Annotated in this window: 50 protein-coding genes (2 of these 50 cut by a window edge); 24 read left to right on the top strand and 26 right to left on the bottom strand. The window is 64.7% G+C overall.

The genetic code is table 11. From position 1 onward, the window contains the following. Positions 1-515: the 5' portion of a Yip1 family protein gene (locus tag NPS58_RS14920; protein WP_274116122.1), read on the bottom strand. The gene continues 100 nt to the left of window position 1, outside the view; 515 of the gene's 615 nt are visible here — the first part of the coding sequence; its start codon is at positions 513-515; its stop codon lies off the left edge, out of view. Positions 516-661: 146 nt separating this feature from the next. Between NPS58_RS14920 and NPS58_RS14915 the strand changes: the two genes are divergently transcribed. Continuing rightward, complete coding sequence (locus NPS58_RS14915) at positions 662-829, top strand: metallothionein (protein WP_274116121.1); 168 nt, start codon at positions 662-664, stop codon at positions 827-829. Between the two features lie 98 nt (positions 830-927). Here NPS58_RS14915 and NPS58_RS14910 read toward each other — a convergent pair whose 3' ends face one another. Together NPS58_RS14910 and NPS58_RS14905 are read right to left on the bottom strand one after the other, a co-directional pair. After that, positions 928-1,215 (bottom strand): hypothetical protein, encoded by a 288-nt coding sequence (locus NPS58_RS14910; protein WP_274116120.1) that lies wholly within the window; start codon positions 1,213-1,215, stop codon positions 928-930. A 14-nt stretch (positions 1,216-1,229) separates the two neighbouring features. After that, positions 1,230-1,733, bottom strand: a complete 504-nt coding sequence (locus tag NPS58_RS14905; protein WP_274116119.1) for a DUF4142 domain-containing protein — start codon at positions 1,731-1,733, stop codon at positions 1,230-1,232. Between the two features lie 189 nt (positions 1,734-1,922). Between NPS58_RS14905 and NPS58_RS14900 the strand changes: the two genes are divergently transcribed. Both NPS58_RS14900 and NPS58_RS14895 read left to right on the top strand, forming a co-directional pair. Further along, entirely contained in the window at positions 1,923-2,831 is a 909-nt protein-coding gene (locus tag NPS58_RS14900; RefSeq protein WP_274116118.1) for an SDR family oxidoreductase, read from the top strand. Positions 2,832-2,901: 70 nt separating this feature from the next. After that, entirely contained in the window at positions 2,902-3,768 is an 867-nt protein-coding gene (locus tag NPS58_RS14895; protein ID WP_274116117.1) for a Ku protein, read from the top strand. Positions 3,769-3,871: 103 nt separating this feature from the next. On the opposite strand, the gene NPS58_RS14890 is transcribed toward NPS58_RS14895, so the two are convergent. The 7 genes from NPS58_RS14890 to fusA form a co-directional block, all read right to left on the bottom strand. Continuing rightward, entirely contained in the window at positions 3,872-4,552 is a 681-nt protein-coding gene (locus NPS58_RS14890) for a glycosyltransferase (protein WP_274116116.1), read from the bottom strand. Next, on the bottom strand, positions 4,549-5,148 hold the full coding sequence (locus NPS58_RS14885; RefSeq protein ID WP_274116115.1) for a class I SAM-dependent methyltransferase: 600 nt from the start codon (positions 5,146-5,148) through the stop codon (positions 4,549-4,551). The genes NPS58_RS14890 and NPS58_RS14885 overlap by 4 nt, the downstream gene beginning before the upstream one ends. Next, entirely contained in the window at positions 5,145-5,897 is a 753-nt protein-coding gene (locus NPS58_RS14880; RefSeq protein WP_274116114.1) for a PIG-L deacetylase family protein, read from the bottom strand. Before NPS58_RS14880 ends, NPS58_RS14885 begins: the two co-directional genes overlap by 4 nt. Next, a complete protein-coding gene (locus NPS58_RS14875; protein WP_274116113.1) occupies positions 5,894-6,934 on the bottom strand; it encodes an acyl-CoA dehydrogenase in 1,041 nt (346 codons plus the stop codon). The genes NPS58_RS14880 and NPS58_RS14875 overlap by 4 nt, the downstream gene beginning before the upstream one ends. Next, complete coding sequence (locus tag NPS58_RS14870; protein ID WP_274116112.1) at positions 6,931-7,191, bottom strand: hypothetical protein; 261 nt, start codon at positions 7,189-7,191, stop codon at positions 6,931-6,933. Before NPS58_RS14870 ends, NPS58_RS14875 begins: the two co-directional genes overlap by 4 nt. After that, positions 7,188-9,653: a DNA ligase D gene (ligD, locus tag NPS58_RS14865; RefSeq protein ID WP_274116111.1), complete on the bottom strand. Its 2,466-nt coding sequence runs from the start codon at positions 9,651-9,653 to the stop codon at positions 7,188-7,190. Before ligD ends, NPS58_RS14870 begins: the two co-directional genes overlap by 4 nt. Positions 9,654-9,782: 129 nt before the next feature. After that, entirely contained in the window at positions 9,783-11,888 is a 2,106-nt protein-coding gene (fusA, locus tag NPS58_RS14860) for an elongation factor G (protein WP_274116110.1), read from the bottom strand. Positions 11,889-12,068: 180 nt separating this feature from the next. Here fusA and dsdA point away from each other — a divergent pair, with 180 nt between their 5' ends. Together dsdA and dsdC are read left to right on the top strand one after the other, a co-directional pair. Continuing rightward, positions 12,069-13,421 carry a D-serine ammonia-lyase gene (dsdA, locus tag NPS58_RS14855; protein ID WP_274116109.1) on the top strand — a complete coding sequence of 451 codons (1,353 nt, stop codon included), beginning with the start codon at positions 12,069-12,071 and terminating at the stop codon, positions 13,419-13,421. A gap of 2 nt (positions 13,422-13,423) precedes the next feature. Continuing rightward, complete coding sequence (gene dsdC / locus NPS58_RS14850) at positions 13,424-14,350, top strand: DNA-binding transcriptional regulator DsdC (protein WP_274116544.1); 927 nt, start codon at positions 13,424-13,426, stop codon at positions 14,348-14,350. Positions 14,351-14,361: 11 nt separating this feature from the next. Here the strand turns inward: dsdC and NPS58_RS14845 are convergent, their stop codons facing one another. The 5 genes from NPS58_RS14845 to NPS58_RS14825 all read right to left on the bottom strand — a co-directional run bounded on the left by NPS58_RS14845 (position 14,362) and on the right by NPS58_RS14825 (position 18,709). Further along, positions 14,362-14,595: an Ada metal-binding domain-containing protein gene (locus NPS58_RS14845; RefSeq protein ID WP_274116108.1), complete on the bottom strand. Its 234-nt coding sequence runs from the start codon at positions 14,593-14,595 to the stop codon at positions 14,362-14,364. Continuing rightward, positions 14,592-15,113 carry a methylated-DNA--[protein]-cysteine S-methyltransferase gene (locus tag NPS58_RS14840; RefSeq protein WP_274116107.1) on the bottom strand — a complete coding sequence of 174 codons (522 nt, stop codon included), beginning with the start codon at positions 15,111-15,113 and terminating at the stop codon, positions 14,592-14,594. Before NPS58_RS14840 ends, NPS58_RS14845 begins: the two co-directional genes overlap by 4 nt. Before the next feature lie 162 nt (positions 15,114-15,275). Next, positions 15,276-15,959 (bottom strand): TIGR04211 family SH3 domain-containing protein, encoded by a 684-nt coding sequence (locus NPS58_RS14835; protein WP_274116106.1) that lies wholly within the window; start codon positions 15,957-15,959, stop codon positions 15,276-15,278. Positions 15,960-16,140: 181 nt separating this feature from the next. Then, positions 16,141-17,514, bottom strand: coding sequence for a nucleotide 5'-monophosphate nucleosidase PpnN (ppnN, locus tag NPS58_RS14830; protein WP_274116105.1), 1,374 nt, complete (start codon positions 17,512-17,514; stop codon positions 16,141-16,143). Positions 17,515-17,599: 85 nt separating this feature from the next. Next, complete coding sequence (locus NPS58_RS14825; RefSeq protein WP_274116104.1) at positions 17,600-18,709, bottom strand: P1 family peptidase; 1,110 nt, start codon at positions 18,707-18,709, stop codon at positions 17,600-17,602. Between the two features lie 176 nt (positions 18,710-18,885). Between NPS58_RS14825 and NPS58_RS14820 the strand changes: the two genes are divergently transcribed. Next, entirely contained in the window at positions 18,886-19,677 is a 792-nt protein-coding gene (locus NPS58_RS14820) for a helix-turn-helix transcriptional regulator (RefSeq protein ID WP_274116103.1), read from the top strand. Between the two features lie 55 nt (positions 19,678-19,732). After that, on the top strand, positions 19,733-20,356 hold the full coding sequence (locus tag NPS58_RS14815; protein ID WP_274116102.1) for a glutathione S-transferase family protein: 624 nt from the start codon (positions 19,733-19,735) through the stop codon (positions 20,354-20,356). Positions 20,357-20,360: 4 nt separating this feature from the next. Here the strand turns inward: NPS58_RS14815 and ampC are convergent, their stop codons facing one another. Then, complete coding sequence (gene ampC / locus NPS58_RS14810) at positions 20,361-21,527, bottom strand: class C beta-lactamase (RefSeq protein ID WP_274116101.1); 1,167 nt, start codon at positions 21,525-21,527, stop codon at positions 20,361-20,363. Next, the gene (locus tag NPS58_RS14805) at positions 21,514-22,350 is read right to left on the bottom strand and encodes an AraC family transcriptional regulator (RefSeq protein ID WP_274116100.1); all 837 of its coding nucleotides are present in this window, start codon (positions 22,348-22,350) and stop codon (positions 21,514-21,516) included. Before NPS58_RS14805 ends, ampC begins: the two co-directional genes overlap by 14 nt. Positions 22,351-22,429: 79 nt before the next feature. Between NPS58_RS14805 and NPS58_RS14800 the strand changes: the two genes are divergently transcribed. Continuing rightward, the gene (locus NPS58_RS14800; protein ID WP_274116099.1) at positions 22,430-23,431 is read left to right on the top strand and encodes a bile acid:sodium symporter family protein; all 1,002 of its coding nucleotides are present in this window, start codon (positions 22,430-22,432) and stop codon (positions 23,429-23,431) included. 78 nt (positions 23,432-23,509) lie between these two features. Further along, positions 23,510-24,649, top strand: coding sequence for a DUF1624 domain-containing protein (locus NPS58_RS14795; RefSeq protein WP_274116098.1), 1,140 nt, complete (start codon positions 23,510-23,512; stop codon positions 24,647-24,649). 7 nt (positions 24,650-24,656) lie between these two features. On the opposite strand, the gene NPS58_RS14790 is transcribed toward NPS58_RS14795, so the two are convergent. Next, on the bottom strand, positions 24,657-25,382 hold the full coding sequence (locus tag NPS58_RS14790) for a DUF899 domain-containing protein (protein ID WP_274116097.1): 726 nt from the start codon (positions 25,380-25,382) through the stop codon (positions 24,657-24,659). Between the two features lie 937 nt (positions 25,383-26,319). On the opposite strand from NPS58_RS14790, the gene NPS58_RS14775 reads away from it, so the two are divergent. Continuing rightward, positions 26,320-28,404, top strand: coding sequence for a putative bifunctional diguanylate cyclase/phosphodiesterase (locus tag NPS58_RS14775; RefSeq protein ID WP_274116096.1), 2,085 nt, complete (start codon positions 26,320-26,322; stop codon positions 28,402-28,404). A gap of 4 nt (positions 28,405-28,408) precedes the next feature. Here the strand turns inward: NPS58_RS14775 and NPS58_RS14770 are convergent, their stop codons facing one another. Next, positions 28,409-28,669 carry a DUF1652 domain-containing protein gene (locus tag NPS58_RS14770; RefSeq protein ID WP_028942088.1) on the bottom strand — a complete coding sequence of 87 codons (261 nt, stop codon included), beginning with the start codon at positions 28,667-28,669 and terminating at the stop codon, positions 28,409-28,411. A gap of 332 nt (positions 28,670-29,001) precedes the next feature. Here NPS58_RS14770 and NPS58_RS14765 point away from each other — a divergent pair, with 332 nt between their 5' ends. Then, positions 29,002-30,258 (top strand): pyridoxal phosphate-dependent aminotransferase, encoded by a 1,257-nt coding sequence (locus NPS58_RS14765; RefSeq protein ID WP_274116095.1) that lies wholly within the window; start codon positions 29,002-29,004, stop codon positions 30,256-30,258. Here NPS58_RS14765 and NPS58_RS14760 read toward each other — a convergent pair. The 3 genes from NPS58_RS14760 to NPS58_RS14750 are packed head-to-tail and all read right to left on the bottom strand — an operon-like array spanning position 30,184 to position 32,290. After that, on the bottom strand, positions 30,184-30,831 hold the full coding sequence (locus tag NPS58_RS14760) for a DUF1345 domain-containing protein (RefSeq protein ID WP_274116094.1): 648 nt from the start codon (positions 30,829-30,831) through the stop codon (positions 30,184-30,186). The genes NPS58_RS14765 and NPS58_RS14760 overlap by 75 nt on opposite strands. Positions 30,832-30,888: 57 nt before the next feature. Next, positions 30,889-32,055 (bottom strand): NnrS family protein, encoded by a 1,167-nt coding sequence (locus tag NPS58_RS14755; protein ID WP_274116093.1) that lies wholly within the window; start codon positions 32,053-32,055, stop codon positions 30,889-30,891. Next, positions 32,042-32,290 carry a transmembrane sensor/regulator PpyR gene (locus NPS58_RS14750; RefSeq protein ID WP_274116092.1) on the bottom strand — a complete coding sequence of 83 codons (249 nt, stop codon included), beginning with the start codon at positions 32,288-32,290 and terminating at the stop codon, positions 32,042-32,044. The genes NPS58_RS14755 and NPS58_RS14750 overlap by 14 nt, the downstream gene beginning before the upstream one ends. A 178-nt stretch (positions 32,291-32,468) precedes the next feature. On the opposite strand from NPS58_RS14750, the gene NPS58_RS14745 reads away from it, so the two are divergent. Then, positions 32,469-33,383 carry a site-specific integrase gene (locus NPS58_RS14745; RefSeq protein ID WP_274116091.1) on the top strand — a complete coding sequence of 305 codons (915 nt, stop codon included), beginning with the start codon at positions 32,469-32,471 and terminating at the stop codon, positions 33,381-33,383. On the opposite strand, the gene NPS58_RS14740 is transcribed toward NPS58_RS14745, so the two are convergent. Beyond that, on the bottom strand, positions 33,380-34,390 hold the full coding sequence (locus NPS58_RS14740) for an AraC family transcriptional regulator (RefSeq protein WP_274116090.1): 1,011 nt from the start codon (positions 34,388-34,390) through the stop codon (positions 33,380-33,382). The genes NPS58_RS14745 and NPS58_RS14740 overlap by 4 nt on opposite strands. A 275-nt stretch (positions 34,391-34,665) precedes the next feature. Here NPS58_RS14740 and NPS58_RS14735 point away from each other — a divergent pair, with 275 nt between their 5' ends. The 7 genes from NPS58_RS14735 to NPS58_RS14705 all read left to right on the top strand — a co-directional run bounded on the left by NPS58_RS14735 (position 34,666) and on the right by NPS58_RS14705 (position 45,812). Beyond that, a complete protein-coding gene (locus NPS58_RS14735) occupies positions 34,666-35,232 on the top strand; it encodes an RBBP9/YdeN family alpha/beta hydrolase (protein ID WP_274116089.1) in 567 nt (188 codons plus the stop codon). An 85-nt stretch (positions 35,233-35,317) separates the two neighbouring features. After that, on the top strand, positions 35,318-37,273 hold the full coding sequence (locus tag NPS58_RS14730) for a DUF1302 domain-containing protein (protein ID WP_274116088.1): 1,956 nt from the start codon (positions 35,318-35,320) through the stop codon (positions 37,271-37,273). A gap of 37 nt (positions 37,274-37,310) precedes the next feature. Next, positions 37,311-38,669 carry a DUF1329 domain-containing protein gene (locus NPS58_RS14725; protein WP_274116087.1) on the top strand — a complete coding sequence of 453 codons (1,359 nt, stop codon included), beginning with the start codon at positions 37,311-37,313 and terminating at the stop codon, positions 38,667-38,669. Positions 38,670-38,738: 69 nt separating this feature from the next. Continuing rightward, positions 38,739-39,821, top strand: a complete 1,083-nt coding sequence (locus tag NPS58_RS14720) for a WD40/YVTN/BNR-like repeat-containing protein (RefSeq protein WP_274116086.1) — start codon at positions 38,739-38,741, stop codon at positions 39,819-39,821. A 15-nt stretch (positions 39,822-39,836) separates the two neighbouring features. After that, complete coding sequence (locus NPS58_RS14715) at positions 39,837-42,332, top strand: efflux RND transporter permease subunit (RefSeq protein WP_274116085.1); 2,496 nt, start codon at positions 39,837-39,839, stop codon at positions 42,330-42,332. Next, positions 42,325-44,103 (top strand): acyl-CoA dehydrogenase C-terminal domain-containing protein, encoded by a 1,779-nt coding sequence (locus NPS58_RS14710; RefSeq protein WP_274116084.1) that lies wholly within the window; start codon positions 42,325-42,327, stop codon positions 44,101-44,103. Before NPS58_RS14715 ends, NPS58_RS14710 begins: the two co-directional genes overlap by 8 nt. 11 nt (positions 44,104-44,114) lie before the next feature. Next, positions 44,115-45,812 (top strand): fatty acid--CoA ligase, encoded by a 1,698-nt coding sequence (locus NPS58_RS14705; protein WP_274116083.1) that lies wholly within the window; start codon positions 44,115-44,117, stop codon positions 45,810-45,812. Positions 45,813-45,875: 63 nt separating this feature from the next. Here NPS58_RS14705 and NPS58_RS14700 read toward each other — a convergent pair whose 3' ends face one another. Then, positions 45,876-46,997: an acyl-CoA dehydrogenase family protein gene (locus NPS58_RS14700; protein WP_274116082.1), complete on the bottom strand. Its 1,122-nt coding sequence runs from the start codon at positions 46,995-46,997 to the stop codon at positions 45,876-45,878. Then, entirely contained in the window at positions 46,994-48,136 is a 1,143-nt protein-coding gene (locus NPS58_RS14695; protein ID WP_274116081.1) for an acyl-CoA dehydrogenase family protein, read from the bottom strand. Before NPS58_RS14695 ends, NPS58_RS14700 begins: the two co-directional genes overlap by 4 nt. Before the next feature lie 141 nt (positions 48,137-48,277). On the opposite strand from NPS58_RS14695, the gene NPS58_RS14690 reads away from it, so the two are divergent. After that, the gene (locus tag NPS58_RS14690; protein ID WP_274116080.1) at positions 48,278-49,063 is read left to right on the top strand and encodes an enoyl-CoA hydratase/isomerase family protein; all 786 of its coding nucleotides are present in this window, start codon (positions 48,278-48,280) and stop codon (positions 49,061-49,063) included. A gap of 11 nt (positions 49,064-49,074) precedes the next feature. Beyond that, the gene (locus NPS58_RS14685) at positions 49,075-49,713 is read left to right on the top strand and encodes a TetR/AcrR family transcriptional regulator (protein WP_274116079.1); all 639 of its coding nucleotides are present in this window, start codon (positions 49,075-49,077) and stop codon (positions 49,711-49,713) included. A gap of 6 nt (positions 49,714-49,719) precedes the next feature. Here NPS58_RS14685 and NPS58_RS14680 read toward each other — a convergent pair whose 3' ends face one another. Then, positions 49,720-52,380, bottom strand: coding sequence for a LuxR C-terminal-related transcriptional regulator (locus NPS58_RS14680; RefSeq protein ID WP_274116078.1), 2,661 nt, complete (start codon positions 52,378-52,380; stop codon positions 49,720-49,722). A gap of 167 nt (positions 52,381-52,547) precedes the next feature. Between NPS58_RS14680 and NPS58_RS14675 the strand changes: the two genes are divergently transcribed. From NPS58_RS14675 to NPS58_RS14665, 3 genes are all read left to right on the top strand, one after another. Further along, positions 52,548-53,960, top strand: coding sequence for a coniferyl aldehyde dehydrogenase (locus NPS58_RS14675; protein ID WP_274116077.1), 1,413 nt, complete (start codon positions 52,548-52,550; stop codon positions 53,958-53,960). A gap of 45 nt (positions 53,961-54,005) precedes the next feature. Continuing rightward, positions 54,006-55,091: a Zn-dependent alcohol dehydrogenase gene (locus tag NPS58_RS14670; protein ID WP_274116076.1), complete on the top strand. Its 1,086-nt coding sequence runs from the start codon at positions 54,006-54,008 to the stop codon at positions 55,089-55,091. Between the two features lie 140 nt (positions 55,092-55,231). Further along, a protein-coding gene (locus NPS58_RS14665; RefSeq protein WP_274116075.1) for an electron transfer flavoprotein subunit beta/FixA family protein crosses the window boundary here: on the top strand, positions 55,232-55,766 show its 5' portion. 215 nt of this gene lie beyond the right edge of the window; only the first 535 of its 750 coding nucleotides appear in the window; it begins with the start codon at positions 55,232-55,234; its stop codon lies off the right edge, out of view.

Below are 55,766 nucleotides of genomic sequence, written 5' to 3'. Positions count from 1 at the left end.
GCCCATACGCTGGTCGAATACAGCAGGCCTTGTTCCTTGCGCAGACGCAAGAAGGTCGGCAGGCCGATGAACAACAGGAAGGTGGCATAGGCCGAGGCGGCCAACAGCGCGACCAGCGCCAGCCAGCGGCCCGGGTACAGCCCGGCGATACCTGCGAGGAAATACGGCGTGGCGCCATAGGCGGCAAAGCCGATGCACTGGTCAAGGCTTGGCCGCGTGTCGAAGGTACGTGACATCCAGCGAATGAATCCGCCCATGATCACCACGCCGAGCAGCATGGTCAGGTACAGCAGCACACCCAATTGCGCCGCGCTGGCCACGCTCAGGCGTACCCGCTCGGTACCGGCCAGGCTCCAGCCGAAACTGGTGGTGCCGATGAACAGGCAGAGCGCGGGAATCAGGGCGAACAGCAACAGGTGGGGCAGGTAGTGGCGGGGGTGCAGTTCTTCTTCGTGACGGATCTCGATCCAGGCATCGTTCGGATGCGTGAACAGCTTGAGCAGGTGGGTAGTCATGGTGACCTCCAGGCTGAGCAGAATGCGGAAATACCGCTCCCTGTTCTATTGAGGTCGCCGGGGCGGCGGGGTTTCATCTTTTTTGAACCATCGCACCGGGCGTTAAGTCGCAAGCAGTGACGACCACAACCTCAGGAGTCCATGACATGAACGAGCAAACCTGTGCATGCCCCGGTTGCAACTGCAAGGTGGGCGACAACGCGGTGATGCGCGAGGGCAAGGCGTATTGCTGCCAGGCCTGCGCCGATCATCATCCGTCTGGTAAACCGTGCACGGCCAGTGGCTGTGGGTGTGCCAGCAAGGCCGCAGACTAGCTGTAGGAGCGGGCTTGCCCCGCGAGGGGCCAGTCCGGCCTCCACCATCGGGATCGCCTGAACCACGGCCGCTTTGCGGCCGATCGCGGCAAGCCCGCTCACTGCAGTTCCAACTGCAACTGCAGCCCACCATCATCGCAACGCCTGTGGTAGTGCACGATGCCTCGATAGGTCCGGCCCTCCCAGGTAAACGCAACACTGTGGGAGCGCTCGAGCTTGTCCGGTATCGGTGCGCGCACCTGCATCTGCAAGCCAGGCAAGCCATTGAGGTTCAGCGGCGCCAGTTGCACCTCGCATTGCGCACTGTGGGCCACCGGGCCAAACAAGGTGTCCTGAACAAAGTCGATCTGCAGGCAGGTCGCACAGGCGGTATTTGCCATTCTCATGCCTGGGTCCTCCTTCACTCAGTGGCGCGGTACTCGTTTTCCAGTTTCTTGGCTTCTTGCAGGTGATGCTGCAAGGTCGGCAAGGCATTGGTCGCAAAGTTGCGCAGGTCTTCCGGCGCCGAGGTCGACTGACGCTGTTCATCAAACAGGCGGATGGCCTGTTCGTGGGCATCGACCTGATGACTGGCATAGGCCGCATCGAACGAGGCGCCATCCTGCACCTGTAGCATCATTTTACGAGCCTTGTCGGCCAGGGCGGCATCGTTTGGCGCCGGAAGGTCATGCTTTTTTGCCAGTTCAAGCAATTGCTGGTTGGCCTGGGTGTGGTCCTTGACCATCAGGCGGGCAAAGGCCTTGATGTCCGCCGAGTCGGATTTTTCCAAAGCCAGTTGGCTGGTCTGGATCTCGGCCATGCCGGCACTCATGGCTTCGTCGATGAAGGTGTTGTCGCCCGCCTGTGCCTGCAAGGCCAGCAGGGCGCACAGGCCGAAGACAAGACGGGAAGGTAGGCGATTCATGGCGTAACTCCTGTGAAAGCGGTGATCCACTGTTCTATTTACGAGACGCCATCACGCGCGGAGTTCCGCTTGTTTACCGCCCGGACCGCTGGTCGGCGTTGTGGCGCTTCGGTTCAAACCTTGGGCTTGCCAACCCTTCCAACAAGGTAGGGCGCCGTAACGGCGCTGCATTTCTCTAGGGAGGCGACCATGTCCAGCGACAAACCGCGCAACCAGTACCAGATGCAAAACCCCCTGACCCAGTACCCGCACCCGCCGTTCCCGGCCCAGTCCCAGCCAGCACCAGGATTGGACTTGCACATGCGCCCCAAGCCCGACCATGGCGAAACCACCTATCAAGGCTTTGGCCGCCTGCAGGGCCGCAAGGCGCTGATCACCGGCGCCGACTCGGGGATTGGTCGCGCCGTGGCCATTGCCTTTGCCCGGGAAGGGGCCGACATCGTGCTCAACTACCTGCCCATCGAGCAGCCCGATGCCCGCGAGGTGATCAAGCTGATCGAGGCCGAGGGGCGCCGCGCCATTGCTTTGCCGGGCGACCTGAAGAGCGAGGCCTTTTGCCGCGAGCTGATCGACCAGGCCCACGAGCAGCTGGGTGGGCTCGACATCCTGGTCAATGTCGCCGGCAAGCAGGTGGCGCGCAAACAGGTGGGGCAGATCAGCAGCGAACAGTTCGACGCCACGATGAAAACCAACATCTACGCGATGTTCTGGCTATGCCAGGCGGCCGTGCCGTTGATGCCGGCAGGCGCGACCATCATCAACACCGCATCCATCCAGTCCTACGACCCGTCGGCAACCTTGCTCGACTACGCCACCACCAAGGCGGCGATCGTGGCCTTTACCAAGGCCCTGGCCAAGCAGGTGATCGAACGCGGTATCCGGGTCAACGCGGTGGCGCCCGGCCCGATCTGGACCGTGCTGCAGCCGAGCGGCGGGCAGCCGGATGAAAAAATCCCCGACTTCGGCGGCCACACGCCCATGAAGCGTCCCGGCCAACCCGCCGAGTGCGCCCCGGTGTATGTGCTGCTGGCATGCCAGGAGTCGAGCTACATCACCGGGGAAGTGTTCGGCGTTACCGGCGGCAACCCGACACCATGAGTCGCCCGGATCAAACCTTCGGCACCGGCAGCAGTCGCATGCAATAAGCGTCCTTCAAAGGAGTTCGATCATGGCCAGAGCCATCTGGAAAGGTGCCATCAGCTTCGGCCTGGTGCACATCCCGGTCTCGCTCAACTCGGCGGTCAAAAGCGACCGGGTCGATTTTGACTGGCTGGATGGACGCAGCATGGAGCCGGTGGGCTACAAGCGGGTGAACAAGGTCACGGGCAAGGAGATCAGCCGTGAACATATCGTCAAGGGCGTGCAGTACGAGAAGGGCCGCTACGTGGTGATCAGCGAGGAGGAAATCCACAAGGCTCGCCCAGAGGCGACCCAGACCATCGATATCTTCTCCTTCGTCGACAGCACCGAAATCCCCCTGCAGCAGTTCGAGACGCCTTACTACCTGAGCCCCGACAAACGTGGCGGCAAGGTCTATGCCTTGCTGCGCGAAGCGCTGCAGAGTACCGGCAAGGTGGCGCTGGCCAAGGTCGTGCTGCACACCCAGCAACACCTGGCGCTGCTGCGCCCGCTGCAAGACGCGCTGGTGATGATCACCCTGCGCTGGCCCGAGGAGGTGCGCAGCCTGCAGGCGTTGGAGCTGGACAAAAGTGTGCGTCAGGCCAGCCTCGACAAACGCGAACTGGAGATGGCCAAGCGGCTGATCGAGGACATGAGCGGGAAGTGGGCCCCCGATGAGTACCGCAACGACTTCAAGGACACGATCATGGACCTGGTCGAGGAGAAAGCCAGCCAGGGCAAGATCAGCACGGTCGAGCCGCTCGAAGGCGAAGGCGAGCAGAAGAGCGCCGATATCATCGACCTCACCGAACTGCTCAAGCGCAGCCTGGGTGGGCTCAAGGCTCCGGCGAAAAAGGCCGCCGCCGCAGAGAAAAAAGCACCCGACCCACCCCCCAAGACCCGCAAGAAAGCCTGACCCTCAGGTGCAGTGCGTTTCGTGAGGCGCAGCCAGCCAAGGCTGCCGTTTCGAACTGTCTTGCGCCCTGTATCGCGCAAGGTCAGGGCCTGGATCGATTACCTCAAGGCCTATCTTCCAGACCCGGCGCGGGCTCGCCCAGGCGCTTGAGAAAGTCGCCGAAGCCGCCGCTCACCCGGCAATCGCCGCGGCTGCTGGTGGACACGCTGTTGAGTGCCGTCCAGACGATGTGTGCGCCGCTGGCATGCAGCGCACTGACCAGTTGCACATCTTCGTGCACGGCCAGGGGCTGGAAGCCGCCCACCCGCTCATACGCCTTGGCGCAGACGCCAAGGTTGGCCCCATGGATGTGCCGATGGCCTTCCCGGGCCTGGTAGTGCGCCAGGTAGCGTGCGCGCAGGGCGGCGTGCTGGTCGGCCTGCCAACGTGCCACATGCACGGTGCCGCACACCGCATCGGCGGCGAAATCCAGCTGGCATACCAGCCAGCCCACCGGCACGCAGCTGTCGGCATCGGTGAATGCCAGCCAGCGCGCACCGCGCGCAAGCATCAGGGCCGCACCCGCGCGCCGGGCATAGCCGACATTGCGCGCACTGACCTTGAGCACTTCAACCTGATGCGCGCGTGCCACGGCTTCGCTGGCATCGCTGCAGTCATCGAGGACCACCACGATCTGTACCGACTCACCCAGCGCGCCGACCTGTCGACGGGCGCGCAGCAGGGCGCGCAGGCAGGGCCCGAGCAAGTGCTGTTCGTTATGGGCTGGCACGATCACGGCGATCACAGGCAGGTTTCCTCCAGGTCGATGGCGCTCGGCTGCAGGCTCCAGTACTCCAGCAGGAAGTCGGCCTCTTCATGGCGCACGCAGCGGTACAACGCCAGGCGCGTGGCCAGCAGTTCATGGACCTGACGGCCAGTCTGCGGGCAGCCTTCGATGGGGTGCAGCCAGTGGCAGGCCACCAGGGCGCCGTCGGGGCTCAGGCAGGCGAGGGCGTGCTCCAGTACCTCCAACCACTGGACCGGGGCCAGGTAGTAGCCGATTTCGCTGAGTACGATCAGGTCGAACTCACCCCCCGGCCAGTCGCCGGGCAGGTGGCCCTGATCGACCCGGGCGTGGGCCCAGGGTTGCAGGCGCTGGCGGGCAAGGGCTACGGCCTGGGCGTCGAGGTCCTGGCAATGCAGCTGCTGGCACCGTTCGGCCAGCGCCGCGCTGAGTTCGCCGTTGGCACAGGCCGGTTCGAACACCCGCCGGTAGCACTGGCGCGGCAGGCTGGCGACCAGCAGGTCGCGCTTGCGCTTTTCGTACCAGCGGGTACGAAAGGCCCAGGGGTCGTCGTTGTCGGCGAACAATTTTTGGAAGTACTCGGCCGGCACGCTCATGTGAACACCAGTTCGAAAGGTTGCAGCAAGCGCGCCAAGGTGGTCGGCACCAGCACGGCGGGGGTGTCGCCGTCGGCCTGCAGTTGGCTGGTGTGGGCGGCGATGGCCTGTTGCTTGAGCACCCGTACGCCGGGGTCGAGGAACAACTTGTGGGCGCGCTGCCAGGGCAGGCGCGGGTCGTTGGGACGGGCCCAGTGCCAGGCCCAGATCGGCACCTCCAGCAACTGCGCGCCGACGGTTTCACAGGCCCGGGCGCAGGCGCGGCCCACGGCGTCGTGGTCGCTGTGGCCATCCAGGCGCCAGGTGGTCAATACCCGGTCATGGGGGCGCAGCAGCCCGACCAGGTGTTCGGCCAGCCAGCGCTCGTGCTGGGCCACGGTCGTGTCGGCGAGGCCCAGGCGCAGCCAGTGCAGCTGGGAAAGGTCCAGGCCGAGGCGCCGCAACGCCGCCGCACTTTCACGGGGACGTTGCTCGCGCAGGCGCTCCTGGCTCCAATGCACCGACTGGGGATGGCTGGCCTCGCCATCGCTGACCGACACCAGCAACAACGCTTGCTCGCGCCCGCGCATGGCGGCCAGCAGGCCGGTGCAACCGAGAATTTCATCGTCCGGATGGGGCGCCACGACCACCAGGCGACAGCCGGGTGGCAACAGTTGCTCCAGTTTGATGGCCGGCACCGCCTGCAACTGGGGCGAGGCTTGCCACTGGGCCAGCGGGGTGCCGGGGTCTTGTGCGTGGAAGGTGGTCATAGCGACCACTCCGGTGCCGGCTGGCTCGCGAGCTGTTTGCCTAACTCGGCCAGATCGCGTTCTGCGTGGCTTTGGCGCAGGAACACCGGCAGGTCGGCGCCGAGCCTGGCGAAATGCGCGTCGCGACAATAGGGTGTGGCGCCCAGGGCACGGCCGACATGGGCCAGCACGGCGCTGGCGGTTTCTTCCACCTGGGCGCGCAGGCGCCGCACCGGAACCTCGGCCCCGGCCCCCGGGTGACCGTCGATCCACTGGGCGGTTTCGCGCAGCGTCGACGCCGCCCCGGCCAGCAGCGCATCCACTGTGCCCAGGTGGGCCAGGGCGTGGGGCTCCGGGTGGCTCGTGCAGTGTTCGTGCAGGTAACTTGCCAGGGCCGCGGCGGCGCCATACCAGCAGGCGGCAATGCCGCCGCCGCCATGCCAGAAGCCAGGGCGGTTCAGGTATTGCCCGCTGTCGCCCACCTGCAGGCCTGCGCACAACTCGAAGGCCACCTCGACACTGGCGGTGCTGCCCATGCCGACCGCTTGCCAGCCCGTGCCGAGAATGCGCAGGCCGGGGTCGTCCAGCTTGACCGCGACCAGTTGCGGGCGCTGCTGTTCGTCCCAGGCGGTGAGCAGGGCACGGTCGATCTGCAAGGCACCGGAGCACCAGGCCTTGCGCCCTTGCAGGCGTACCTCGCGGCCATGGCGAGCGACGATCTGCACCCGCGCATCCGGCGGCTCGGCCGCCCACACGCCCCAGGTACCACGGGTGTCGAGGTCGGTGGCCGCGCATTCGGCGATGATCGCCAGCGCATCGGTATGGCCCTCGTAGAGCTTGGCCAGGGCAAGGTCGGCGGCAGCCACCTGGGCCAGTACCCGCCAGCGTTGCAGGGTGCGGCCATGGCCGGGCAGCGGCAGCTGGTCCAGGCCGTTGGCACGGCACTGGGCCAGGCAGGTCTGCAGCTCTCGGTCGGTGTGGGTGTCCAGGGGCCGGGTTCTGACCTTCTCCAGCCATGGTGCCAGGGCAATGGTCAGGTCGTTTGGTGCAAGGTTCATGAGCGTTGCTCCTGGGCCGGGGTGGTTTTCTTGAGCCCGCGCACGTTCATGGCGCACAGGCAGATCTGCAGCACAATCAGCGCCCAGGCCTGGGTATGCCAGCCCCAGATCGTCCAGAGCGCGTTACTGGCAAGAAAGCAGGCAAAGCCGATGCGCCGGCGCCCGGGCTGGCGCGAGCCGATCCACCAGGCGGCCAGCACAGTGGCAAGCATGGCGGGCCATTGCAGCCAGTCGATCAGCTCCAGGTCGCGCATCATTCCAGCCCCAGGCGTCGGCGCATGTCCTTGGTAATCGATTGGCGGACCTTGGCGTAGCCGGCCCAGGGATCATCGCCCTCGGCCAGGCGCTCGCCGAGGGTGTGCAGGGTCCACTGGTTGGCGCCCTTGAGTTCGCACAGTTCTTCGCGGCGGATCGGTACCGACACCGGCAACCCTTCGCGTGCCCGCAGGGAGTAGGCGCACACGGTGGTGGCGCCCTTGCCGTTGCGCAGGTAGTCGATGAAGATCCGCCCGACGCGGTTTTTGGGCCCCGATACCGCCGACAGGCGTTCGGGAAACAGCCCGGCCAGGTGCTTGACGATGGTATGGCTGAACGCCTTGACCTCGTCCCAGCCGGCGCGGCGGGTCAGCGGCACCACGATGTGCATGCCCTTGCCGCCACTGGTTTTCAGGAAGCACTGCAGGCCCAGTTCGTCGAGCAGGGTCAAGGTCAGTTGTGTGGCTTCGAGCATGGCCTTCCAGGGCAGGGCGGGATCGGGGTCAAGGTCGAGCACCAGGCGGTCGGGTTTGTCGAAGTCCTGGGCGGTGGCGTTCCAGGTGTGCAGCTCCAGGGTGTTCATCTGCACCGCGCCGAGCAGCGTCCGGGCCTGGTCGATGATCATCAGCGTCTGGCCGGCCTCGACCTTGTCGTGGCTTTCAACGCCCGGAATGTTCAGCTGGGCGGCATTTTTCTGGAAGAACAGCTCACCGGCCAGGCCGTCGGGAGCACGCACCAGCGCCACCGGCCGACGCTTGAGGTGCGGCAGGATCCACGGCGCGACATGGGCGTAGTACTCGGCGATGTCGCGCTTGGTGGCACCGGTGCTGGCATCGACGATGCGCTCGGGATGGGTCAGGTGCAGGGATGAGGTGGTCGCCGGCTTTTTCACGGGCTGCTCCAGGCTGATGGCGCGGGCGGGCTTGTCATCGCGCAGGCCGTGGAACACCGAATGGCGCACGATGCCGTCGCGGGTCATCTGGGCATACGAGACTTCGGCCAGCAGCTGGGGCTCGAGCCAGTGCACGCCGCGAAACTCGGCCCCGGCGGGCGGCTGGGCCAGCGGTGCTTTTTTTACCTGCAACGGGACGAGGCGCTGGTGGATGCGCCTGAGGCCTGCGCTGTCAAAGCCGGTGCCCACTTTGCCGGCGTAGCGCAGCTCGCCGCTGTCGGGGTCGTGCAGGCCCAGCAGCAACGCACCGAAGGCTTCGCGGCTGCCCTTGGGGTCGGTGAAGCCGATCACTACGAACTCCTGGCGTTGCTTGCACTTGAGCTTGATCCAGTCGCTGCTGCGCCGGCCCACATAGGTGCTGCCAACGCGCTTGCCGATCAGGCCTTCAAGCTGCAGGCGGCAGGCGCTGTCGAGCAGGGCCTGGGGTGTCTGGTCGAAATCGGCGCACAAGCGCAGGTGGGTATCGTCCGTACCCTCCAGCACCTTGGCCAGCGCGGCACGGCGTTGCTCCAGCGGGCATTGGCGCAGGTCCATGCCGTTGAGGTAGGGTGCATCGAACAGGTAATAGACGATGGACTCGTCGTTGGCGCTGTCGAAGGCATTCTGCAGGGCCTGGAAATCCGCGACACCTTCGCTGTCGTTGACCACCATTTCACCATCGAGCCAGGCCGATTCGAGCTTCAGGGCCTTGAGGGCGGCCGCCTGGAGGGCCAGCTTGCCAGTCCAGTCGTGGCCATTGCGGGTGAACAGTTGCACCTGCCCCTGGTCGATGCGGGCGAGGATGCGATAGCCGTCGAGTTTCACCTCGTAGCGCCAGTCACCCTCCGGGGGGGACTCCACCAGGGTGGCCAGTTGCGGCTTGAGGCTGTCGGGGAGGGCGGCCTTGTGGGCACCTTCAAGGCCGGCGCCTGGCTTTTTTGCCGGGGGCTTGCCCGGTCCTGGGCGCTTTTCGGTGACCAGGGTGCGGTCGCTCAGGACGCTGTCGGGCTCGGCTTCGAGCACATCGTATTCGGCCTCGGCACGTGCCTGGGCATCGGCGGACTTGACCAGCAGCCACTGCTCCTTCTTACCGGCCAGATGGGTGCGAAACAGATTCCACACCCCGGAGAGTTTCTCGCCCTGCAGGCGAAAACGCAGCTTGCCCTTGGCGTAGTCCTTGTGCGGGTCGCCCTCGGGGAGCCAAACGCCACGATCCCAGACAATCACATCGCCAGCGCCATAGTGACCTTCGGGGATATGGCCTTCGAAACTGGCGTAGTCCAGGGGATGGTCTTCGACATGAACGGCCAGGCGCCGCACCTTGGGATCCAGCGACGGCCCCTTGGGGATGGCCCAGCTTTTGAGGGTGCCGTCGAGCTCCAGGCGAAAGTCGTAGTGAAGGTGGCTGGCGTCGTGTTTCTGGATGCAGTATTGCAGGGCGTGGGGGGATTCGCGGGGCAAGCCCGCGCCTGCTGGCTCGGGGGTGGCGTCGAAATTGCGCTTGTGCGCGTACTCCTGCAACGGCTTGGCCATGGCGATGTCCTGGGGCTTTTCGGTTGCTTGTAAGCATTGGGAAAGGCCGCAGGTTTGGGAGTTCAATCGAGTTTATGGGTGGTGAGCCCGAGGGAGCCGGCTCCCTCGGTTGTTGTGCAAGAAAGCCGCTCAGCCCTGTTTCTTGATGATCGCGTCGGCAATGCTGGCCGGGGCCTCGGCGTACTTGGTGAACTCCATGGTGTAGCTGGCGCGGCCCTGGGTCATCGAGCGCATCTGGGTGGAGTAGCCGAACATCTCGCCTAGCGGTACTTCGGCCCGTACTACCTTGCCCGCCGGCGTTTCGCCGCCTTCCTGGATGATCCCGCGACGCCGGCTCAGGTCACCCATGATGTCGCCCTGGTATTCCTCGGGCGTCACCACTTCGACTTTCATCACCGGCTCCAGCAGCACCGCGCCGCCTTTGTCCTTGAGCTGCTTGGTGGCCATCGAGGCGGCGACCTTGAAGGCCATTTCGTTGGAGTCGACGTCGTGGTAGGAGCCGTCGAACACGGTCGCCTTCAGGCCAATCAGCGGGTAGCCGGCCAGCACGCCGTTCTGCATTTGTTCTTCGATGCCTTTCTGGATCGCCGGAATGTACTCGCGCGGTACCACGCCACCGACCACTTCGTTGACGAACTCCAGGCCTTCCTTGCCTTCTTCGCCCGGCGCGAAGCGGATCCAGCAGTGCCCGTACTGGCCGCGTCCGCCGGACTGGCGCACGAACTTGCCTTCGATCTCGCAGGTGTTGCGGATTTTTTCGCGGTAGGCCACCTGCGGCTTGCCGATATTGGCCTCGACCCCGAACTCGCGGCGCATACGGTCGACGATGATGTCCAGGTGCAACTCGCCCATGCCGGAGATGATCGTCTGCGCGGTTTCTTCGTCGGTGCGTACGCGAAACGAGGGGTCTTCCTGGGCCAGCTTGCTCAGGGCGATGCCCATTTTTTCCTGGTCGGCCTTGGTCTTGGGTTCTACCGCTACCGAGATCACCGGGTCCGGGAAGTCCATGCGCTCGAGGATGATCGGCTTGTTGATATCGCACAGGGTGTCGCCGGTGGTGACATCCTTCATGCCGATCAGCGCGGCAATGTCGCCGGCGCATACCGCCTTGATCTCGGCTCGCTGGTTGGCGTGCATCTGCACCATGCGCCCGACCCGTTCCTTCTTGCCCTTGACCGAGTTGAGCACCGCGTCGCCCGAGCTGAGCACGCCGGAGTACACCCGGGCGAAGGTGAGGGTACCGACGAAGGGGTCGGTGGCAATCTTGAAGGCCAGGGCCGAGAACGGTTCGCTGTCGTCGGCATGGCGCTCGAGGTGCTTGTCTTCGTGGTCTGGATCGGTGCCGTGGATGGCCGGGATTTCCGAGGGCGCCGGCAGGTAGTCGATCACCGCATCGAGCATCAGTGGCACGCCCTTGTTCTTGAACGAGGAGCCGCAGATGGCCGGGACAATTTCGTTGGCCAGGGTGCGCTGGCGCAGGCCGGCCTTGATTTGCTCGTTGCTCAGCTCCTGGCCGTTCAGGTACAGCTCCATGAACTCGTCATTGGCCTCGGCGGCGGCCTCGATCATGTGTGCCCGCCATTCATCGGCCAGGGCCTGCATGTCGGCAGGAATATCCTCTTCGCGATAGCTGGTGCCCTGGTCGTCTTCGTTCCAGTAGATGGCCTTCATCTTCACCAGGTCGATCTGGCCGACGAAGTGCTCCTCGGCACCGATCGACAGTTGGATGGGCACCGGGTGGTGACCCAGGCGCTGGTCGATCTGCTTGACCACCTTCAGAAAATCCGCGCCCTGGCGGTCCATCTTGTTGACGTAGGCCATGCGTGGCACGTGGTACTTGTTGGCCTGGCGCCAGACCGTTTCCGATTGCGGCTCCACCCCATCGGCGCCACTGAACACCACCACCGCGCCATCGAGCACTCGCAGCGAGCGCTCCACCTCGATGGTGAAGTCGACGTGGCCGGGGGTGTCGATGATATTGAAGCGGTACTTGTCGGCGAACTGCTTGGTCGAGCCCTGCCAAAAGGCCGTGGTGGCCGCCGAGGTGATGGTGATGCCGCGCTCCTGCTCCTGGGCCATCCAGTCCATGGTCGCGGCGCCGTCGTGCACCTCGCCCATCTTGTGGTTGACCCCGGTATAGAAAAGGATGCGTTCGGTGGTGGTGGTCTTGCCGGCGTCAACATGGGCGACGATGCCGATGTTGCGGTACAGCTCGATGGGGGTGGTGCGCGCCATGATGGGTCACCTGCGCAGAATGCGGAGAAAGAGGGTAATCCCAAGGTAGCAGAAGTGGGCCGGCTTGCACGGCGGTGCAATGGTTGAACCGGGATCATCCATGCTGTGAGCAACCATCGGTTGTAAAGCGCCCGCTGCCTGACGCTTAATCGTTCTATTCGATTGCCAAGGAGTACCGCAATGCCGCTGGAAAAGACTGTCGACGCCTGGTGCCAGGATCATCCATTGATCGCAGACCTGGTGGCCTTGCGTGCAACCTGCTGGTTCAACCCCGCCGTCGCCCCGAGTGCCCAGGCCCTGGGCGATGTGCCGCTGGGCCCGGAGGATGTGCGCGAGGCCAGCGAGCGCTTGCAGCGCTTTGCGCCGTTCATAGCCTCGGCCTTTGCCCAAACCCGCGCCAGCCACGGCATCATCGAGTCGCCACTGCTGGCGCTGCCCGCCCTGCAGGGGGTGTTGCGCGCGGAGCATCGGTTGCCCGAAGGCGGCGCGTTGTGGCTCAAGGCCGACAACCTGCTGCCGATCTCCGGGTCGATCAAGGCCCGGGGCGGCATCTATGAGGTACTCAAGCATGCCGAGGACCTGGCACTGGCCGGGGGCCTGGTGCAGCCAGGCGATGACTACGCCGCGCTGGACAGCGACGCCGCACGGGCATTCTTCAGCCAGTACAGCATTGCCGTGGGCTCCACCGGCAACCTGGGGCTGTCCATCGGGATCATCAGTGCGCGCCTGGGTTTCAAGGCCACGGTGCACATGTCGGCCGACGCCCGGCAATGGAAGAAGGACCGCTTGCGCGCCCATGGCGTCGAGGTGCGTGAATACAGCGCCGACTACAGCGTGGCGGTGGAGCAGGGGCGCCAGGAGGCCGAGGCCGACCCGCGCTGCCATTTCGTCGATGACGAGAATTCACGCAACCTGTTTTTGGGCTACGCGGTGGCCGCCGAGCGTTTGCAGCGCCAGTTGCAGGCGCAGGGTATCGAGGTGGATGCCGAGCATCCGCTGTTCGTTTACCTGCCGTGCGGCGTAGGTGGCGGACCTGGCGGCGTCGCGTTCGGCCTGAAGCTGGTGTTCGGCGATGCCGTGCACTGCCTGTTCGCCGAGCCCACCCATTCGCCGTGCATGCTGTTGGGCGTTTACACCGGCCTGCACGACCAGGTGTCGGTGTATGACTTTGGCATCGACAACCACACCGCCGCCGACGGCCTGGCCGTGGGCCGGCCGTCGGGCTTTGTAGGGCGGGCGATGCAGCGCCTGATCGATGGCTATTACACGGTGGACGACGCCACCCTGTACCGCTTGCTGGCGCAGATGCAGGCTTGCGAGGGCCATGAACTGGAGCCCTCGGCACTGGCCGGTGTACCGGGCATGGTGCAGGTGCTGCAAGAACAGCAAGGCTATCGTCAGCGCCTGGGGCTCAGTGAAGCGCGCATGGCGCGGGCAACGCATCTGGTCTGGGGCACGGGCGGCAGCATGGTGCCGAGGGCGGAAATGGACGCCTACCTTGCCAAGGGCCGGGTTGAACTGGCCGGGCAGTGACCGTGTTCACCTTGCCGCCTCGGCTGAGTGCCCGCCTGACCAGCGCCCAGTTCGCCAACCTGCACACCTTCGCGGTCGCCGCCCGGCACCTGAGTTTTACCCGGGCGGCCGAGGAGTTGTGCCTGACGCCCAGTGCGGTCAGCCACCGCATCGCCCGCCTGGAGCAGGCGCTGGCGTTGCGCCTGTTCGAGCGCCTGACCCGGCGCATACGCCTGACGGTGGAAGGCGAGCGCTTGTATCGGCTGGTGCAGGGGCTGGTCGAGGACCTGGAGGAGGCCCTGCAACCGGACTCGACCTCCAGCGTCAGCGGTGCGTTGACGCTGTATGCCCGGCCGTCGATCACCCAGTGCTGGTTGGTACCGCGGCTGGCGGATTTCCAGCAGCGCTACCCGCAGATCAGCCTGGACATACGGACCGGCAACGAGGCCGTGGACTTTCGCGCCCGTCATATCGACCTGGCGTTGCTCTATGGCGATGGCGAGTTTCCCGGCCTTGCCAGCCACTTGTTGATGACCGAGCAAGTGGCCCCGGTGTGCAGCCGGGCGTATGCCGAGCGACACGGCTTGCTCGATGCCCCGGAACGCCTTGGCCAGTGCACCTTGTTGCACGATGCACTGGCCTGGGAGCACGCCGCCTTCGATGCCGAGTGGCAGCGCTGGGCCCGACAGCACCAGGTGCAACTGCCAAGCGCCGGCGTGACCTTTGATCGGGCCGATCTCTGCGCATTGGCGGCGAGCAACCATGCGGGTGTGGCAATGGGGCGCCAGCGGTTGGTGCAGCCGATGATTGACCAAGGGTTGCTGATATTGCCGTTGGGCGGCTTCGCGCCCACGCCGGGGCAGGGCTATTACCTGGTCCATCCGCCGCGTGACCCGGTACCGGTGCGGGTCAGGGTGATGCTCGACTGGTTGCAGGAGTGCGCCAGGTAGGAGCGGGCGTTTCAGTCGGGTTTGCAGACCTTGCAGGGCCGATAGCCTGCCGCCCTGGCTGTTTGTGCATCCAGGAAGAACACTCGCTGACTCACATAGCCGCCCCGGGCGATGGCCCGCAGCGCGCAAGGGCAATCCAGTCGGCCGTAGATCTTGCTGCGGCGATGTCCGCCCCATTGGCCGGGGCGATCGCTCAGGAAGAGAGTGCCGTCGGTGCCCAGCAGCCGCCATGGCCCGCTGCTCACGGGCAGGCCCGGCGTTCGTGTTCCAGTAGCCAGCGCTTGCGTTCAATGCCGCCGCCGTAACCGGTCAGCGCGCCTGCGCTGCCGATCACCCGGTGGCAGGGAATGGCCAGGCTGATCGGGTTCAAGGCATTGGCCAGCCCCACCGCTCGCGCCGCGCCGGGCTTGCCGATAGCGGCCGCGATTTGCCCGTAGGTGCGGGTTGTGCCCAGGGGAATCAGCCGCAGTGCCGTCCACACCCGCTGCTGAAAGGCAGTGCCGCCGGCATCGATCGCCAGCGCGTCGAGGGCCTGCAGGTCGCCGTCGAAATAGGCGCGCAGCGGATGGCTGAACTGCACCAGGTCCGCCGTTTCACGTAGCCTGAGGTCACTGCCAAAGCGTGTGTGGAGCAGCCGTAGCAGGCGTTTCTCAGGCTCGTCGAACTCCAGGCCGAGCAGTTGCTGGCCATCGCTGACGATCAGCACCTGGCCGATGGGCGCGGGCAGGGTGAGGCGGTTGAGCAGCAGCTCACGAGGTGTCATGTCCAACCCTCAATCCAACTGGGAATGTCCTGGCAGAGTAAGGGCAAGCCTGGGGTACCTCACTCCGATGTTTGCTCGCACATTCGAGGTGGCCTGCGAACAAGCCATGCATCCCTGTGGGGGCTCGTTCGCCAGCGATGAGGCCAGTGCAGTTGGCGCCGATCAGAACCAGCGATCATTGCGTTTACGGCCGCGGGTCAGGGCCAGCAGAATCAGGCCCGCCAGCAAACCGGCACCTGCAATCCCGCCGCCATACACCATGTAGCGCATCAGCACCTGTTTGTTCTCGTCGCCCAGGCGCGCCTGGGTGCTGCGCAGTTCCGCCTGGGTATCGGCAAGTTCGGCATTGAGTGCCTTGCTGCGGGTTTCCAGTTCATCGATCAGCGCCTTGCGCGAGTCCAGGGTCTCTTGCATGCCTTGCACGCGGGTCTTCCAACTGTCGTCGATGGTCTTGAGCTTTTCGCTCAGCTGGGTGACCTGCTCGGTCAACTGCGGTACGCGCTCGGCCTGGCCGGGAACGCCCTGCAGGTCGCTGCTGGGAATCCACACGGTATCGCCGGACTCGCCTCGCACCTGGCTGTAGTTGCCCTGGGTGGTGAGCAAGGTGACCTTCTGCCCGGACTTGAGGTTGCCAACGATGCGATGGCCATCGGTAGGACCGCTGCGCACGTAGGTGGTCAGGCTGTCACTGACCCAGCGCTCGTTGCCGGGGGTTTCTTCTGCGTGCAGCGCGCCTGAAAGGCTAAGCAAGGCGCCGAGCATGCCGACGGCCAGCCTGGTGCGTGGGCGGTTGAAAAGGGAGGAACGGGGGGCGAGCGCCGCAGGTACAGGACGAGAGATAGGCATGGTGGTCTTCGCGTGAAATAAAAAATAAAAGCCCGCTGACTGGGCCGGTGAACATGGGCGTGCGCGCAAGCCGCCAGCTGAAAGACCACTTTTATGTAGGCTGGTTCACTGAAGAGTGTAGGAAAATGGCAGCAAATATTGCGGACACCGGCTGTGTCCGCAATAAAGGAGTGGCTGTGGATCAGCTCACCACACGGTAGCAGGGCACATATTCGGCGCCCCCCGGGAGCTTCATGCGGTGCTGGGCAACGAAGGCTTCCAGCAGTTTGCCCAGGGGCTGCATCACCACCGGGTCGCCGTGGATTTCGTAGGGACCCTTTTCTTCGATCAGGCGAATACCGTTGTCCTTGACGTTGCCGGCGACAATCCCCGAGAACGCACGGCGCAGGTTGGCGGCCAGTTCATGGGCGGGCAGGTCGCGGCGCAACTGCAGGCTGGCCATGTTCTCGTGGGTCGGATCGAAGGGACGCTGGAAGCCTTCTTCGATTTTCAGCAGCCAGTTGAAGTGGAAGGCATCGGCACGTTCGCGGCGGAACTGCTTGACCTCCCTGAGCCCCTCGACCATCTGTCGGGCCACTTCGGCCGGGTTGTCGATGATGATCTGGTAGTGGCTTTGCGCCTCTTCACCCAAGGTCGCGCCGACGAAGGCGTGCAACTGCTGCAGGTACGGCTCGGCGCTTTTCGGCCCGGTGAGGATGACCGGGAAAGGCAGGTCGCGGTTGTCCGGGTGCATGAGAATGCCCAGCAGGTACAGGAACTCTTCGGCGGTACCAGCGCCACCGGGGAAGATGATGATGCCGTGGCCGACACGTACAAAGGCTTCCAGGCGCTTTTCGATATCGGGCAGGATCACCAGCTCGTTGACGATCGGGTTGGGGGCCTCGGCGGCGATGATCCCGGGCTCGGTCAGGCCCAGGTAGCGGCTACCGCTCATGCGCTGCTTGGCGTGGGCAATGGTTGCGCCTTTCATCGGGCCCTTCATCACACCCGGGCCGCAACCGGTGCAGACGTCCAGCTTGCGCAGGCCCAGCTCGTGGCCGACCTTCTTGGTGTACTGGTACTCCTCGGTGCTGATCGAGTGACCGCCCCAGCACACCACCATTTTCGGCTCTACGCCCGGGCGCAGGGTGCGGGCGTTGCGCAGCAGGTGGAAAACGTAGTCGGTGATGCCCTGGGAGCTTTCCAGGTCGATGCGCTGGCTGGCCAGTTCGCTTTCGGTGTAGACGATGTCGCGCAGGGCGCTGAACAGCATCTCGCGGGTGCTGGCGATCATCTCGCCATCGACAAAAGCGTCGGCCGGTGCATTGAGCAGTTCCAGGCGCACACCGCGATCTTGCTGGTGTATACGCACCTCGAAGTCCTTGTAGGCTTCGAGGATGGTCTTGGCGTTGTCGACATGGGCGCCGGTATTGAGGATTGCCAGGGCGCATTGGCGGAACAGGGTATACAGGCTGCCGGAACCGGCTTCACTCAGTTGCTGAACTTCACGTTGAGACAGTGTTTCAAGGCTGCCTTTTGGGCTTACAGAGGCATTGATGACTTCACGTTGGGGCATTCTGGGTTTCCTGTGAGCGGGTAAACGTCCATCTTCCGAACACCACCATACCGACAAATTGTCGCAGCAACGAGAGGCTTTATGCTCAAGCGCGGTTCTGTGCCTTCCAGCCGACCGCGTGCAGGGCCTCGAGCAGTTGGTCAGGCTTGAGTGCCAACGCCTGGTTGCCATTGGCTTCGAGGTCGGTGGCCGCGAGCATTGCGTTCAGGATGGCTTCTTCCACGGCTTCGGCGGCTGCGCAGAACAGGGCCGAGATGTGGTCGTTGTTGACCATTTGCACCGTGGTGGTGGGCACCCCGGGACGGCCGACGTTGGTGACTGGCAAGTCGCTGTTGCCGACCGAGAAGGCGACGAAAATGTCGCCGCTGGAATCCTCCGTGCCGCCGCCTGCCCGTGCCAGCCCGACGCTGGCACGCTGGGCCAGGCGGGTGCATTGGTGGGGTAGCAGGGGGGCATCGGTGGCCAGGGTGACCACAATCGAGCCCATGCCGGCCTCGCCGACGTTCGCAGCGCCGCGAAACGGCGAAGGCAGCGCACCCAGCACGCGACCAACCGGGTAGCCGTCTACCCGCAGCGCGTCGCGCACACCGTAGTTGGCCTGCACCAGTGCCCCGACGGTCCAGCCACCGATTCGGGTGTCCAGTACCCGCGACGAGGTGCCGATGCCGCCCTTGAACTCATGGCAGATCATCCCCGTGCCGCCCCCTACGCAGCCTTCGGCCACCGGCCCCGAACGGGCATCGGCCAAGGCCGCCTGAACGTGTTCGGCGGTGACGTGCTGGCCCCAGATGTCGTTGAGCACACCGTCGTAGGTTTCCAGCACCGTCGGCATGCACCAGTAGGTACGCTGCTTGCCTGGCTCGCGCTCGGCGGCCACCAGCGCGTCGCGAACCACGCCGACGCTGTGGGTGTTGGTGTAGGCGATCGGCGTGGTCAACAGCCCGGCCTCGCGGATCCACTCAAGGCCGGTGGCGTCACCGTTGCCATTGAGCACATGGACTCCGGCGAAGCAGGGCTGCAGGTGCGCAGGAACCGGCCGGGGCTCGATCACCGTGACGCCGGTGTGCACCGCCAGTTCGCCGCCTTCACGGTGGACCGTGTGGTGGCCTACACGCACGCCGGGTACATCGGTGATGGCGTTGTGCTCGCCGGGATGGCACATGCCGATACGAACGCCCAAGTCACGAATACGCATTGTTTGACTGCTCCATCGAAAAGTTTGCAAGGCCTGCCCCGGCGGCTGCGCCCTGGATCATGCCGCGCATGACAAACCGGGCGGGCTGCCGCAATACTGCGTGCAGGTGGGCAGAGTCTAGGAACTTGGCCTGCCATTGGCGATTACCCCCAGTCGTTACCCCCCAGGAGTTATTGGTGCAGAGCCTATTCGAAACAACCGCCCATCATCACGGGCTGGCCAAAGTGATCGAGCAGTTGGGCCAACCGGGTTTCTGGCATCAGGTACTGACCTTGCTCAACCAGATGATGCCCTTCGACAACGGGCTGGTGATCCACACCGAAGCCGATGGCGTACCCCGTGTGCTGGCCGAGTTCGACCGCGGGTTCAGCGACACGCCATCGCCCATGCCCCTGTACCTGAATGGCCTCTACCAGCTGGATCCCTTTATCCAGGCCATGCACGAGGGGTTGGCCGATGGGGTCTACCGCATGGAAGAAGTGGCCCCCGACGAATTTCGCAAGAGCGACTACTTTCAGAACTACTTCCGCTCGGCCATCGGCGAGGACGAATTGCAACTGATCCTCAACCTGGCGCCCGGGAAAATGCTGGCGATCTCGGTGGGCGCCAAGCAGCGTTTCGAGACCGCGCACCTGGGCCAGATGACCACCTACGCCCCCTGGCTGATGGCCCTGTTGCGCCAGCACTGGCGCCTGCAGCACCCGGCCCAGGAAGACATCGGCCACGTCACCCCGGTGGAGCGCGCGCTCGAGCAATTCGGCAGCGACACCCTGTCGGCCCGTGAACTCGAGATCGCCCGCCTGGTGCTGCGCGGCAACTCCAGCAAGGCGATTGCCAAGCGCCTGGCCATTTCGCAGGAAACGGTCAAGGTGCATCGACGCAACCTGTACGCCAAGCTGGGGGTGTCTTCGCAGTCGGAATTGTTCAGTTTGTTCTTGCAGCGGCTGGGGCAGCAGGAGGGGGAGTAGATCGAGGGTGACCACTTGTGCTCATATCCGACCGACAAACCCGCAGGAGTGAATGATGCTACGGATACTGGGCAAGGCTTCATCGATCAATGTGCGCAAGGTGCTGTGGACATGCGCCGAGTTGAACCTGGACTTCGAGCGTGAAGACTGGGGCTCGGGTTTCCAGTCGACCCATGACGAGCGCTTCCTGGCACTCAACCCCAACGCGATGGTGCCGGTGATCCAGGACGGTGACTTCGTGTTGTGGGAGTCCAACAGCATCATCCGTTACCTGGCCAACCGCTACGGCGGCGAGCACCTGTATCCGCCGGCGCCACGACTGCGGGCGCGGGTTGACCAATGGATGGACTGGCAGGCCACCGACCTCAATGGCTCGTGGAGCTATGCCTTTCTCTCGCGGGTTCGCCAGTCGCCCGCGCACCAGGACCCCGAAGCCCTGGCGACAGCCTGTCGCAACTGGGCGCGCAACATGACCCTTCTTGATCGTCAACTGGAGAGCACGGGTGCGTATGTCAGTGGCGATGCATTTTCCCTGGCCGATATCCCCATTGGGCTCTCGGTCAACCGCTGGTTCCAGACTCCGATCGACCATCCTCCGTTGCCCGCCGTGCAGGCCTATTACGACCGCTTGAACGGGCGTGAAGGCTACCGCTTGCATGGGCGTAACGGCACCCCGTGACAGCCTAGCGGTCCACTGCGCCGAGAATCGCGTGGGCCGCTTTTATCCGTTCGGCGTTGGGGTAGTTCCTGTTCGCAAGCATTACCAGGGCGATGTTCTTCGACGGCACAAACGCCACATAGGCGCCAAAGCCATTGGTTGAACCGGTCTTGTTCAGCCAGGTGGCGGGCTGCGGCGGGCGAGCGGGGTTGAGCCAGGCCACCGGTTGCGGCTCCAGGGCCATTTCGGTCGTGTTGCCCTTGAGCAGGTGATCAAGGGAAACCGGGTAGCGATACATTTCCCAGCCCAGGCCCTGGATCATCTCGCCTACCTGGTAGTAGCCGGTCTGGGTGATGGCCAGGGCGCGCTCAAGCACCGGACCCTGGGCCTTGGGCCGCATATTCAGCTCCAGATAATGCAGCAGGTCGGCCGAGGTGGTCTTCAGGCCATAGGCTTCGGCGTCCAGCGGCCCTGGGCCGACGCGCACGGGTTGGTCGTTCTTGTCGTAGCCCTGGGCGTAGTGGCTCGTCTGCTCGGCGGGCACCTGGACAAAGGTGTGCTGCAAGCCCAGTTGCGGCAGCAGCTGCTTTTGCATGAGGTCGGCAAACGGCGCGTTCAGGCTCCTGGCCGCAAGGTACCCGAACAGCCCCAGGCTGGGGTTGGAGTACAGCCGGTGGGTGCCGGGTGCATAGTCGGCTTTCCAGTGGCTGTAGTAGTCGAGCAGCCCGGCAGGGTCCTTGACCGTGTCGGGAAACTGCAGTGGCAGGCCGCCAGCCGTGTAGGTGCCCAGGTTGAGCAGGGTGATGCCATCGAACGCCGTACCCTTGAGGGCCGGCCAGTGCTTGCTGGCTGGATCGCCGAGCGACAGTGCGCCATTGGCCTGGGCGTACGCGGCCAGGGTGGCGGTGAAGGTCTTGCTTACCGAGCCGATCTCGAACAGGGTGTCGGTGGTGACGGGCTGGGCGGTTTGCCGCGAGGCGACGCCATAGTTGAAGTAATGCTGCTTGCCCTCTACCGAGAGCGCCACCGCCATGCCGGCAATCGCCTGCTGCTGCATCAAGGGCCCGATGGCGGCACTGACGGTCGACTCCAGCTGCGCATCGGAGAGGGCGGCAAGGGCAGGGCCTGCGCCGAGCATCAGGGTGACAGCAGCCAGAACCTGGGGCAAGGACCTGCTTTTAGGGTGTTTCATCGGCTGAAGCCTCATCTGTATCGTTGCTGTGATGTCGAAAGAACGCCCCCGGCGGCTGACCGAACTGTTTACCGAAGGCAGCAATGAAGGCCGACAGCGAATCGTAGCCGCAGGCCAGGGCCACATCGGTCACCCGCTCGCCGCGCTCCAGGGGCGGTAGCGCGCTCAACAGTCGCATGCGCTGGCGCCAGAGCCGAAAGCTCAGCCCCGTCTCGCGCTGAAACAACCGGCTCAGCGTTTTCTCCGACACCCCTTCGCGCAGTGCCCAGTCGTTCAGGCCGGTGGGCGCATCCGGCTGTGCCTGAAGGTGGGCGCACAGTGCGCGCAGGCGGCTGTCGTGGGGCATGGGCAGCATCAACTGCTGCTCGCACGCCACGGCCAGTTGGTCGACCAGCACCTGGACCAGACGGCCGTCGGCGCCGCCTGGATCGTAATGCACCGGCAGTTCGCTGAAGGTGCGGATCAGCTCGCGCAACAAGGGATTGATCGCGACGACCCGGCATTGCGCGGGCGACCAGTCGCGCGGCGCGTGCTCCAGGTACAGGCTGCGCAGACAGGTCTCGCCGCTGCAGCTGACCCGATGCGGGACGTGCGCCGGCACCCACACCGCGCGTTGCGGCGGGACGAGGTAGAAGCCATCGTCGGTATGCACTTCAAGCACGCCGCCAATGGCATGGGACAACTGCCCCCAGGGGTGCGCATGGCGGTAGCCCAGGACGATGTTCGGCAACGTCTGGATATGGCCATAGACCGGACGCGGCAGTTGGGTCAGGTGTTCGAGGGCCTGGGGCTCGGGCTGGGTGGGTTGTCCGTTTGGCGACACTGGTGGGGTTCTGGCGTTAGTGAAGAACGTGCAAAGACCTTATCGTCTGCCGCGCCACAATAACAAGTCAGGATTGACCATGAAGTACTTGCGGATGCTGTTCGACAATTTCACCCTGGCCCTGCTCGGGGTGATCCTCATTGCCACCTTGTTGCCGTGCGAGGGTACGGGGGCCGTGCTGTTCGGCGGCTTGACCAACCTGGCCATCGGCCTGTTGTTCTTCCTGCACGGCGCCAAGCTGTCCCGCGAGGCAGTGGCTGCCGGCGCCGGACATTGGCGCCTGCATCTGCTGGTATTTGCCTGCACGTTCGTGATGTTTCCGCTGCTCGGCATGGCGCTCAAACCGCTGGTGCTGCCCCTGGTGGGGGACGAGTTGTACCTGGGCGTACTCTACCTGTGCGCGTTGCCGGCGACGGTGCAGTCGGCCATTGCCTTTACGTCGCTGGCCCGCGGCAACGTGCCGGCGGCCATTTGCAGTGCGGCGGCCTCCAGCCTGATCGGTATCGCACTGACGCCCCTGCTGGTGATGCTGTTGATGGGCGTGGAAGGTGACACCGGCTCGAGCCTGGATGCGGTGTTCAAGATTGTCCTGCAGTTGCTGGTGCCCTTTGTCGCCGGGCAACTGGCACGGCGCTGGATCGGTCAATGGGTGGCACGCAACGCCCGCTGGCTGAAGATCGTCGACCAGGGTTCGATCCTGCTGGTGGTGTATACCGCTTTCAGCGATGCGGTGGTCAGCGGCCTGTGGCAGTCGGTGCCGCCGATGCGCCTGGCCGGCCTGGTGCTGGTCTGCTGCCTGCTGCTGGCGGTGGTGTTGTGGTGCACGGGCGCATTGGGGCGCTGGTTGGGATTCAGTGTCGAAGATCGCATCACCATTCTGTTCGCCGGCTCGAAAAAGAGCATGGCCACCGGCGTGCCGATGGCCCAGGTGCTGTTTGTCGGGGGAGGTATTGGCGCGATGATCCTGCCCTTGATGATCTTCCACCAGATTCAGCTGATGGTGTGTGCGGTCCTGGCCCAGCGCTATGCTGCCCGCAAGGACGAGCCGCGCGCCAGCGAGGCGAATCAGCCTGTGCTGTAGAGTTGCTTCGTGCGGCCAGGCAAAGTGGTAACGATATAGTGTTACATTGTGTCGTTATCCTTTGCCGTGAGCCTGCGTATGCCTCCCAGCCAAACCCGCCTGCAATCGATCGACGCCTTGCGCGGTCTGGTGATGTTGTTCATGTTGCTCGACCACGTGCGCGAGACGTTCTTCCTGCACCGCCAGGTCGGCGATCCAATGGACGCCCTGACCGTCGCCCCCGAGCTGTTCTTCACCCGGTTGCTCAGCGCCCTGTGTGCGCCTGTGTTCATCTTCCTGACAGGCCTGTCGGCCTGGCTCTACAGCCAGAAGCACAGCCGCGCCGACACCTCGCTGTTTTTGCTCAAGCGCGGGGTGTTCCTGGTGCTGCTGGAACTGACCCTGGTCAACCTCGCCTGGAACGGCACCTTGCTGCCGCAGACCCTGTGGCTGCAGGTGATCTGGTGCATCGGTGCGTGCATGATCGTGCTGGCGGTGGCCTTGCACCTGCCGCGGGCGCTGTTGCTGGTGATCGGCGCGGTGATCGTGGGCGGGCACAACCTGCTCGATGCCCTGGTACTGGCTCCGGATTCACCCTGGTTCGCGCCGTGGGCGATCCTGCACCAGCGTGATTTCATCGACCTGGGCATTACCCGTGCGCGTACCACCTACCCGGTGTTGCCGTGGATTGGCGTGATTCTGCTGGGCTGGGGGATAGGCCCCTGGTTCGCGTCCACCCGCGGACCGCGACGGCGCCTTGCGCTGCTGAGCGGGTGGGGGCTTGGCTTGCTGGTGGCGTTCGTTGCCTTGCGCCTGCTCAACGGCTACGGCGAGCGCCCCTGGGTTGCCAGCGGCGACACGCTGCGTACCACCATGAGTTTTCTGAGCGCACGCAAGTATCCGCCTTCGTTGATGTTCCTGCTGCCGACCCTGGGGATGTGCCTGGTGTTGCTGGTGGTGCTCGAGCGCTATCAGGCGCGGCGCTGGGTGCCCTTGCTGGCACTGTTCGGCGCCGCGCCGATGTTTTTCTACCTGTTGCACCTGTACGTACTCAAGGCGCTGTACCTGATGGCGGTGGGCCTGTGGGGGCTGAACCAGGGCCAGCACTTCGGTTTCGAGCAGGTCAGTGGCGTATGGCTGTGCAGCCTGGTGCTGGCGTTGCTGCTGTATGCCCCGACGCGCTGGTTCGCAGCGCTGAAACAGCGACGTCGGGACCTGGCCTGGCTCAAGTACCTCTGAGCCGTTGTCAGTCGTGGCAGCAATGGGCGGTGTCGCTTGCCCCTTCATAGCGGTCATGATGACGGACCCAGTCCATGGTGCCTTCCTCGTTGCGGCCCTTGGGCATCAGGTCGAGGAAGTTGTAGGCGCCCACCAGGATGTCCAGGCCGCGGGCGTAGCTGGAGTAGGTATGGAAAATCGTGCCATCGGCGTCGCGATAGAACACACTCAGGCCCGGCAGTTCGGTTTCGTCGCCCGCGTAGGGTTCGTAGTTGTACTGGCTGTTGCCGTCGTCGCTGACACTGACCCCGAAGGCCTGGTTGAAGGTACTGCCATGGGACGACACCCAGGGGAATTTCCAGCCCATGCGTTGCTTGAACCCCTGGAACTCGGCGAATGGCGCCCGCGACACGGCGACCAGTGACACATCGTGATGGGCCAGGTGCAGGTTGGCGCCGTCGAAGTGATCGGCCAGGAACGAACAGCCGCCGCAGCCTTCGTCCCAGCCGTCAGCGAACATGAAGTGGTACACCAGTAGCTGGCTGCGACCGGCGAACAGATCGGCCAGGCTCAAGCGGCCTTGGGGGCCTTCAAAACTGAAGTCCTGATCGACCCGGACCCAGGGCAGGGCGCGACGCGCCTTGCTCAACTCGTCACGTTGGTGGGTCAGGGCCTTTTCGTGCAGCAACAACTGGCGGCGGGCGGCGAGCCACTCGCTGCGCGAGACCACCTGGGGATTGCGATAGTTGTCCATGGGTACGCTCCGGCGGGGAATGTAAGGATGGTCGTTCGCCGCCAGCGCGAATCGACAGTGCCGGACAAAGGGCTGATGAACGGTGTAGGAGCGGGCTTGCCCCGCGATAGCAATCGTTCAGTCATATTGCATCGCGGGGCAAGCCCGCTCCTACCTGCACCCCATCCGATACCCACCCCCCGCAACGCCCTCATGCAAAGCCGCTTGCAGATGGGCATAAAGCCGATTGGCTTCCTCTGTCTCGATTGACCGCGAACTGTCGCGCAGCACCACGCGAAGCAGCACATTCTCCTGGCCCGGCAACAGCCCCAGGCGTTCGATCGCCTGGTCGGGCAACTCATTCTCAGACCACCGTCCCTTGATCTGCATTTCCGCTGCCCAGCGTTATTTCGTCCGGGCTGTAGCCCAACAAGCGTGTGGGGTTGGGGTGGCTTCCGGCAGGTCTTCTATTTCGAGTGCGAGCTTAAGTCTGTCAGCGGGAATGCAGTTTTTCATAGGCAAGGCGATCCTGTATGCAGCTGTTGAGTGCGCGAGTTCAATCGGTTTGACTTAAGAAGTTATGCGTGTGTTCTCGTGGAGGTAATGGTTGGTGTAAATAGAGAGATTTCGAACGCCATTGACTATAGCTTCAACGCTCAGATGAATGAGGGCATCGAGGGTATTCATGTTGCAATTGGCGACGGCTCTACTGGTTACCACATTGATTTTTTGAGCCCTTCAATAAGGGTATTTTTTGGAGAGGACGGAGCGCATCGATTCGGTGTTCAATGACCACCTTCGTGTTCCGTCAAGGCCGGCCCGAAGTGAGCGCACGCTCGAAACGGTACTCTCCTTTTCTCCCCCTAAAACCCCGTGCGTTTCGCCAAAGCTTGAGTACAATCATCGGCTTTTCTCCGGGCCGACCCAGTGCCCGGTTTCAAGGGTTGTGGAAGGCCTCATGCTGATCGGTAGTTACTCTTCTTCGCTGGTGTTGATTTCCCTGTGCGTGGCCATTCTTGCGTCTTATACCGCGCTCGACCTGACCGGTCGCATCGCCACGGCCAAGGGCCGTGCGGTGTACATGTGGATGACCGGTGGCGCGTTGGCGATGGGGGTGGGGGTATGGTCGATGCACTTCATCGGCATGCTCGCCTTCAGTTTGCCGATCCAGCTGGGCTATGACCTGGCCCTGACCTTGTTGTCGTTGCTGATCGCCGGCCTTTCTTCGGGTTTTGCCTTGTGGCTGGTCAGCCAGCCAAGCCTGCCCTGGATGCAATTGGGGCTGGGCTCGCTGGTGATGGGGGCCGGGATCAGCAGCATGCATTACACCGGTATGGCGGCATTGCAGATGCAGCCTGGGATCGACTACGACCCGCAGTTGTTTGCATTGTCACTGGTCATTGCGGTGGGCGCTTCGGCCGCGGCGTTGTGGATCGCCTTCCGGCTGCGCCAGCAAACCCTCTATGTGCGACAGATCCGGGGCGCTGCCGCGGTGGTCATGGGGGTGGCGATTGTCGGGATGCACTACACCGGCATGGCGGCGGCGAACTTCCCTGAAGGCAGTTTCTGCGGTGCGTTGGGCAATGGCCTGAGCGGTGACGGCCTGGATTACCTGGTGTTGATCACCACTCTGTCGGTACTGGCGGTGGCGCTGCTGACCTCGGTGCTCGATGCGCGCCTGGAGGCGCGTACCGCAGCGCTGGCGCAGTCTTTGACCCTGGCCAACCAGGAGCTCACCCAGCTGGCCCTGCACGACACCCTGACCGGCTTGCCCAATCGCACGCTGCTGGCCGATCGCATCGAGCAGGCGATCAGCAAGGTAACGGAGCAGGGCGGCTGCTTTTCGATGATGTTCATCGACCTGGATGGCTTCAAGCCGGTCAACGATGCCTTCGGGCACCACATGGGCGACCTGCTGCTCAAGGAAGTGGCGTTGCGCTTGCGCGGCCACTTGCACAGCCAGGACACCCTGGCCCGCATCGGTGGCGACGAATTCGTGCTGCTGGTGGAGTTGCAGGAGCCCGACGATGCCGTGGGGGTCGCGGCCAAGCAGGTCAACCTGATTTCCCGTGCGTTTCGCGTGGCCGAGCAGAACCTGCAGATCTCGGCGAGTATCGGCATCGTCCTGTATCCGGGCAACGGCACCGACCAGCACGAGCTGTTGCGCAATGCCGATGCGGCGATGTACCACGCCAAAAGTGCCGGCAAGAATGGCTACAGCTTCTTCGATGTGTCGATGAACAGCAACGCGCGCCTGCAATTGCAATTGCTCCAGGACCTGCGCATGGCGCTGGAGCAGGGGCAGTTCCGCCTTTACTACCAGCCCAAGTTCGATGCCCAGAACTGCCAGCCGATCGGTGCCGAGGCGCTGCTGCGCTGGGAGCATCCCCAGCATGGCTTGCTGTTGCCGGACCGCTTTATCGTCCTGGCCGAGAAGACCGGCCTGATCATCCCCATCGGCGAATGGGTGCTCGATGAAGCGTGTCGGCAGATGCGTGCCTGGATCGACCAGGGGCACGCCGACTGGCGCATGGCGGTCAACCTGTCGGCCATCCAGTTCTGTCATGCCGGGCTGGTAGAGAGTGTGGCGCGGGTGTTGGCCCGGCACCGACTCCCGGCCAACAGCCTGACCCTGGAAATCACCGAGACCACCGCCATGCGCGATGCCGATGCGAGCATGGCGGTGTTGCAGCAGCTGTCGGACATGGGCGTGGATCTGTCGATCGACGATTTTGGCACCGGCTATTCGAGCCTGATGTACCTCAAGCGCTTGCCCGCCAACGAATTGAAGATCGACCGCGGCTTTGTGCGCGATCTTGAGCAGGACAGCGACGATGCCGCGATCGTCTCGGCAATTGTCGCACTGGGGCAGGCGCTGGGCTTGCGGATTGTGGCCGAGGGTGTGGAGACCGACCGTCAGCAGAACTTCCTGACGCGCCTTGGCTGCGATTCACTGCAAGGGTACTTGCTCGGCCAGCCCATGCCGGCCGAGCGTTTTATCGTCGATATCGAGCGTGCGCGCACGGCGATGGCGGTGAATTGAACGTCTAGCCGACCGCGCGCAGGTTACAGGAAGGCTCGAAGGCGTCGAGTTCGGCCTCGACCGCTTCGATGATGCGTTCGACATCGGCAGCCGGCATCACCGTGGCGCAGGGAATGCCGGCGATGGCCAGTAGCGTTTCACCGGTGGCGCGGTCGAACAGGCGGGCAACCATGCTGCGCGGCGCGTCCATGCTGGCCTCGAACCCCAGCGGATGAAAATGCCAGCGCATCACCTGGCAAGCGTTGGGAAACGTAAGTTTGTTCATGCCGGCCTCCTTGTAGGGTGAACAACAGGGTGATCGGGTCGAGGTGGGTGCAGGCCCTGGGACCTTGCGAGAATCCTAAACATAGCACTGCTGGCGGCAGTGTCTGCCCGTGCCGATGACCTTTTTGCGATTCTTTGAACCACGTCTCGGTCGCGGTGCCGCAGGCCTGGATGAACGGCCTGCAACGGCAAACGTTTGCCGGCAAAGATTCCCCGGGTGGGCCTTGGCCGTTCTGCTATTTTTACCGGCAGTCGGCTGGGATGCTTGCCTGGGAAACTTTCAGACAAACGGCCAGAACAACGGCGCGCCAGGTTCAGTCAAGGAGACCCGCCATGCGTTATTCCGCGCTCACCCAACATATCGCCGGTGACGGCGCTGCTGCCTGGAATATTCACTACCGCGCGGTCGAACTGCAAAGCCAGGGGCGCGAGATCTTTCTGCTGTCGATTGGCGATCCGGACTTCGACACCCCGCCACCCATCGTCGAGGCGGCCATCGACAGCCTGCGTGCAGGCCGTACCCATTACGCCGATGTACAGGGCAGTCCGGGCTTGCGCCGGGCTATCGCCGCCCATCAAACCCGCCAGAGCGGCCAGCCGGTCGCTGCGCAGAACGTGGTGGTGCTGGCGGGGGCGCAGTGTGCGTTGTATGGCGTGGCGCAGTGCCTGTTCAATCCGGGCGACGAAGTGATTGTCGCCGAGCCCATGTACGTCACCTACGAAGCGGTGTTCGGCGCCTGTGGCGCCCGGGTGGTGCCGGTGGCGGTCAAGCCGGAGCAGGGCTTTCGCGTCGACCCTGCCGATGTGGCCGCGCGCGTCACGCCGCGCACCCGTGCACTGTTGTTCAACAGCCCGCACAACCCGACGGGTGCCAGCCTGCCCCGGTCCACCTGGGAACGCTTGGCGCGGATCTGCATCGACCACGACCTGTGGCTGATCAGCGATGAGGTATACAGCGAGCTGCTGTTCGAGGGCGAGCACTTCAGCCCGGCCAGCCTGCCCGGCATGGCCGAACGCACGGCGACCATCAACAGTCTTTCCAAGTCCCATGCCATGGCGGGCTGGCGGGTAGGCTGGGTGATCGGTCCCCAGGCGCTGGGCGCGCACCTGAGCAACCTTGCACTGTGCATGCTGTATGGGCTGCCGGACTTCATCCAGGATGCGGCGCAGTTGGCACTGGAGCAGGACCTGCCCCAGGTGCGGCAGATGCGCGATACCTACCGCGAGCGCCGCGACCGGGTGTGTGCGAGCCTGGCCGGTTGCCCCGGGGTGCGGGTCCACACGCCTGACGGCGGCATGTTCGTGATGATCGATATTCGTGAAACGGGGCTGGGCGCCCAGGCGTTCGCCGAGCGCCTGCTGGAGGAACACGGGGTGTCGGTACTGGCGGGCGATGCCTTCGGGCCCAGCGCCGCCGGGCACCTGCGTCTTGGCCTGGTGCTCGACAGCGAGCGCCTGGAGCAGGCCTGCCGGCGCATCGCCGTGTGCGCCATGCAAGTGCTGGAAGGCCAGGCATCAATTGAGCAAGGCGGCCGCCATGTTGATGGTAAAGCCCAGTATTGCGGTGTTGAACACAAAGCCTACCAATGAATGGGCCAGCACCACCCGGCGCATGCTACGCCCGGCAACCCCCACATCCGAGGTCTGCACCGCCACGCTGAGGGTGAAGGAGAAGTAGTGGAAGTCCCAGTAGTCGGGGTGGCGTTCGCCATCGGCGAAGCGCAGCAACGGCGAGGGCGCGGTGGTGGTGTAGAACAGGTGGGCGTAGTGCAGGCTGAAGATGGTGCCGATCAGCAGCCAGGATCCGGCCACGGTGAAACCGGTAAAGGCGTAGTGCGCAAGGTTGGGGCCGTCACTCTGTGCGGCGCCGGCCACCAGTTGCAGGGTCACCGCCGCCAGGCTGGCGATCGCGGCAATGCTGACGGTGAACAGCACCAGGCCCGCGTTCTCGTCCTCGATGCTGGCGACCTTGCGCACCTTGTCGGGGTTGGCGCTCAGGGTCAGCCACAGGATCAGCAGCAGATACAACCAGACCCCGATGTTCCAGCCGATCAGTACGTGTTCGATCCAGTCATTTGCCGGTACCAGCCAGCCGCCCACTACACCGGTGAGGGCGGCGAGACTCAGGCGCGGGTGGCTGCGGGACAGGCGGTGAAAAGCCATGGGGCCTCTGCATAAAGGGGACTCCGGCAACTGTAGCCCATGTGGCCGCGCCGGGGCTCAACCCTGCTGGCCATCCACCCGCGCCGCGCAGAGAATCGGCGCGTAGTGGCGCACGAACAACGCGAACGCCAGCACCCAGCAGAGTGCCGAGAGGCCCAGCCCCCAACTGCTGAAGGGCACCAGGCCGATCCGCAGCAGCGCCGCCAGTTGTACCAGGACAAAGGCGCCGACAATCGCCGCCGGTACCTGCAGGGGCCTGCCGGTGTGGCCGAGGCTCACCCGTGCCATCATGGCCACGATCATCGCGCTCATGGCGCCGACGCTCAGGGCATGGCTGGCCAGGCTCTGGTTCAGGCCCAGCCCCAGGTGCCAGGCCGCCATGCCCAGGCTCGCCAGCAGCAGCCACAGGTACGCCAGGTGCAGCGACCACAGCAGCGGTACCTTGCGCACCCCCGGTGCGTACCAGCGCCTCAGCCGCAGTCCGTGCAAGACGCTGAGCAGCAGGAAGGCGCCGGCCATCGGCAGCGTCGGCACCTGGTTGAAGCCAGCCGCGGTCAGCAGCGCCACGCCCAGGCTGACGACCAGGGTCAGGCGCTCCAGCCAGGGCCTGGCCGCCGGCTGCGTAGCCAGCCCGAGGCCGCGCTGGGTAAAAAAGGGAATGACCCGCCCGCCAAGCACGGTCATCAATGCCCCGATCAGCCACAACCCGGCCAGTGTGCCGCGCCGTTGCAGTGCCTCGTCAGCCTGCAGCAGGCCTGCCAGGGCCAGCCACTGGCAGCCGGCGAGCAGCAGCACCATGACGATGATCGGATAATTGTTGCGCAGTTTGCGGCGGATGATCGGCCGGGCCAGTGTCAGCGCCACCAGCGGCAGGAACATTGCCTGCAGCACGACCAGCGCGGGCAAGGGCAGGGGGCTGAACCAGGCCAGGCGCGCCGCCAGCCAGACCAGCACCAGCGCCAGCAGCGGGCGCCCCTTGAGCCCGGGCAGGCCGCTCCAGTTCTGCACCGCAGTGAGCAGGAAGCCGGCAATGATTGCCGCGCCAAAGCCGAACAGCATCTCGTGCCGGTGCCAGGCCAGCATCCCGCCGCCCGGCGCAAGGCCAATCGCCCCTGTCAGCCAGAGGGCCCAGAGCAGGATCGCCAGCAGCGCGAAGACGCTGCCGGCGAGAAAGAACGGGCGAAAGCCCAGTCGCCAGAGTGGCTGTTGTTCAAGCCAGTGCATGAGGGCACTCCTTGTGCAGTTGATGTTGGGCGACCAGGCGCAATACGTACCCAACCTTGAGCAGGGTCGGCCCGAGGATCACCAGGCTGTGGCCCAGTACCTGGGTGGCAATCGCCAGGCGAGCCTGCCAGCCGTAGGCGAGCAACAGACCAACGGTCAGCAGGGCGAGGCCGGCCAACAGCAGGTAGCTAGACAGCAGCAACAGGCGGCGGGGGTGACTGAACAGGGTGGCCATGATTTTGCCCTCAATCGATTCCGGTAGGACTGATGAGGTAACATCACGAAACGTGCCAGGTATAAACCTGTTGTCTATCAAGGGCCTGGTCATGATGTGGGTCATTTAGACCCTGGTCGATTCAAGTCAAAATGACCTGATGCAGTCATTATGACTTCAGTTTTACAGGATTTCCGGTTTGTCCGATTCACTGCACAACCCCTTGCTGCAATACCTCGCCCGTTTGGCGCCTTCCAGCCAGCTGACCATGAAGTACATCCTCCAGGATGCCGCCGACCGGCTGGGTTTCGAGGATTGCGACATCGTCGAGGTGCCCTGGCACCAGCTTGAACCGGGTCATGTCACGGCACTGGTTGCCGCCTTGCGGTCCGACGGCTATGCCCCCAACACCTCTTCGCTGTACGTCAACGCCGTGCGCGGGGTGATGAACGAGGCCTGGCGCCTGGGCCTGATCGACCAGGAACAGTTGTTGCGCATCCGCACGGTCAAGCCGACCCAGGGCAGCCGCCTGCCCACCGGGCGCAACCTCAAGCGCAGCCTGATCCGCGAACTGATGGATGCCTGCGCCGCCGACCCTCGTCCGCAGGGGTTGCGCGATGCCGCGGTGATCGCCTTGCTGTATGGCACCGGCATGCGCAAATCCGAGTCGGTCAACCTGAGCCTCGCCCAGGTCGATTTCCACGAGCGTAGCCTGCAGGTCCTCGGCAAGGGCAACAAGCAACTGATCAAGTACGCGCCCACCTGGGCGTTCGACAAGCTCAACGCCTGGCTGGCCTTTCGCCGCGAGCACCTGCCAGAGGGCCAGGCTGACGACGATTTCCTCTTCAATCGCATCCGCCGTGGCAGCCACATCACCCGCGAGCGCATCACCAAGCATGCGATCTACTACATTGCCCGCCAGCGCGGCACCCAGGTGGGGGTCAAGATCATGCCGCACGATTTTCGCCGCTCGTTCATCACCCGGGTGATCGAGGAGCACGACCTGTCGATCGCACAAAAGCTGGCCCACCACACCAATATCCAGACTACCGCCAACTACGACATGCGCGATGACAACGAGCGCCGGCGTGCCGTCGACCGCTACGACTACTAGCGCATCTGCACGCCATGTTGGGCCCGCCAGGTGGCCGGCGGCATGCCGAACTGGGCGATGAACCAGCGGGTGAAGGAGCTGGGCATCGAGTACCCCAGCATGTCGGCTATGCGCCCCAGTGAATAGTTGGGGTTTTCCAGGTAGCGGATCACCAGGTCGCGGCGCACGCCATTGATCAGGTCGCTGAACGTGACGCCGATTTCCTCCAGGCGCCGTTGCAGGGTGCGCACGTTCATGCCCTGGGTCTGCGCCACCTGTTCGATGGTGGCGCGGCCCATGGGCAGCAGCAGGTAGATCGTCTTGCGCATTTCCAGTTCCAGCGACAGCTTGCCGCCTGCCTGCAAGGTATCCAGGTAGCGCTGCGCCAGTCGTGCCATGGCCTCGTTGGCCAGCGGGTTGGCGGTGTCCAGGTCGGCCGCCGGGCAGACGATGCCGTTGAACTCGCTGCCAAACACCAGCTTGCAACCGAAGATGCGTCGGTGGATCGACAGGTCGGCGGGGGCGGCGTGGGTGAAGTTGGCGCTGATCGGGTGCCAGTGAGCGCCCAGCAGCGCGGCGCACAGGCGCAGCATCACACCGATGGCCAGCTCGATGGACTGGCGTCCCCGGTGGGGCAGGTCGCTGACCACTTCTTCGCGAATGATCACGGTCTTGCCGGCTTCTTCTATATGAATGGCCAGGGCGTCATTGAGCAAATGACGGTACTGCACGATCACTTGGAGGGCATCGCGCAGGGTACGCTGGTGGCTGAGCAGCAGGCTTATTTCGCCGAAATCCGACAACTGACGCAGCTCGGCCATGCGCAGGCCGAAGGTTTCACAGCCACTGGCCTGGGCAGACTCTTCCAGCAGGGTGATGACACTGGCAACGGGCAGGCGCTGGTTGGGGTCGTCGAGCAGCGCGGCGCTCAGGCCCACCTGGGCCAGCAAGGCATGGGGATTGAGCCCCAGGTGGCGGGATACTTCCAGGTAGTTGGTCAAGCTTGCAGCACGTACGAGGGCGGTCATTTTATTGTTTTCCACGCATTCTCATCAGGCGACCCGCTTCTGTGGCGGGTCGCTTCTTATAGCCTGTGTGTCGTCAAATGAGAAGCCGTTTTCTGCCCGGCGGTGTGACGCAAATGGCCGGTGTACTGGCGGTTCGGTCGCCTGCCTTCGCGTTTGTCATCAAATGAAAAGTCACTGACGCTCAATGTAAAGCGCCTGCGAGGAGGGGTGATTACTGTGGCTCCAGAAACGCTCGCCAACACTCGCGAGCGGACTGTCTTGAGCAAGGTGCCGACGTGGAAAAACTGCATACCGCCGCTACTGTCCTGATCGTTCCCGGCCTGCGTGATCATGTGGCCGAGCATTGGCAGACCTTGCTCCAGGCCCGCCTGGCCAAGGTGCGTTCGGTGCCGCCGCTGCAGGTCGACGGGCTCGATTGCAACGCCCGGGTCGAGGCGATCCAGCGTGAGCTCGAGCAGATCGACGGCGATGTGCTGCTGGTGGCGCACAGCGCCGGTGTGCTGATGGTCGCCCACTGGGCGGCACGCTATCAGCGGCCGATCAAGGGCGCGCTGCTGGCGGCGCCCCCGGACCTGGCGGCGCACTGGCCTGCCAACTACCCAAGCCCCGACACCCTGCGCAGTCATGGCTGGAGCCCGCTGCCGAGCGCGCGACTGCCATTTCCGAGCATCGTCGCGGCCAGCAGCAACGATCACCTGGCCAGCCTCGAAGCCGCCAGCGCCATGGCCCGCGGCTGGGGCAGCCAGTTGCTCGAGCTGGGCGCGGTCGGTCACCTCAACCCCGCGTCGGGGTTCGGTCCCTGGCCCAAGGCCGAAGCCCTGATTCACATGCTGGACCGCTGAGTCCGGCGCACCGCACGGATGCTCGACCAACACCCGCACATGACGGGTGAAGAAAAAAACAATAACAATAAGTGGAGTCATCGCAATGCCAAAACATCGCACTCACCGTGCTGTGAACCCACAGCGCTGCCTGCTGGCCTGCGCCATCAGCCTGCTCGCACTGCCTGGTGCCCAGGCATTCGAAGTCGATACCGGCAGTGAAGACTGGGCCGTGCGTCTGGACAACACCGTCAAGTACAACTACGGCGTACGCACCGAAAGCGCCGACAAGCGCATGCTCGCCACCCCGAACAACAACGATGGCGACTACAACTTCCGCAAGGCCGGCACCACGGTGACCAACCGGGTCGACCTGCTGACCGAGCTGGACGTGATCTACCAGGGCAACATGGGGTTTCGCGTCAGTGCCGCCAGCTGGTACGACAAGGCCTACGACAACACCGGTTCCAATTCCAACCCCTTCGTCAACGGCAATGGCGACACTTCCGGCATCAACCCGAGCCTCAATGGCCTGCCAGGTACCGGTACGCCACTGGGCAGCCCGCACCTGAGCAACTACGCCCAGCGCTACTACAGCGGCCCATCCGGCGAAGTGCTCGATGCCTTCGTGTTCATGCGCACCGACATCGGCGAAAACTCGCAACTGAGCGGCAAGCTGGGCCAGCACAACCTGTTCTGGGGCGAAACATTGCTCAACCCGGTCCACTCGCTGAGCTACGGCCAGTCGGGCCTGGACCTGGCAAAGCTCGCGGCATCGCCCGGCACCGAAGCCAAGGAGCTGTTCGTGCCGCGCAATCAGCTGTCGACCTCGTTGCTGGTGAACCCGGAATTGACCATCGGCGCGCAGTACTTCCTCGACTGGAATGCCGCCCGCTTGCCTGAAGCGGGTACCTTTTATGGCGGTTCGGACCTGGTGGGCGAGGGCGCCCAGAGCTTTCTGCTCGGCCATACCGGCACACCGGGGCTGATCCCGGTGCAAGGCGCGCTGACCAGCATCCGCCGTGGCCACGACCTGACCCCGGACAAACGCGGCGATTGGGGTGTCATGGCCAAGTGGTCGCCGGAGTGGCTGGGCGGCACCCTGGGCTTCTACTACCGCAAAACCTCCGAGATCCTGCCGCAGGCCTGGCTCGATACCCGCGGCCTGACCGTCGCCCGTGGGCCGTTCGGCAACCCGCCGGCGAGTTTCCAGGGGGCGGTGGGCAACCTCTACAACTCGCTGCAAACCCCAACCTATCAGTTCGCGTATGCCGACAACATCGACGTTTATGGCCTGAGCCTGTCCAAGGACGTGGCCGGCATCAGCGTTGGCAGTGACCTGAACATCCGTCACAACATGCCACTGGCGAGCATTCCGGCGCTTGTCAGCGCACCCGGTAGCGGCGGCCTGGGCGGCGGTTTTGGCCTGCTGCCACCGCGCCTGCCCAGCAGCGGCGTGGTCTACGACGTGCCCGAGGATGGCGACGGCATGAGCGCCACCGGCCAGACCCTGCACTGGACCCTCAACGGCCTGATGACCCTCGGCGATACACCGCTGTTCGACAGCGCCACGCTGCTGGGCGAGTTGTTCTACAGCAACCTGCTCAAGCTCGATGGCCACAACGAGGCCCTCTACAAGGGCAAGAGCAGCTACCGCGGCATCGACAAGCCCACCCGTGACAACTGGGGCATCGCCGTCAACTTCACCCCGACCTGGTACCAGGTGGTGCCCGGTGTCGACCTGAGCATGCCGTTGTCGATCAACATGGGGCTCGACGGTGTCTCGCCCGTGCAGGGCGGTGGCGCCGAAGACACCGGCAACTACGCCGTGGGCGTCAGCGCTGCGGTGTACAACCAGTATTTCGTCGACCTCAAGTATGTCGACGGCTTTGGCAAATCCCAGTCGTGCAATAACGGCCAGACCGATGGCACGACCCCCAATGCCCTGGACGGCGAGCAGGACTACACCTGCTACGGCGGCGGGTACGCCTCGTTCTCCGGCGGTGCAGCCACCACCGAGGACCGTGGCGCGCTCTACCTGACCCTCAAGACCACCTTCTGAGTCCGTCTTCCACAGACCAAACAGGAAAACAACAATCATGAACTACGTGCACACACTGTTGGCCACGTGCCTGTCGCTGGCTGCCCTCAATACCGCCCAGGCGGCCGTCTCCACCGAACAGGCCGCGCGCCTGGGCACCAGCCTGACCGCCATCGGCGCCGAAAAGGCCGCTAACGCCGACGGCTCGATCCCCGCCTACCAGGGCGGGCTGGTCACCCCACCTGCCAGCTACAAAAGCGGCGAAAGCATGCGCCCCGACCCCTTTGCCGGCGAAAAGCCGTTGCTGGTCATCGACGCCAAGAATGCCGACCAATACAAGGGTCAACTGACCGCGACCACCCTAGAGCTGCTCAAGCGCTACCCGAGCTTTCGAGTGGACGTCTACCCGACCCACCGCACCGTCGCCTTGCCGCAACCGGTGCTCGACAACACCCGCAAGAACGCCGTGGGCGCACGCAGCCAAGAAGGCGGCACGGCCGTCGACAACGTATTGCCGGGCATTCCGTTCCCGATTCCGCAGACTGGTGCCGAGGCCATGTGGAACTTCCTCCTGCGCTACCAGGGCGTGAGCATGACCGCCAAGTACGACTCCTGGAACGTCGACGCCAGCGGCCGGCCGACCCTGTCTACCACTGGCCAGGCCAACATCAGCTACCCGATCTACGAGGACATGAACAAGCTGATCGGCGCCAAGGACACCTACTACCAGATGAAACTGAGCTACACCGGGCCAGCCCGTCGTGCCGGCGAAGCGATGATGCTGCGCGATGCCGCCAACCCGCTGGTGCAGCCGCGCAGCGCCTGGCAGTACCTGCCGGGCCAGCGCCGGGTCAAGCTCGCGCCCAACCTTGCCTACGACACCCCCAACCCCGGCACCTCGGGCTCCGGCACCTACGATGACGTATTCGTCTTCAACGGCGCCCTGGACCGCTACGACTGGACCCTGGTGGGCAAGCAGGAAATGTACGTGCCGTACAACACCTACCAGCTCACCTACCACACCGACATCAAGCAGCTGACCACCCCCAACCACCTGGCGCCGCAGTTCGTGCGCTGGGAAAAACACCGGGTCTGGGTAGTGGAAGGCAAGCTCAAGGACGGCGCCCGCCACATCTACCACAAGCGCCGCTTCTACCTAGACGAAGACAGCTGGATCGCCCTGGCTTCCGATCAATACGACGCCCGCGACCAGCTGTACCGCGGCTCGTTCGCCTTCCTCAGCCAGAGCTACGACAAGCAGACCCCGGATGCCACGCCGTTCATGATCTACGACCTGATCGGCGGCACCTACAACCTCAATGGGGTGGTCGGCGCCTATGGCGGCATTCGCTACATCGAGCCGCTGTCGCGCACCCAGTGGTCGCCCGAGTCGCTGGCCGGTGCGGGCATCCGTTAAGCCTGCATGCACGGCCCGGCATTGCGTCGCGATGCCGGGCCCCTGGTTGAGCTATCCGGAGGATCGGGTATGAACTGCTTCAAGCGATGGACGGCGCTGATGGTGGCGTTGCTTGCCTTGCAAGGCACGGCACAGGCAAGCGCCTATGTGGATGTGCTGGACTTGCCCGCCATGCCCAGTGCGCTGGCGCCGAACAGCGCGCTGCGTGATATCGCCAGGGCCGGCGCGCGTCTGGTCGCCGTGGGCCCGCGCGGGCACATTCTGTATTCCGACGACCTCGGTAGCCACTGGCAGCAGGCACGGGTACCGGTCAGTGCCGACCTCAACGCGGTCAGCTTCCCCACCCCGCAGCTGGGCTGGGCGGTGGGCAATGACGGCGTGATCCTGCACAGCCGCGATGGCGGCCTGACGTGGGAAAAACAACTGGACGGTCGCGTGCTCGGCGACCAGGTGCTGGCCTGGTACCGCACCCAGGCCCAGGCGAATCCGAATGATGAGCGCTGGGCCGCGTGGGTGGGCGAGGGCGAGCGGCTGGTGGCCGAAGGCGCCGACAAACCGCTGCTCGACGTGTGGTTCAGCGACGCCGGGCACGGTTTTGCCGTGGGCGTCTTCAACCTGCTGCTGTACACCGCCGATGGCGGCCGCCACTGGACGCCGTGGCTCGAGCGCACCGACAACCCCCAGGCCTTGCACCTGACCAGCCTGGCCCCGGTGGGCGATGCGCTGTACATCACCGGCGAGCAAGGCCTGCTGCTCAAGCTCGGCGACGACGGCCAGCATTTCACCCGCCTGGACACGCCCTACGCCGGCACCTACTTCGGTGCCATCGGCAAGCCGGGCGTATTGCTGGCCTACGGCCTGCGTGGTCATGTGTACCGCAGCCTCGATGCGGGCCAGCACTGGCAGCCGGTCCCCACCCACCTGGCCACCAGTGTCACCGCGGCCAGTGTGGACAGCCGCGGGCAATTCTGGCTGTCGAGCCAGGCCGGCGACCTGCTGGTCAGTCGCGATGATGGCGCCAGTTTCCAGCGGGTCGAGCAAGCGTCCCGCGCCCCGGTCAGCGCAACGCTATTCGATAGCGCCGCCGACCTGGTGCTGGTGGGCGACCGGGGTGTGCGCACCCAGGCCCTCGAACAACCGCAGCAGCCATAACAAGAGAACAACCTGATGGCCAACATCCAACAAGACACCCTGCCGGTGATACGCAACCTCGGCGACTTCGACGCACGCTCCGGCAACCTGCTCGAACGCCTGGTGTTCAACCATCGGCTGCCGTTCGTGGTGTGCATGCTGCTGGTTACCCTGGTGCTGGGCTTCATGGCCCTGACCCGCCTGGAGTTGCGCCCAAGCTTCGAGAAGATGATTCCCCAGAGCCATCCCTACATTCAGAACTACCTGCAAAACCGCGAGTCGCTGCGTGGCCTGGGCAACTCGCTGCGCATCGTCGTGGAGAACACCCGGGGCGACATCTTCGACCCGGCCTACCTGCAGACCCTGCGCCATATCAACGACGAGCTGTTCCTGGCCCAGGGTGTGGACCGTGCCTGGATGAAGTCGCTGTGGAGCCCGGCGGTACGCTGGACCGAAGTCACCGAAGAGGGCTTCCAGGGCGGGCCGGTGATGCCCGACAGCTACCAGGGCTCGGCCGAGGATATCCAGCAACTGCGCCAGAACATCGAGCGCGCCAACATCGTCGGCAGCCTGGTGGCCCGCGACTTCAGGTCGAGCATGCTGGTCGTGCCGTTGCTCGACCAGGACTCCGCCACCGGCCGGGGCATCGACTACCACGACTTCTCCACAAAGCTTGAACAGCTGCGCAGCCAGTACGAAGCCATCGGCAGCGAAAACGGCGGGCAGGGCCACTACAAGATCCACGTCATCGGCTTTGCCAAGCTGATGGGCGACCTGATCGACGGGCTGATCCAGGTGATGCTGTTCTTCGCCCTGGCGGTGGTCACCACCCTGGTGATCATCTACCTCTATACCCGCTGCGTGCGCAGCACCCTGCTGGTGGTGGTGTGTTCGCTGACCGCAGTGGTGTGGCAGCTGGGGATTGTCGCCTGGCTGGGTTATGCCATCGATCCGTACTCGATCCTGGTGCCGTTCCTGATCTTTGCCATTGGCGTGTCCCACGCCGCGCAGAAAATGAACGGCATCATGCAGGACATCGGCCGCGGCACCCACCGCCAGATCGCCGCGCGCTATACCTTCCGCCGCCTGTTCGTGGCCGGGGTCACGGCGCTGCTGGCCGACGCCGTGGGCTTCGCCGTGTTGATGCTGATCGACATCCCGGTGATCCAGGACCTGGCGATCACCGCGAGCATCGGCGTGGCGGTGCTGATCTTCACTTCGCTGCTGCTGATGCCGGTTGCGCTGTCGTACATCGGTGTCGGTCGCAAGGCGGCCGAGCGTGCGCTGCGGATCGACTCGCGGGCAGCCGAGCACCGTGGCTTCGGCAAGCTCTGGGACCTGCTCGACCGCTTCACCACGCGCAAGTGGGCCACGGCCGCCGTGGCGATTGCCGCGCTGATGGGGGCAGGAGGCTTCTGGGTCAGCTTGCAGCTGAAGATCGGCGACCTCGACAGCGGTGCCCCGGAGCTGCATGCCGACTCGCGCTACAACCGCGACAACGCCTACATCACCGGGCACTACGCGCTGTCCAGCGACACCTTCGCGGTGATGATCAAGACCGCCCCCGAAGGCTGCCTGCGCTACCAGACCCTGGTGCTGGCCGACCGCCTGGCCTGGGAGCTGCAACAGTATCCGGGGGTGCAGACCACCTTGTCGCTGACCAACGCAGTACGCCAGATCACCGCCGGCACCTACGAGGGCAACCCCAAGCTCAACAGCATCCAGCGCAACCAGGACGTACTCAACTACGCGGCGCAGCAGGCTTCGGTCAATGCCCCTGAGCTGTTCAACAACGATTGCTCGCTGATGCCGGTGATCGCCTACCTCAAGGACCACAAGGCCGACACGCTCAATGAAGTGGTCGCCATTGCCGAGCGCTTCGCCCAGGCCAACAGCAGCGACGACCGCCAGTTCCTGCTGGCTGCGGGCAGCGCCGGAATCGAGGCGGCCACCAACATCGTGGTGCACGAGGCCAACCGCACCATGCTGTTGCTGGTGTACCTGGCGGTGACCGTGTTCTGCCTGATTACCTTCCGCAGCTGGCGCGCCACCCTGGTGGCCGTCTTGCCGCTGATGCTCACGTCAGTGTTGTGCGAGGCACTGATGGTGATGATGGGCATTGGCGTCAAGGTCGCCACCTTGCCGGTGATCGCCCTGGGGGTGGGCATCGGCGTGGACTACGCGCTGTACCTGCTCAGTGTGCAGCTGCACTACCAGCGCAAGGGCATGTCGCTGTCCCAGGCCTATGAAAACGCCGTGGCCTTCACCGGCCGGGTGGTGGGCCTGGTCGGCGTCACCCTGGCGGCAGGCGTGGTGGGTTGGGCCTGGTCGCCGATCAAGTTCCAGGCCGACATGGGCATCCTGCTGACCTTCATGTTCCTGTGGAACATGCTCGGCGCGCTGATCCTGATCCCGGCACTGTCGTACTTCCTGCTGCCCGACAAGAAGGTGCGGGCCACTGCACCCAGCCCGGCACCTGCCCAGGGGCAGCCTCTTAAAACCCAAGCAGTCGAGTGTTCGCAACATGTCTGATTACCGTCCACCTTTGCGCGACATGGAATTTCTGTTCAACGACGTCTTCGACATCCCGGCCCAGTGGGCGCGGATGCCGGCCCTGGCCGACCAGGTGGACGCCGACACCGCCAGGGCCGTTCTCGAACAGGCCGGCAAGGTCATTGCCCAGGTGGTGGCGCCGCTCAACCGCAGCGGCGACGAACAGGGCTGCCGCTTCGACGCGGGGCGGGTGTTCACCCCCGACGGCTTTGCCCAGGCCTACCGCACCTACGCCGCCGATGGCTGGGTGGGCGTGGCTGGCGCGCCGGAGTTCGGCGGCATGGGCATGCCCAAGGTGATCGGTGCCCAGGTCGAAGAGATGCTCAATGCCGCCAACCTGTCGTTTGCCCTGTACCCGATGCTCACCGCCGGTGCCTGCCTGTCGTTGCTCAACCATGCCAGCGAAGCCCTCAGGGCCCGCTACCTGCCGCCCATGTACGAAGGGCGCTGGACCGGCTCGATGTGCCTGACCGAGCCCCATGCCGGTACCGACCTGGGGCTGATCCGCACCCGCGCCGAGCCCCAGGCCGACGGCAGCTACCGGGTCAGCGGGACAAAGATCTTCATCACCGGCGGCGAGCAGGACTTGAGCGAGAACATCATCCACCTGGTGCTGGCCAAGTTGCCCGACGCGCCTGCCGGGGCCAAGGGGATCTCGCTGTTCCTGGTACCCAAGGTCATGGTCGGCGACGACGGTGCGCTGGGCGAGGCCAACGCGGTGAGCTGCGGCTCCATCGAGCACAAGATGGGCATCAAGGCCTCGGCCACCTGTGTGATGAATTTCGACGGCGCCACCGGCTACCTGGTCGGCGAGCCGAACAAGGGCCTGAACGCCATGTTCACCATGATGAACTACGAGCGCCTGGGTGTCGGCATCCAGGGCCTGGCCCTGGGTGAGCGCTCTTACCAGAACGCCATCGAGTACGCCCGCGAGCGCCAGCAAAGCCGCGCGCCCAACGGGCCGGTGGCGCCCGAACAGGCGGCCGACCCCATCGTCGTGCACCCGGACGTGCGTCGCATGCTGCTGACCATGAAGGCGCTGAACGAAGGGGGCCGGGCGTTTTCCACCTATGTGGCCCAGCAGCTGGACCTGGCCAAGTACAGCCAGGATGCCGCGACGCGTAGCCAGGCCCAGGCCCAGGTGGCGTTGCTGACTCCAGTGGCCAAGGCCTTCCTGACCGACATGGGCCTGGAAACCACCGTGCACGGCCAGCAGGTGTTCGGCGGCCACGGTTATATCCGCGAATGGGGTCAGGAGCAGTTGATCCGCGACTGTCGCATCACCCAGATCTATGAAGGCACCAACGGCATCCAGGCCCTCGACCTGATGGGGCGCAAGCTGGTTGCCGACGGCGGTCGCACCTATGCGCTGCTGTCCGAGCAGATCAAGGCTTACGCCAGCGGCCTGCCGCCTTCGCGTGCAGCGTTCAGCGCACCGCTGCTGGCCGCCGTGGCCAACCTGGATGAACTGACTGCCTGGGTGCTCGACCGCGCCGAGGGTGACCCGAGGGAAGTCGGCGCGGCGGCGGTGGAGTACCTGCATGTGCTGGGCTACACGCTCTACGCCTGGTTCTGGGCGCAGATGGCCGACGTGGCCATGGCCAAGCAGGCGCAGGACGCCTTCTACCAGAGCAAGCTGGGCACCGCGCATTTCTACTTCGCCCGCCTGCTGCCGCGCATTCATTCCCTGAGCGCCAGCGTCAAGGCCGGCAGCCAGAGCCTGTACCTGCTCGACGCCGAGCAACTGTGAAGGATCCGCACATGATCACCACCCGTGTCATACCTCCGGCCCCCGGGGCCTACAGCTACCCGCTGCTGATCAAGCGCCTGCTGCTGTCGGGCGTGCGCTATCAGCCCGGCCAGGAAATCGTCTACGCCGACAAGCTGCGCTACACCTACACCACCCTGAATGAACGCATCCAGCGCCTGGCCAATGTACTGGTCCAGGCCGGGGTCAAGCCCGGAGACACCGTGGCCTTGCTCGATTGGGACAGCCACCGCGCTCTGGAATGCTTCTTTGCCGTGCCGATGCTTGGCGCGGTGCTGCACACGGTGAATGTGCGGCTGTCGGCCGAGCAGGTCCGCTACACCATGAACCACGCCGAAGACCGGCTGGTGCTGGTGCATGACGACTTCCTGCCATTGATGGAACAGATCGGCGATGAGTTGACTACCGTCGAGCGCTTTGTCCGCTTGAGCGACGGTGGTAACTGCGCCACCAGCCTGCCGCTGGTGGGGGAGTACGAGGCCTTGCTGGCCGGGGCGAGCACCGAGTACGCGTTCCCGGACTTTGACGAGAACTCCCTGGCCACGCTGTTCTACACCACCGGCACCACCGGCAACCCGAAGGGCGTGTACTTCACCCATCGTCAGCTGGTGTTGCACACCCTCAACGAGCTGGGCACCTTCGCTGCCTGCGGGGCGGAGCCCTTGCTGCGCTCGGGCGACGTGTACATGCCGATCACCCCGATGTTCCACGTGCATGCCTGGGGCGTGCCTTACGTTGCCACGGCGCTGGGCATCAAGCAGGTGTACCCCGGTCGCTACGAGCCCAACCAGCTGGTGCGGCTGTTCCGTGAAGAGCAGGTGACCTTCTCCCACTGCGTGCCGACGTTGCTGCAGATGATGCTCGACTGCGACGAAGGCCGGCGTACCGACCTGGTCGGCTGGAAAATGCTGCTCGGCGGCAGTGCCCTGACCCAGGGACTGGCTGCCCGGGCCAGCGCCCGGGGTATCCGGGTTCACTGCGGCTACGGGATGTCCGAGAGCTGCCCGCTGCTGAGCCTGACCTGCCTGAGCGCCGAAGACCTGGCATTGTCCATGGACCAGCAACTGCCGCTGCGCATCAACGCCGGCGTACCGGTGCCCCTGGTCGACCTGCGCATCGTCGACGGCCAGGGCAACGACGTGGCCCATGACGGAGAAAGCCTGGGCGAAATCGTCGTACGGGCGCCCTGGCTGACCCAGGGTTACCTGAATGCGCCGGAGCAGGGGGCCGAGCTGTGGACGGGAGGCTGGATGCATACCGGCGACATGGCCTGCATCAACGCGCGCGGGGTGGTACAGATTCGTGACCGGATCAAGGACGTGATCAAGACCGGTGGCGAGTGGATCAGTTCGGTGGAGCTGGAGAGCCTGATCAGCCAGCACAGCGATGTCGACGCCGTTGCTGTCGTGGGCATTGCCGACGCCCAATGGGGTGAGCAACCCTTGGCCCTGGTGGTGTGTGTGGCGGGCCGGCAGATGGACCAACCGGGCCTTGCGCGTCACCTGCAGCAGTTCGTCGACAGTGGCCGGTTGAACAAATGGGCGATACCACGGCAGGTACGTTTTGTGAGCGAGATTCCCAAGACCAGTGTTGGCAAGATCAACAAGAAACTGATCCGGGAGTGGTCGCTGGATGGGAGCGGGCTTGCCAGCGATGAGGCCAGTGCGGCTTGCCTGGCAGGTGGTGTCTGAATCGCGGGGCAAGCCTGCTCCTACCGGTGTCAGTGTTGGAGTGGGCGTGCCCCGCGAAGATGCCTAGAGCGTACGCGCCGTCAGCCCCGCCCAGAACCCCTCGCTGCCCGCGGCGATCGCCGCCTGGCCCAGTACCTGGGCCCAGTGTGCATCGCTGCCGAACTCATCGCGCCACGACCACAGGCGCCGCGTCGCGAAGTGCAGGCGGTGTTCCTGGGTAAAGCCGATGGCACCGTGGACCTGGTGGGCCACCGAGGTCGCGAGGCTGGCGGCCTCGCCGGCACATACCTTGGCCACGGCAACATCGAACCCCAGGCTGCTGGTGCTGCCAGGCTCGGCCTGCATCACCTGGCTTGCCGTGTACAAGGCCACTTCGGTCGCGGTACGGGCCGCGCTGATGGCGCCGGCCAGGTGGGCCAATTGCTGCTGGATGGCCTGGAAGGCGCCAATCGGCTTGCCAAACTGCACTCGTTCGTTGGCGTAGGCCACCGCCTGGTCCAGGCACGACTCCAGCGCGCCCACCAGCATGCAGGCCCGCACCAGGGCACCGAACACCCACACCGGCTGCTTGATGTCAGCCAGTTGCAAGGTGCCCATGGCATCCACGGGCGCTGCGACGAACTGCAGCCCATCGCGCTCTTCGCCGGCAAAATTGCTGCCCGCTTCGACGCTGACCTGCGCCTGGCGCAGATCGACCAGGGCGACACGACCGCTGTCGTCGGCCACCGCCGCCCAACGGCAACTGCGCGCCCAGGGAACGTTGACGCAGCGGCCGTTGAGGACACCGCTCGCGGTCAGTTCCAGCCCGCCCGGGCCGCCGGCCTGCAGCACCGTCAGCGCACCCTCGGGTACTTCCAGACCGGCCCGCGACAACAACAGGCCGGCCAGCAGGGTTTCGCCCAGCGGCACCGGCGCCTGCCAGTAGCCCACGCCACGCAGTACCGGGCTGACATCCAGCCAGGTGGCGGCGTTGTCGTCGGACACCGGTGCCACCAGGGCCTGGGGCAAGCCGTGATCGAGCAACTGCTGCCACAGCCCATCGGCCGGATGACCGGCGTCGAAATGGCTCAGCACCTGGGGTGTGACCTGGTCGGTGAACAGGCGCTCGACGCTGTCGGCGATCAGTCGTTGCATTTGCGAAGGCGCACCGTCGTGCCCCTCGTTGTGAGTGAGTGCCTGGTTCATCGCAGTCCTAATCCTCTGGCAATGATTCCCCGAAGAATTTCGCGGGTACCGCCGCGCAGTGAAAACGACGGGGCGGTCTGGGTCAGGTAGCGCATTACCTGGTCGAGTCGGGAGCCGGGCTTGCGCGTATCGCCAAACAGCTCATGGGCAAGGTCGGGCATGGCTTGTTCGAGCAGGGCGCCCTGGTCCTTGACCAGCGCTGCCGGGGTGGCCGGGTTTTCGCCCCGGGCGAGCATCCCGGCAACCCCCAGCGACATCTGCCGCAAGGCCGCGTAACGCGCCGCCACGCGGCCCAGGCTCACGGCGTGGCGCGGGTTGCCGGCATCGGCGGTGTCGAGCATTTCCAGGTAGAGTTGGGTGCAGCTCAGGTAGCGCTCCGGGCCGCTGCGTTCGAGGGAGAGCTCGGCGCCCACCTGCTTCCAGCCATCGCCCGGCTGGCCGATGACAAAATCGTCGGCAACGAAGACATCCTCCAGGAAAACCTCGTTGAAATCGTGCTCGCCCAGCATGTTGTGGATCGGCCGCACCGTGACCCCGGGCGCTTTCATGTCGATCAGCAACTGCGACAGGCCGCCGTGGCGATTGCCTGCCTCCTTGGGGCCCGTGCGCAACAGGGTGACCATGTAGTCGCAGCGCTGGGCGCCGGTGGTCCACACCTTGCTGCCATTGACGATCCAGCCGCCATCGGTCTTCACCGCGCGGGTACGCACCGAGGCAAGGTCGGAGCCAACGTCCGGCTCGCTCATGCCGATGCAAAAAAACAGCTCGCCACGGGCAATCGCCGGCAGCAGGCGGGGGGCGAGCACTTCAGGGGAAAACTTCATCAGCAGCGGGCCGGACTGGCGTTCGCCAATCCAGTGTGCATTCACCGGCGCCCCGGCGGCCAGCAGCTCTTCGAGCACCACGTAGCGCTCCAGCGCACTGCGTTCATGGCCGCCATAGCGCTTGGGCCAGGTCATGCCCAGCCAGCCACGTTCGCCGAGCTGGCGGCTGAAGGCGCTGTCGGCGCCGTTCCAGTTCTTCGCCCGCTCGGCGGCGGGGAGGTCTTTGAGGGCCTGGGCGAGAAAGCTGCGTACCTCGACGCGCAAGGCCTCGGCCTTGGCGTCCAGGTGACAGGGTCGAATATCGAGTGCCTGCATAGCGATGTGCTCATGTAATTGAAGGGGCAGGGGCTCTTGTTTTTTAACTTGCTGAACGCCCAACAAGTAAATACGCTAGCAGCAACCGTAGTCGTGAAGCAATAGCCGTCTACCCACACCCCGAGACCTTTTGGAGCCTGCATGTCGATCCCTAGCGCGTTTACCCCAGGCCGCGGCCTGACCCTGGAACTTCAGGGGCACGTCGCCACCTTGAGCTTCAGCCGCCCGCCGCTGAATTTTTTCGATGCCGAACTGATCAAGGACCTGGCCGACACCCTCGACTACCTCGATCAGTTGCCCGACTGCCGGGTGACGGTGCTGGTGGCCGAAGGCAAGGTGTTCTGTGCCGGGGCCGATTTCTCCGGGGCCGACCAACGCGACCCGCAGTACCCGCGGCGGGTCTACAAGTCGGCGGTGCGCCTGTTTCGTACCCGCAAGCCGCTGATCTGCGTGGTGGAGGGGGCAGCGATCGGTGGTGGCCTGGGCCTGGCGCTGGTCGCCGACTTTCGGGTCACCAGCGAAAAAGCGCGCTTCTCGGCCAACTTCAATCGCCTGGGGATTCATCAAGGCTTCGGCATTTCGGTTACCATGCCGCGCCTGGTCGGGCCGCAGGTGGCGGCCTTGCTGATTGCCACAGGTCGGCGAATCGACGGCCGCGAGGCGGTGCGTATCGGTCTTGCCGATGTGCTGGCCGAACCCGGCCAGGAGCGTCAGGCCGCCCGTGCCCTGGCCGAGGAAATCGCTGCCAGTGCACCCCGTGCGGTGGTGTCCAGCCGCGAGACCCTGCGCATGGGCCTGGCCGATGCGGTGGATGCGGTCATCGACCGCGAAGCCAGCGAGCAGGAGTGGCAGATTGTCAGCGCCGACTTTGCCGAAGGCACGCGTGCCATGGCCGAGCGGCGTCAACCCGTTTTTACAGGTGATTGAGGAACAACCCGATGGAGCCGGCAGATAAAACAGTCCAGTGCGCTTCGCGCCGCACCCAGGCCGAGCGACGGGGCGAGGCCGAACAGCGTTTGTTGCAGGCGGCGCGGCAGATCGTCGCGCGCAAGGGCTGGGTCGGCATGACCTTGTCCGAGGTGGGCGAGGAGGCAGGCTACAGCCGGGGCCTGGCCACCCACCATTTTGGCAGCAAGGCCGGACTGCTGAGGGCCCTGGCGGCGTACGTGAACAGCTCCTTCATGAGCCAGGTGCAGGTCGAGGCGCCCAAGTGGCGCCCCGGCCTGGACTCGCTCAAGGGCTTTGTCAGTGTGTACCTGGGACGCAACGACAGTGACTGGGTCAACAGCCGCGCGCTGTTGTCGCTGATGGCCGAGGCCGTCACCCAGGATTCGGAAACCGCGCCGATCCTGGCGCAGTACAACCGCACGGTGCAGCAGCACCTGGCCGATTGCATCAGCGAGGGCATCGCCAACGGCGAGATCCGCGCCGACGTACAGCCGCTCGCCAGCGCCGTGCTGATCCTGGGCACCTTGCGCGGCTCGCTGCTGCAGTTCCTGCTCGATCCCAGTGGTATCGAGCTGGCGGCACTGCACCGCCAGCTGCTCGATCTGATCGACGCGGCGCTGGCGGGCTGAGCCCACTCAGTCGAGCAAACCCTGGGTCCTGGCAATCGACACCGCTTCGGTACGGCCACCGGCGCCGAGCTTGGTGTTGATCTTGCGCAAATGCGATTTGACCGTCAGCTCGGACAAGAACATCTTCTCGGCGATCTCGCGGTTGCGGTACCCCAGGGCCAGCAGGCGCAGCACCTGCAGTTCGCGGTTGGACAAACTGCTGGGCGAGCTTTCCTGCGCCTTGGTCTCAAGCGACGGGCCCGTGTGGCAGCGCTGCAGCAAATGGCCGACGAAGCGCGGTTCAATACCCAGGGCACTCTCCTGGCCGTGAAAGATTACCGACCATCGTTCCAGCAGGGCCGCGAGCGGTGCGCCTTCATCGAGGAAGGTGCGGATGAACCCGACCGGGCTGGCCACCCGCAAGGCCAGCGTCAGTTGCTCCAGCGCCTGGGTGGGTTGCTTGCCTGCCTCGAGGGCCAGGGCCAGCAGCAGGCGCAGTTTCAAGGCGCGGCGGTGTTGATGGCGACCCAGCGCGATGTTCATGGCCTGCAGCAGGTCGTCGGGGTTGCTGGTGCCCTCGGCGATGTTCAAGCGCTGGCGGGTTATGTAAGGAGTGTCGACATCATTGGCGGTCAGCAGGATGCCAGGCTGGTCCCAGTCGCTGTGCTGCTCGGCCGAACGCATCGCGTGGTTGGCGGTGTCCAGGCGGTTCTCCAGGGTGGCCACCCGCGCCCGTTCGAGCCAGCTGGAGCACAGGATGCGTGACGAACCCGAGACCCGGCCCAGTTGGTCAAGCTCGGCCAGGCAACGCATCCAGCCCTGGCGATCGCCATTGAGGTAGGTGATGCGTGCCAGTAGCACATGGGTGGTGATCAACGAGTCGGGGGCGGCGTGCTCGCGGGCATAGGGCAGCAGCTCGTTGAGCCGGTGCTGGGCCTGCTCCAGGGCATCGGTCTCGTACATCACCAGGCACAGCGCGGTCTGCAGCACCGGGAAACCTACCGGCGGGGTGCCGGCCAGGGTTTCGCGGCTGCGCCGGTTTGCCGCGAGCAAGCGGCTCATGCCACTGTCCAGCTGGCCCTGGGTGATGTCCAGCAGTGCCTCGACGCTGTCGGCGACGTCGCGCAGGTACGCCGATTCGCGCTGCACCTCGCGCAGGCGATCACTGCCCAGCAGTTGCCGGGCCTCGTCGAAGCGGCCGCTGTAGTACAGGCACGCGGCAAGTACGTAGGCCGTCACCCGGAAGGGTGATTTCGACTCGCAGGGCAGGCGCTGCAGGAGTGCCTGGCATTGCTCCAGCGCTTCTTCGACCCGGTCGTTGATCAACAGCAGCAGGCAGCGGATGTGGTGCTGGTGGTCAGCCAGCGCCGGCTGCTCCATCGCCTGCAACGCCTCCTTGTAGCGCCGGGCATGGATCAGCGCCCAGGCATAGGCCACCCCCAGGCCGGGATGCAACTCCCGCACGGGCTCGGGGATTTGCGACAGCCAGCGCATCAGCAGGCTGGCATGGCCGTTCTCCACCAGGCGATCAATCCGCGCCACCAACTGGCTGGCGGCCTCGTCGATGTCGTTGGCGGCAAACAGGTGCTCCAGGGCTTCTTCGCTATGGTCGCTGGCGAAATACCACTGGGCCGCCGCGCGGTTCGACTGCACTGCCCAGTCCGGGTGATGCCGGGCCAGCGTGTGGCGAAGAAAGTCGGCGAACAGCCTGTGATAGCGAAACTGCGAGCGTTGTTCATCGATGGCGACAATGAACAGGTTGGCCTGCTCCAGGGCCTGGATCATCACGGCGCTGTCGGAGCGCGTGGTGATCGCGTCGCACAGGGCGGGGCTGAAGTGCGCCAGCACGCAGGTCTGCAGCAAGAACCGCTGGCTGGATTCGTCCAGCCTGGCCAGCACATCCTCGGCCAGGTATTCGGCCAGGGCCGGGGTTGCCCCGCTGAAGGCTTCGATGAAGGCTGCAGCATCCTCATGGCGCTTGAGCGACAAGGTCGCCAGGTACAGGCCGGTCAACCAGCCTTCGGTGCAGTGGTAGAGGCGGGCGATGTCATCCTGGGTGAGGGCAAGCTGGTGACACTGGCGCAGAAAATGGCTGGTTTCGTCGAGGCTCAGGCGCAGCCTTTCGCTGTCCACTTCGTGCAGTTGGCCCAGCGCCCGCAAGCGGCCGAGGTTGAGCGCAGGCAGGGTGCGGCTGGCCAGGGCCAGGGTGCAATGGGCGGGGAGCACCTTGAGCAACTGTTGAATGAATGCCAGTGCCTCGGGGTCGTTGATGGACTCGAACTCATCCAGCAGCAAGGCGAAGGCTTCGGTGCAGCCGGCAATCTGCTCGAGCAGCACCTGTTGCAGTTGCCCGCTGGCCGGCACGCCGGCGCTGGTGATGCCCAGCTCCGAGAGCCCACTGTAAAGCGTGGCGGCCAGGCGCTGGGGGGCGTTGTCGGAGGTGTCGAGGTTGCACCACAGCACGCGCTGGCCAAGCTCCAGGCACTGCGCCTGGTACTGCGCCAGCAGGGTGGTCTTGCCGGCACCTGCACAGGCGCTGATCAGTAGCAGGCGCAGCCCGGGCTGCTGGTCGGGCAAGGGAAGCAGGGCGGTACGGTCCAGTTGCCCGGGGAGGGTCGCCGGCACCAGGAACTTGCCTGGGCGCACAGGAGGCACTACTCCCTGTTCTGGTCCGTTGGAACTACGCAAGAAACCTTCCATGCATCCTACCTTTGGTCGTCGTCGGGTTGGCCCCGTCCTTTTTAGTATCGGCTGACTGGAACACCGCCCCAATCGTGGTACGCGCCCTGAGTGTAACGGCCCGGTGCCGGATTGGCAGCTCCCCGAACAGCCCTTTGTAAGGAAGACCCAACCACATGAGTGCCAACGAAAACCTGCGTGGTGCCGACGTGAGTGTCGTGCTGGAAAAGCAACGTGCCGCGTGCCTGGCCAACGAGCCCTGGAGCGCCGAACAGCGCAGCGAACTGATCGACCGCGCCATCGGCCTGCTGGTGGACTATCAGGATGATATCGTCGCCGCGCTGTCGGCCGACTTCGGTCACCGTAGCGCCGACTTCTCGCGCCTGTTCGACGTGCTCAGCCCCCTGGCGTCGATGAAATACACCAAGAGCAAGATCGCCGAGTGGATGCGCGACGAGCCGCGCGCAAGCGAGCGTGGCGATGCCCGGGTGCAGTATCAGCCGCTGGGTGTGGTCGGCATCCTCACCGCCTGGAATTTCCCCGGCAACCTGATTTTCAACGGCCTGGCCGGCGCCCTGGCGGCGGGTAACCGGGTGATGATCAAGCTCTCCGAGTTCAACCCGCGTACCAGCGCGTTGATCGCGCGGATCTTCCCGACCGTGTTCGCCGAAGATGAAGTGGCCATCGTGACCGGTGGCGCCGAGGTCGGCCAGGCGTTCTGTGCCTTGCCGTTCGATCACCTGCTGTTCACCGGCGCCACCAGCATCGGCAAGCACGTATTGCGCGCTGCGGCCGAGAACCTTGTGCCCGTCACCCTGGAACTGGGCGGCAAGTCGCCGACCATCATTTCCCGCTCCGCCGACCTCGAGACCGCGGTCACCAAGATCATCACCGGCAAACTGCACAATGCCGGGCAGATCTGCCTGGCCCCGGACTACGTGTTCGTGCCCGAAGAGCAAGTGGCCGAGTTCATCGCCCTGGCCAAGGCCGTGGTGGCCAAGCTGTACCCGACCCTGAAAGACAACCCCGACTACACCTCGGTGATCAACGCCCGTCATTTCGAGCGCCTGCAAGGGTATCTGGCCGAAGCGCGCGACGCCGGCGTGGATATCGTCGAGCTGAACCCGGCAGCGGAAAACTTCGCCGACCAGCCTCACCACAAGATCGCCCCGGCCTTGCTGGTCAACCCCGATGACAGCCTCAAGATCATGCAGGACGAGATCTTCGGCCCGTTGCTGCCGATCAAGCCCTACAGCGACATCCAGACCGTGGTCGCCTACATCAACAGCCATCCGCGTCCGCTGGGCCTGTACTACTTCGGCAGCCACGCCGAAGAGGAAGCCTTCGTGCTCAATCGCACCACCTCCGGCGGCGTGTGCGTGAACGATGTGCTGCGCCATGCCGGTGTCGAGACCTTGCCCTTCGGCGGTGTCGGGGCCAGCGGCATGGGGGCCTACCACGGCTTCGATGGCTTTTGCACGTTCAGCCACGCCAAGGCGGTGCTGCGTGCCGCCGATGGCCCGGACCTGATGCGCCCGCCCTATAGCGACCCGGTACGCCAGTTGGTGGGGTCAATGATCAAGCGCTGATTCGCTTCGCTACTGTCCGGCTCACTCAATAAAGAGAACAACAATATGAAAGCTGCCGTATTCCACACACCAGGCTCGCCCTTGTCCATCGAAGAGGTGGGCATCAGCAAACCCGGCCCGCACGAGGTGCTGATACGTACCGCCGCCGTCGGCGTCTGCCACTCGGACCTGCATTTTGTCGATGGCCTGTACCCGCACCCGGCGCCTGTGGTGCTGGGCCATGAGGCCTCCGGGATTGTCGAGCAGGTGGGCGAGCTGGTGCGCACGGTCAAGCCGGGCGACCACGTCGTCACCTGCCTGTCGGCCTATTGCGGCCATTGTGAAAGCTGTGTCACCGGCCGCCTGTCGCTGTGTGTGTCGCCCGACACCAAGCGCGGCAGCGACGAAGAGCCACGCCTGACCTATGTGCAAAAACCCATGCCCCAGTTCGTCAACCTGTCGGCCTATGCCGAGCAGATGCTGGTGCACGAGCACGCGCTGGTCGCCATTCGCCGCGACATGCCGCTGGACCGCGCGGCATTGCTGGGCTGCGCGGTAACCACCGGCACGGGCGCGGTGTTCAACACCGCCAAGGTACGTCCGGGCGAGACCGTGGCGGTGATCGGCTGCGGCGGCATCGGCCTTGCCACCATCAACGGCGCAGCGCTGGCGGGGGCCGGGCGGATCATTGCCATCGACATGCAGGATTCGAAGCTGGAACTGGCCAGGCAGTTTGGCGCCACCGATGTGATCAACCCGAAAAACGGCGACCCGGTGCAGCAGGTGCAGGAGCTGACCCGTGGCGGCGTGCACCACTCGTTCGAGTGCATTGGCCTCAAGCAGACGGCAGAGCAAGCCTTCAACATGCTCGCCCGTGGTGGCGGCGCCACCATCATCGGCATGATCAAGCCGGGCCTGAAGCTGGACATCGACCCGCTGATGCTGCTGCACGAGCGCCGCATCCAGGGCTCGTTCATGGGCTCGAACCGCTTCCCGGTCGACCTGCCACGCCTGACCGACTTCTACATGCAGGGCCGCCTGAAGCTCGACGAGATGATCTCCCAGCGCATCAAGCTCGAGCAGATCAACCAGGCCTTCGACGAACTGCGCCGCGGCGAGCTGGCCCGTTCGGTCATTGTCTTCGATCACTAACAGCCTGGTTTCGGTTTGCAGCCGCCGTAGCGCCCGCAAGGCCTGCGGCGGCGTCGTGCGCCCTGGCAAGCGTGTTTCCAGGGCCTGCAGCGAACCGAGGGCTGGTGTTCGATCCGTCCTTCACCGAGTGGAGTAGTCCGATGAAAGTCCTCGTAGCGGTCAAGCGTGTGGTCGATTTCAACGTCAAGGTGCGCGTCAAGGCGGACCACAGCGGTATCGACCTGGCCAACGTGAAAATGGCCATGAACCCGTTTTGCGAAATTGCCGTGGAAGAGGCCGTGCGCCTCAAAGAGCAGGGTATCGCCAGCGAAGTAGTCGTCGTCAGCGTCGGCCCGGGCGCCGCCCAGGAGCAGTTGCGCACCGCGCTTGCCCTGGGAGCTGACCGGGCGGTGCTGGTCGAGACCGTCGATGAGCTCAATGCGCTGGCCGTGGCCAAGTTGCTCAAGGCCGTGGCCGACAAGGAGCAGCCGCAGTTGCTGATCCTTGGCAAGCAAGCCATCGACAGCGACAACAACCAGACCGGCCAGATGCTCGCGGCGCTGGGCGGCTATGCCCAGGGTACTTTCGCCTCCAAAGTCAGCGTGGAGGGCGGGCAACTGCTGGTCACCCGCGAGGTTGACGGCGGCCTGCAGACCGTTGTCCTGAACCTGCCAGCGGTGGTCACCACCGACCTGC

The sequence above is a fragment of the Pseudomonas putida genome (assembly GCF_028682455.1).
GTDB lineage: Bacteria > Pseudomonadota > Gammaproteobacteria > Pseudomonadales > Pseudomonadaceae > Aquipseudomonas > Aquipseudomonas putida_AA.
Note: the sequence above shows the minus strand (reverse complement) of the source record. Positions and strands in the feature narration are given on the sequence as shown.

Excerpts from the sequence above, each read along its gene's own strand:
- NPS58_RS14915 (WP_274116121.1), top strand. The coding sequence starts at position 662 with ATGAACGAGCAAACCTGTGCATGCCCCGGTTGCAACTGCAAGGTGGGC.
- NPS58_RS14910 (WP_274116120.1), bottom strand. The coding sequence starts at position 1,215 with ATGAGAATGGCAAATACCGCCTGTGCGACCTGCCTGCAGATCGACTTT.
- NPS58_RS14905 (WP_274116119.1), bottom strand. The coding sequence starts at position 1,733 with ATGAATCGCCTACCTTCCCGTCTTGTCTTCGGCCTGTGCGCCCTGCTG.
- NPS58_RS14900 (WP_274116118.1), top strand. The coding sequence starts at position 1,923 with ATGTCCAGCGACAAACCGCGCAACCAGTACCAGATGCAAAACCCCCTG.
- NPS58_RS14895 (WP_274116117.1), top strand. The coding sequence starts at position 2,902 with ATGGCCAGAGCCATCTGGAAAGGTGCCATCAGCTTCGGCCTGGTGCAC.
- NPS58_RS14885 (WP_274116115.1), bottom strand. The coding sequence starts at position 5,148 with ATGAGCGTGCCGGCCGAGTACTTCCAAAAATTGTTCGCCGACAACGAC.
- NPS58_RS14880 (WP_274116114.1), bottom strand. The coding sequence starts at position 5,897 with ATGACCACCTTCCACGCACAAGACCCCGGCACCCCGCTGGCCCAGTGG.
- NPS58_RS14875 (WP_274116113.1), bottom strand. The coding sequence starts at position 6,934 with ATGAACCTTGCACCAAACGACCTGACCATTGCCCTGGCACCATGGCTG.
- NPS58_RS14870 (WP_274116112.1), bottom strand. The coding sequence starts at position 7,191 with ATGATGCGCGACCTGGAGCTGATCGACTGGCTGCAATGGCCCGCCATG.
- ligD (WP_274116111.1), bottom strand. The coding sequence starts at position 9,653 with ATGGCCAAGCCGTTGCAGGAGTACGCGCACAAGCGCAATTTCGACGCC.
- fusA (WP_274116110.1), bottom strand. The coding sequence starts at position 11,888 with ATGGCGCGCACCACCCCCATCGAGCTGTACCGCAACATCGGCATCGTC.
- dsdA (WP_274116109.1), top strand. The coding sequence starts at position 12,069 with ATGCCGCTGGAAAAGACTGTCGACGCCTGGTGCCAGGATCATCCATTG.
- NPS58_RS14840 (WP_274116107.1), bottom strand. The coding sequence starts at position 15,113 with ATGACACCTCGTGAGCTGCTGCTCAACCGCCTCACCCTGCCCGCGCCC.
- NPS58_RS14835 (WP_274116106.1), bottom strand. The coding sequence starts at position 15,959 with ATGCCTATCTCTCGTCCTGTACCTGCGGCGCTCGCCCCCCGTTCCTCC.
- ppnN (WP_274116105.1), bottom strand. The coding sequence starts at position 17,514 with ATGCCCCAACGTGAAGTCATCAATGCCTCTGTAAGCCCAAAAGGCAGC.
- NPS58_RS14825 (WP_274116104.1), bottom strand. The coding sequence starts at position 18,709 with ATGCGTATTCGTGACTTGGGCGTTCGTATCGGCATGTGCCATCCCGGC.
- NPS58_RS14815 (WP_274116102.1), top strand. The coding sequence starts at position 19,733 with ATGCTACGGATACTGGGCAAGGCTTCATCGATCAATGTGCGCAAGGTG.
- ampC (WP_274116101.1), bottom strand. The coding sequence starts at position 21,527 with ATGAAACACCCTAAAAGCAGGTCCTTGCCCCAGGTTCTGGCTGCTGTC.
- NPS58_RS14800 (WP_274116099.1), top strand. The coding sequence starts at position 22,430 with ATGAAGTACTTGCGGATGCTGTTCGACAATTTCACCCTGGCCCTGCTC.
- NPS58_RS14795 (WP_274116098.1), top strand. The coding sequence starts at position 23,510 with ATGCCTCCCAGCCAAACCCGCCTGCAATCGATCGACGCCTTGCGCGGT.
- NPS58_RS14790 (WP_274116097.1), bottom strand. The coding sequence starts at position 25,382 with ATGGACAACTATCGCAATCCCCAGGTGGTCTCGCGCAGCGAGTGGCTC.
- NPS58_RS14775 (WP_274116096.1), top strand. The coding sequence starts at position 26,320 with ATGCTGATCGGTAGTTACTCTTCTTCGCTGGTGTTGATTTCCCTGTGC.
- NPS58_RS14770 (WP_028942088.1), bottom strand. The coding sequence starts at position 28,669 with ATGAACAAACTTACGTTTCCCAACGCTTGCCAGGTGATGCGCTGGCAT.
- NPS58_RS14765 (WP_274116095.1), top strand. The coding sequence starts at position 29,002 with ATGCGTTATTCCGCGCTCACCCAACATATCGCCGGTGACGGCGCTGCT.
- NPS58_RS14760 (WP_274116094.1), bottom strand. The coding sequence starts at position 30,831 with ATGGCTTTTCACCGCCTGTCCCGCAGCCACCCGCGCCTGAGTCTCGCC.
- NPS58_RS14755 (WP_274116093.1), bottom strand. The coding sequence starts at position 32,055 with ATGCACTGGCTTGAACAACAGCCACTCTGGCGACTGGGCTTTCGCCCG.
- NPS58_RS14750 (WP_274116092.1), bottom strand. The coding sequence starts at position 32,290 with ATGGCCACCCTGTTCAGTCACCCCCGCCGCCTGTTGCTGCTGTCTAGC.
- NPS58_RS14740 (WP_274116090.1), bottom strand. The coding sequence starts at position 34,390 with ATGACCGCCCTCGTACGTGCTGCAAGCTTGACCAACTACCTGGAAGTA.
- NPS58_RS14730 (WP_274116088.1), top strand. The coding sequence starts at position 35,318 with ATGCCAAAACATCGCACTCACCGTGCTGTGAACCCACAGCGCTGCCTG.
- NPS58_RS14725 (WP_274116087.1), top strand. The coding sequence starts at position 37,311 with ATGAACTACGTGCACACACTGTTGGCCACGTGCCTGTCGCTGGCTGCC.
- NPS58_RS14720 (WP_274116086.1), top strand. The coding sequence starts at position 38,739 with ATGAACTGCTTCAAGCGATGGACGGCGCTGATGGTGGCGTTGCTTGCC.
- NPS58_RS14715 (WP_274116085.1), top strand. The coding sequence starts at position 39,837 with ATGGCCAACATCCAACAAGACACCCTGCCGGTGATACGCAACCTCGGC.
- NPS58_RS14710 (WP_274116084.1), top strand. The coding sequence starts at position 42,325 with ATGTCTGATTACCGTCCACCTTTGCGCGACATGGAATTTCTGTTCAAC.
- NPS58_RS14705 (WP_274116083.1), top strand. The coding sequence starts at position 44,115 with ATGATCACCACCCGTGTCATACCTCCGGCCCCCGGGGCCTACAGCTAC.
- NPS58_RS14700 (WP_274116082.1), bottom strand. The coding sequence starts at position 46,997 with ATGAACCAGGCACTCACTCACAACGAGGGGCACGACGGTGCGCCTTCG.
- NPS58_RS14695 (WP_274116081.1), bottom strand. The coding sequence starts at position 48,136 with ATGCAGGCACTCGATATTCGACCCTGTCACCTGGACGCCAAGGCCGAG.
- NPS58_RS14690 (WP_274116080.1), top strand. The coding sequence starts at position 48,278 with ATGTCGATCCCTAGCGCGTTTACCCCAGGCCGCGGCCTGACCCTGGAA.
- NPS58_RS14685 (WP_274116079.1), top strand. The coding sequence starts at position 49,075 with ATGGAGCCGGCAGATAAAACAGTCCAGTGCGCTTCGCGCCGCACCCAG.
- NPS58_RS14675 (WP_274116077.1), top strand. The coding sequence starts at position 52,548 with ATGAGTGCCAACGAAAACCTGCGTGGTGCCGACGTGAGTGTCGTGCTG.
- NPS58_RS14670 (WP_274116076.1), top strand. The coding sequence starts at position 54,006 with ATGAAAGCTGCCGTATTCCACACACCAGGCTCGCCCTTGTCCATCGAA.